Genomic DNA, 55,634 nt, shown 5'->3' on the forward strand with positions numbered 1-55,634 from the left:
CCACCAGCATGTCCGCATCCTGAGCACCCGCCTCGCGCAGTACCCTGGGGTGGGCGCCGTGACCATTCACCACCCGCAGGTCGAACTTGTCCTGCAGCTCCCGCAGACGGTCGCTGTCGGTATCGACTATGGTGATGTCGTTGTTCTCGCCGGCCAGGTTCTCGGCCAGGGTGCCACCGACCTGACCTGCGCCCAGAATGATGATCTTCATAGGGACCCCTCATGGGACGAGGATGGGTTGTTACCGCTGACAATATGGCAGGGATCAGTCATCAACATGGTGATCTTCATAGGGAAAACGTGCTCGATGTTGCGCAGTAATGGGGGCTGTCAGCCAGCACCCCTCATGATCATGGTCACTGCTCTGCCTATCGCTTGATCAGCTTGGCGTAGTAGAAGCCATCCATCTCGGCTTCGCCTGGCAGGAACTGGCGGCCCGGGCAATCTGGTGTGTCCTGCGCGTGCAGCGGCACCAGGGTTGCATCCGGCGTAGCGGCCAGGAAGGCGCGGATCTGTTCGCGGTTCTCTTCCGGCAGCACTGAGCAGGTAGCGTAGAGCAGAGTACCGCCGCTTTTCAGTTTCGGCCAGAGGGCGATCAGAATACGGCGCTGCAACTCGGCCAGCTCGCGGATGTCCTGATCCCGGCGCAACCACTTGATGTCGGGGTGACGACGGATGACACCGGTGGCGGAGCAGGGGGCGTCCAGTAGGATGCGATCGAACTGGCCTTGTGGCCACCACAGCTCAGGGGTGCTGGCATCACCATGGATCACCCGGGCCTGGAGGCCGATACGATCCAGGTTTTCCTGCACCCGCTTGAGGCGGTTCTCGTCGGCATCCACGGCCACTACGCCAGCCAGTGCGGGTTGACGCTCAAGCAGGTGGGCCGTCTTGCCACCGGGAGCGGCGCAGGCATCCAGCACCCACTCACCCGGCTGCGGATCGAGCAGTCGGGCGGCCTGTTGGGCAGCACCGTCTTGCACCGAGCAGTCACCTGTCTCGAAACCGGGCAGCTTGGTCACGTCGCAGGGACGTTCCAGCAGAATGCAATCTTCGCCCTCCTGACCGGCAACCGCATTGATGCCGACCTCGGCCATGCGAGCCAGCATCTGCTCGCGGCCCTGGCGCTGGCTATTGTTGCGGATCCACATGGGGGGGCGCTGATTGTTGGCCTCCATGATGAATTCCCAATCTTCGGGATAGGCCTGACGCAGGCGCTTGGTGAGCCACTCCGGGTGACCGAGGCGAATACTGGGGACTCGGTCGATGCGCAGCAATATGACTTCGGCACTGCGCTGGAAGTTGCGCAGCACCCCATTGATGAGGCCGCGCAAGGAGGTACCCTTGAGCAGCTTGACGGCGTTGACTGTCTCGGCCACAGCGGCGTGGGCCGGAATGCGGGTGTAGATGAGCTGATAGAGGCCGACCAGGATCAGATAGTGGAAGATGCGGCTCTTGTTCTTGAGCGGCTTGTCCATCATCTCGCCCACCGCAGCGTCGAGGCGTGGCAGCCAGCGCAGGGTGCCATAGCAGAGTTCTTGCAGGAGGGCGCGATCGCGGGGCGCAACCTTCTCCTGGGCAGCAGGCAGAACAGCGGAGAGGGATTGGCCCTGATCCAGCACCTGTTGAATAACGAGAGCGGCCTGTGCACGTGTTTTCATAGTGTTACCTTAGATGCGCAAGTCGGGGCCTGGGCCCCGCTTGTTTCAATTCAATTGCGTGCCGGGTTCAAACCAGTCGCGGCGAGAGTTGAGCAGATCCGAAACGGACATGGCCTTCTTGCCGGGTGGTTGCAGGGTCAGCAGGCGCAGGACACCCAGGCCGGTAGCGATATCGATCCCCTGCTTGTCGGCCTTGAGCAGGGTGCCAGCGGGTTGACTGTGCCCACTGTCCACCACTTCGGCTTGCCACACCTTGATAGTCTGTCCCGCCACCTCAAACCAGCTGATAGGCCAGGGATTGAAGGCGCGGATGCAGCGCTCTATGGCGACGGCTTCCATCGACCAGTCGATGCGAGCCTCCTCTTTGGAGAGCTTCTCGGCATAGTTGGCCAGCGCATCGTCTTGCGCCTCGGCTGCGGTTTCACCGGCGGCCATGGCATTGATGGTTTCGACCAGTGCCTGCGGGCCCAGCTCGGCCAGCTTGTCATACAGGCTGGTGGAGGTTTCGTCGGCGGCGATGGGACAGGTCACTTTTCTGATCATGGCGCCAGTATCCAGCCCGACATCCATCTGCATGATGGTTACGCCGGTTTCGGTATCACCCGCCCAGATGGAGCGCTGGATCGGGGCTGCACCGCGCCAGCGCGGCAGCAGAGATCCATGCACGTTGATACAGCCCAGACGCGGGGTATCGAGCACCACCTTGGGCAGGATCAAGCCGTAGGCCACTACCACCATCAAGTCGGCGCCCAGAGAAGCCAGCTCGGCTTGCGCCTCTTCCTTGCGCAGGGAAGCTGGTTGGTAAACCGGCAGATTGTGGGTCAGAGCCAGCTCCTTGACCGGGCTGGCGGTGAGCTTCTGACCACGGCCAGCAGGCTTGTCCGGCTGGGTATAAACGGCAACGACCTCGTGGTCGGAAGACAACAACGCCGCCAGGTGACGGGCGGCGAAGTCGGGAGTACCGGCAAAAATCAGTTTCAGCTTATTCAATGGGGCAGATCCTCAGAGGGCTTTGCGATCTTCACGGGCCATCTTTTCCAGCTTCTGGCGAATGCGCTGGCGCTTGAGCGGAGACAAGTAATCCACAAACAGCTTGCCGATCAGATGATCCATCTCATGCTGTATGCAGATAGCGAGCAGATCGTCCGCTTCCAGCTCGAACGGCTGGCCGTTGCGATCCAGTGCACGTACCTTGACCCACTCGGCGCGTGGCACCAGAGCTCTGTGGTCGGGCACCGAGAGGCAGCCCTCTTCGATGCCTGTGCTGCCCGCTTGCTCGAGGATCTCGGGGTTGATCAATACCAGAGGATCTTCACGGTTCTCAGAGACATCGATCACTATGATGCGCTGATGAATGTCGACCTGAGTGGCGGCCAGGCCTATGCCTTCCTCCGCGTACATGGTTTCGAACATATCATCTACAATGTGTTGTAACTCGGGTGTAAAGGTCTCGACAGGGGCTGCAACTGTGCGCAGACGTTCATCGGGAAAACGCAATACATCTAGAATGGCCATAGTTTTTTCTTTAGTTTCGTATAAATGCAGTCAATATTGGCGTAATTCTAGTCATTTACGCCGACAAAAAACAGCAACACTTTGCGCGCAGAAGTAACAGGGAGTGTTATGTATCTGAAGCAAACCATCCTCGCTTGCCTGCTGGCCACTCTGAGCCAGGCTGCCATGGCCGACCAGTTGACACTGAAAGCGGGTTATCCCGAGCGCTATGTCGTGCAAAAGGGTGACACCCTCTGGGATATTTCAGGCCGATATCTGGCACAACCCTGGCTCTGGCCCCGTCTCTGGAACATCAATCCCCAGATTGCCAACCCGCACTGGATCTATCCCGGTGACGTGCTGCATCTGAGCTGGGTCAATGGCGAGCCTCGCCTCGGCAAAGCGATGCAGGGGGGCAAGCCAGTGGTTCACCTCTCTCCCAAGAGCCGTTACGAGAACAAGGCCAATCCGATCCCGACGTTGCCGCTCAGCGAGATAGGTCCCTTCCTGCGTACCGACCATATCCTGGCCGACAGCCAGCAGGCGAAACAGCTGCCTTATGTGCTCGGCAACGATGAGGCGCATATCGGCATGCTGGAGGGCGATACCCTGTATGTACAGGGATCGCTGACCCCGGGTCAGGACTACGGCATCTACCACCCGGGGAGCTTATACAAGGACAAGGAGACAGGTGAGTTGCTGGGGCAGGAAGCGGTGTTTGTCGGCACGGCCAGAGCCGAGGAGCGGCTGGCGGATGATCGTACCCGAGTCACGCTCAGCCACAGCCAGCGGGAGGTATATCAGGGAGACAAGGTGATGCCCTTCCCGCCGCAAGAGAGTCTCTTTGCCGTATTCACTCCTAAAGCCGCGCCCGTTATTTCGCCGGGTTACATCATAGATCTGCCGAGCAAGGCTCGTGGTGGCGGCAAGTTTGACGTTGTGCTCATCAATAAGGGGCTGCGCGATCAGGTTTCCCCCGGCGATGTGCTGGAGGTGCGGCGACCTGGCGCCAAGCTGGTGAGCAAGAACGGCAAGGTATCTTACAAAGAGTACTCTTCCGTCTATGACAAGGCGTTCTATTCTGCCGGCAAGCCCTCCCTGCCGTCGGAGGCGGTGGCGCGCGTCATGCTGTTCAAGGTGTACGACAAGCTGAGCTACGGCCTCATCATGCAGAGCCAGGGCATGGTCAGCTCCGGCTATCAGGTCAGTAACTTCTAACGTGCCATTTCCATCCGGGCGGCTTTCACTGTGGCTGACGCTGGATGCCGTTACTGGCATAGGCCCGGTTACTGCCTCCCGCCTGCTTGCCCGCTTCGATGGTGACATAAAAGCCCTGTTTGAGTGCGATGATGGCGGTTTGCGGGCGCAGGGTCTCCACTCGTCCCAGATACGGCAGCTCAGATGGCCGCTGCCGGTGGTAGAGCTGGGGCTGAACTGGGCTGCCATGCCCGGCAATCACCTGATTTGTCCCGATGATCCCGCCTATCCCGACCTGCTGAAAGAGATCCCTGCCGCCCCCTTGCTGCTCTATTGTCGCGGAAATGTCGCAGCCTTGTCGTTGCCGCAATTGGCTATGGTAGGGACGCGTCATCCCACTTATGCCGGCAAGGACAATGCCGCGCGTTTGTGTAGCGAGCTGGTAGGGTGTGGACTGGCGATTACCTCGGGGCTGGCGCTCGGCATAGATGGTGTCTGCCATCAGCAGACGCTTGCTGCGGGCGGTATCACGCTTGCGGTGTTGGGCTCCGGCCTGGATTGCCTCTATCCCAAGCGTCATCAGGGGCTGGCTGGCCAGATCCTGGAGAGCGGCGGCTTGCTCATCTCAGAGTTGGCGCCGGACAAGGGGCCGCTGGCCGAACATTTTCCCCGTCGCAACCGCATCATCAGTGGCCTGTCGCTGGGTACCCTGGTGGTGGAGGCTGCCGAGCAGAGCGGGTCACTCATCACGGCGCGTTACGCACTGGAACAGGGGCGCGAAGTGTTTGCCGTGCCGGGAGCGCCACAAAATGGGCAGGCTCTGGGTTGCAATAAATTAATCCAGCAGGGGGCCAAACTTGTGTTGAGTGCGGCCGATATAGTGGAAGAGCTTCCCGGATTGGTCAGTCTGGTGCGCAAAGAGGCTGGATTGCTTGAGCAAGAGCATAATAGCGAATTGCCTTATGCCGATTTGTTGGATAACGTAGATTATGAGACCACGAGCGTGGATACCGTCGCCGAACGGTCCCAGCTTCCTGTCGAAGTGGTATTGGGCAGGTTGGTAGAGCTGGAACTGGCAGGCGCAGTGATAGCGGTAGCCGGTGGATACGTCAGAGCGAGGAGGGCGAATCATGTTTGATGTACTGATGTACCTTTTCGAGACCTACATCCACAGCGATGCAGATGTGATGGTCGAACAAAATGAACTCACCGACGAACTGAGCCGGGCCGGTTTCGACAAGGACGAGATCGAGAAGGCGCTCAACTGGCTGGAAAGGCTGGCCAATCTGCATGATAGCGAGCGGGAGGTGTATGTCGCCGCCAGCGCGCAAGGCTCGATGCGTATCTATGCCCCGCAGGAGCTGGCCCGTCTTGGCACCGAGTGCCGCGGCTTCCTGCTCTTTCTGGAACAAGCCCAGGTGCTGAATGCCGAAACCCGCGAAATCTGTATCGAGCGACTGCTCGAGCTGGATAAACCGGATATCGAGCTGGATGACCTGAAGTGGGTTGTCATGATGGTGCTGTTCAATGTGCCGGGCAGTGAAAATGCCTACCAGCAGATGGAAGAGCTGGTGTTTGATGAGTCCGACGGCGTCATTCACTGACAGTCTGGTGTCGCGCTGGTAGAATTCAGGCCATCTGAATTTCAAGGCGCGGCACATGTCAAAAATCGATCATCATCTCTTTTCCGCTCACGAGCATGGGTTCGAGCGAGAGCCGTGCCCGCAGTGTGGTGCCGAGCTGGTGATCCGCCAGGGCAAGCATGGCCCTTTTCTTGGCTGCTCCGCCTACCCCTCCTGTGATTACATCCGTTCTCTGACACCGTCCGGTCGTGACATCGAGAAAGTGCTTGAGGGGTCAGCTTGCCCGGATTGTGGCCAGCCGCTGGCAATCAAGAAGGGTCGTTACGGTTTGTTTGTGGGGTGTACCCAGTATCCGGCCTGTCAGCATATCGAGTCCCTGCAGGAGAGCGATGATACCCAGATCCTCTGCCCCGAGTGTGGCAAGGGTCATCTGGTGAGCCGCACCTCCCGTTACGGCAAGCAGTTTTACTCCTGTGATGGGTATCCCCATTGTAAATATGTGGTGAATGACAAGCCGATCCCCATGCCTTGTCCCGAATGTGGCTGGGGCATCATGGTGGAGAAAAAAGTGAGGGGAAATCTGAAGTGGATCTGTCCGCAAAAGAAATGCGGCCATCAAAGTGAGCAGGTATAATCCCGCCGCCGTAACCAAATTGAAACGTTTTCGGCGCACTTCAACCCCCCACTTGGAGTAAGGAAATTCCCACCATGAATAAACCTTTTGTTGCCGTATTGATGGGCTCTGACTCTGATTTTCCCGTGATGCAATCCACCCTTGAGATCCTCAAGTCGTTTGATATCGCAGTGGAAGTGAAAGTAACCTCTGCGCACCGTACTCCGGCTGCGACCCATCAGTATGTGACCGATGCCGAGTCCCGTGGTTGCAAGGTCTTTATCTGTGCTGCCGGTTTGGCGGCTCACCTGGCGGGTGCCGTTGCCGGCATCACCACCCGTCCCGTGATTGGGGTGCCCATCGATGGTGGTCCGCTCAAGGGACTGGATGCACTGCTCTCCACCGTGCAGATGCCGGGTGGCGTGCCGGTGGCAACCGTGGCGATCGGCAAGGCCGGTGCCAAGAACGCAGGTTACCTGGCAGCCCAGATGCTGGCGGTGGCTGATGATGAACTGGCAGCCAAGGTTCGGGCCGAACGCCAAAAGAATGCCGAAGAGGTGATGGCCAAGGATGCCGCCTTGCAGGCTCAACTCAAGTAAGTGATGAGGTGACAGCCCGCTGTATATGGTGCGGTTGTCGCCTTGCAGGCTTAACTCAACCAAGTAATGAGGTGGCAGCCAGGCTGCCGCATTTTTCCTATGTCTACTGAATTTGAACAAGCGGTTGCCGCCCTTCACGGCGAAGGGGTGATCGCGTATGCAACCGAGGCCGTGTTTGGTCTGGGTTGTGATCCTGACTCCGAGCTGGCGGTGCAGCGCCTGCTGGCCATCAAGCAGCGTCCGGTGGAGAAGGGCCTGATCCTGATTGCCGCCGATCTGGTGCAGTTGCAGGATTATATCGATCTGAGCCAGCTTAGCGGTGAGCAGCTGGCTCGGGTTGAAGCCAGCTGGCCCGGTCCCTTCACCTGGATCATGCCGGCTCGCGCCACGACGCCGACCTGGCTGACCGGCCAGTTTGATACGCTGGCTGTGCGAGTCACCGCACACCCACAGGTGCAGGCCTTGTGCCGCGCCTTCGGCAAGCCGCTGGTTTCCACCAGTGCCAATCTGACCGGTGAAGAGCCCGCCCGTCGGGTCGCCGATATCGGTGAGCTGCTGGCAAGCAAGCTTGCCTATATCCTGCCCGGTGAAGTGGGTGGGCAAGCTAACCCATCCGAGATCAAGGACGCCCGTACCGGCGCCGTCATTCGTCCCTCCTGAGCGGACAGACTCTTTTTTGCAGTAATGCCGATGGGCGTGGAGCTCATGGCGTGACATCACAATAAAATGGACAGGGCGTTCAAGATCCTGCCTGACTGGAGACAAGATGAGCAAACCGGATGTGGCCCAGGTCAAGGCCTTCCTGTTGCAGTTGCAGGACGAGATCTGCCGAAGCCTGGAGCAGGCCGACGGCGTTGGGCGCTTTGTTGAGGATGCCTGGGCCCGTGAGGGCGGTGGCGGTGGTCGAACCCGCGTAATGCGCCACGGCGACATGATTGAGCAGGGTGGGGTCAACTTTTCCCATGTCTATGGTGATGCCATGCCAGCCTCGGCGACGGCTCATAGGCCCGAGCTGGCCGGTCGCAAGTTTGAGGCCATGGGGGTGTCGCTGGTGATCCATCCGCGCAATCCCTATGTGCCGACCAGCCATGCCAATGTCCGTTTTTTCATTGCCGAGAAAGAGGGCGAAGCGCCCATCTGGTGGTTCGGTGGTGGTTTCGATTTGACGCCGTTTTATCCCTTTGCCGAGGATGTGCAGCACTGGCATCGAGTGTCACGCGATCTCTGCCAACCCTTTGGCGAAGATATTTACCCCGAGTTCAAATCCTGGTGCGATCGCTACTTCTTCCTCAAGCATCGCAACGAGACGCGGGGGGTGGGTGGCCTCTTCTTCGACGACCTGAATCGTTGGCCCTTTGCTGACTGCTTCGCCTTTATGCAGGCGGTAGGCCGGGGTTATCTCGATGCCTATCTGCCGATCATCGAGCGACGCAAGGCGCAGCCCTATGGCGAGCGGGAGCGGGAGTTCCAGCTCTATCGCCGCGGTCGTTATGTCGAGTTCAATCTGGTGTACGACCGGGGCACCCTGTTCGGGTTGCAGACCGGTGGACGTACCGAGTCGATTCTGATGTCGATGCCGCCACTGGCACGTTGGGAGTATGACTGGCAGCCGGAAGCGGGCAGCCCGGAGGCCTTGCTCTACACAGACTACCTCGCGCCGCGAGAGTGGCTGTGACCCGAGGGGCCATGACGGCCCCTTTTTATTGGCCGATATTCGGCTTGTTCCTGAGTGCGAAAACCCGTTAAATCGGAATATTGCCCTCTGATGGAACTCTTTGATGGATCGTTATCTGGTTTTTGGCCACCCGGTGCGCCACAGCAAGTCCCCCTTCATTCATACCCTGTTTGCCAGACAAACTCAGCAAGAGCTGGAGTATGGTCTGGCTGAACCTGCCGTCGACGAGTTTGCTACGACCCTGCGGGCCTTCTTTGCGCAAGGAGGCAAAGGGTGCAATGTCACAGTGCCGTTCAAGGAGCAGGCGTTTGCGTTGGTTGACAGTTTGAGCCCCCGAGCCAAACGGGCGGGTGCCGTCAACACCATCAAGCTGACCGATGACGGTGTACTGCTGGGAGACAATACCGATGGTGCTGGTCTGGTGGCGGACCTGAAGTCTCATGGTGTGACTCTGGCCGGAAGCCGGATCTTGCTGCTGGGGGCTGGGGGAGCCGCCCGTGGTGCTTTGGCTCCGCTGCTGGCCGAGCATCCGACAGAACTGGTGATTGCCAACCGAACGCACGCAAAAGCGCAGCAACTGGCGGCCGAGTTTCATGATCTGGGGGTGGTGACAGCTCTGACCTACGAGCAACTGGGGGGGACGTTTGATCTCATCATCAACTCCACCTCCACCAGCCTGCAAGGGGAGCTGCCGCCCCTCTCCCCTGCACTGATCCACGCGGATATTGCCATCTACGACATGATGTATGGATCCATGGATACCCCTTTCATCAGCTGGGCCAAACAGTACGGTGCCCGTCAGGCCATGGATGGGCTGGGTATGCTGGTTGAACAGGCGGCTGAAGCATTCACCGTGTGGCGAGGAATCCGCCCAGGAACTAAACAGGTATTGAGAGAGCTGAAACGAAATCTGGGGACTCTATGAATCAAGGCATCCTGTTTCCCGAACTGGCGGCTTGGCAGCCGGACGAACAGAGGATACATTTTCCAGCCCAGCAGATGGGGGCATTGATCAATTGCTACATCAGTCGTCGGCGCCTGGAAAAAATGACCGGACTCTCCCTCGTCAAGGAGGAGGACATACTGCGTGCTTTCGAGAGCGTTCGTTTTGACATTGAAGATATTGCTGAGAAACTCATTGAAGAACAAGAGTTTACAGAGGATGGATCCATCTACCTCTGAGTGTCCCAAGTTTTTTCTCAAAGCGGCGGAACTTGTGAGAAATACCGCTGACTAACTAGATAGTTGAGGAAGTGCTAGCTAGTCACCTTTATAACTCCCCGGTATTCGTACTGGGGATTTTTTTATCTGTATGAAAAGTAAGTGGTTTTTACCAAACCTTCTTTCATGAAACTTAATTACATAAATTACTTTCACTTTTTGCTGCTTTGCTATACAGTTAGCGACGTAGGGTACAGAGGTAAGATGTTCTATCTTTCAGACCTTTTATTTCACGTAATTGAATGTGGCTGAATAGCTGCCCCGATGAGTATTCGTCGGGGTGTTTTTTTATGCATCCAATTTAGAGTAAATGCTTTAGTTTTGGCAAGTATTTGCTAGAATGAAAGGGCTTCTTGAGGAAAACCAGTCGTCTTTGTTCTCAAGATTTAGCTTCTTCCCAATTTTTGAACTGATTGTTTCAGGCCGGTACTGCACCAGTGGTACTGGCTTCATTTTTATCCCTTCTTTATCCCTTCTTTATCCCTTCTTTATCCCTTCTTTATCCCTTCCATACCTCGAAGTGTAATTAAATTTCATTTTGGTACTTCTTGCGTGATGTGCTTGCCGTTTGATAGCAAAAATATGAAACCGTTATCATGTGGATATGAAGTTAATTGTTAATTGAAATTAACTTCATATCCTATTGATTGATAATGATTTTACTAGGATTGCTAGAAGCGCATATCGGTGGGGATTGAGCGTTGGCAGGAAGCAGTTGAACTGAAAGTCTTTCAATCAGCGGAGGGTCAGCTCCGCTAATTGCAAGAGAGAAGCAGCAGGAAGATGGAGGAATGTATTATTCCTCAACCTGCTCTTGCTCATCGTTATCGGCAATTTCATCAGCACCCGCCAAGTACCAGCCAGACAGAGTCTGGGCCAATTTTTCCACCCCTATGTTGTTAAGGGAGGAGAAGGCTTCCACCTGGATCTGCGGGCCCAGGTCGGCAATGGCCTGGCGTACCTTGATGACCTGATTGTTGCGGGGACCAGGGCTCAGCTTGTCAGCCTTGGTCAGCAGCAGCATGACCGGCAATTCACGGTGTGAGCTCCACTCCAGCATGTTCATGTCGGTATCTTTGAGCGGGTGGCGGATGTCCATCAGGATCACCAGGCCTTTCAATGACTCGCGGCGCTGCAGGTACTCTGCCAGTGACTTTTGCCACTTGAGCTTCATTTCCAGCGGAACTTGCGCATAACCATAGCCTGGCAAATCGACCAGACGCTTGCCCGGCTCCAGTTCAAACAGGTTGATCAACTGGGTGCGACCCGGTGTTTTACTGGTGCGAGCCAGGTTCTTGTGTTTCGTTAAGGTGTTCAATGCAGATGACTTACCGGCATTGGAACGGCCGGCAAACGCAATCTCGACACCCCCATCATTTGGCAGGTGGCGGATGTCGGGTGCGCTGGTCACAAAATGCACCTTATTGAAATTCAGAGTTTGTGTATCCAACGTAAATTCCCCATAGAGATAGAGGGTTATAGAGTTACTTTTTTGTGAAATCGTGTAAAATGACGTCGCTTAAACGCGTTTATTTTAACATGCCTTCAGCGGCATGGGATCTGGAAGCCTAATAACGAGAAGTTGGAACGCCATGAAGAACCTAGTCATTACTCTTGCTCTGATGGTTGGCGTAACGGGGATGGCACAAGCCAAGGGCGATGCCGCTGCGGGACAATCCAAGGCTGCCGTGTGTGCGGCTTGTCATGGACCGGACGGAAACAGCCTTGTTGATATGTATCCCAAGATTGCTGGTCAGCACGCATCATATATCAAAAAGCAATTAGTTGAACTGAAGGCTGCAGCTTCTGGCCAAATTGGTCGAGTCGCACCTATCATGGGGCCTATGGCTCTCCCCTTGTCTGAACAGGACATGGAAGACCTTGCTGCCTACTTCTCCAGCCAGAAGGTAACACCGATAGCGGTGCCTGATGATGCTGTAGCAGCGGGTAAAGCGCTCTATATGGGTGGAGACATGAGCCGTGGTCTGGCTGCCTGCACTGCCTGTCATGGTCCGCGTGGATCAGGTATAGAACAGGCGAAATATCCAAGTCTGTCCGGCCAACATCCTGCTTATATCAAGGCTCAGCTCACCGCCTTTCGTGTGGCTGCCCGTGATAATGATCCGAATGGCATGATGCAGGATGTTGCCAAGAAGCTGACTGATCAGGACATCGAAGCGCTTTCCAAATATGTGGCCGGTTTGCACTGATCATGTCTGATGATGTACCCCATTGATATGAACGAGGAGCCACTGGCTCCTCGTTTCTTTTTGACCTTTAACTCCATTTGGCCAGTTTTTCTCGCATTGCTGTAAGAGATCCCCCATTCATCGGCCTGGCCAAGGCTTAAACATTTTTCAAATTATGTTTAATAATTCATTAATTTCAATATGTTAAATAAGAGTGATAGGTTTATCTCCGTTTGAAAACGTTATCGGTGGATTGAGCCGTTTTATTAAGTTGATACAGTGGATATATGGAGCGGCCCACAGGGCCATTCACGACCGGGATGTTGTGAAGACAGGATGTCGATTTGGCGGGATGCCACAGAACCACGCAAATGACAGGCAAAGGATTGAAATACCAGGATGGTGACTGCTCAGGAAGAGCCGGGCTGCGGGATGCAACCACCCCAGAGTGATGACCGGATGTCGTCCCCATGGGTCAAAGCAAGCACACGCACATTCAGGATCGACCAATTAAGGTCAGGATGACCACATACAAAGATATGATGCGCAGAGGTATCACCACGGACAGGGTGATTTGCAGCCAGGGATGGGACTCGCATAAACATATCAAGGCAGCTTCGGCTGCCTTTTTTCTTTTGGGTCATTAACCCGATTAGCCATTCTGTGTCAAAATACCAGCAACATGCCCAGAGGATACCGATCCTGCGGTGTTCAGAGGCCAGCAATGGCCGGATTGGTGCGGGATCCCACTCTTGTTTCTAATCCACTGTTCCCCGTATCTGTATCTTCCCCGGATGATTCTCATCCCGGGTGCGGGCTTCAATCCAGTTATTTGTCGGAGTCAGTCATTCATGTCGGCTAAACAACCCAATCGCAAGCCTACCGGTAAGCGCAAAGAATCAGATGCCAGTGCCCTGGACGGCCGTGAGCGCAAACGCGCTGCCAAGCGTAAGGGCTTGAAGGCGGGTTCCCGCCAGCAGGCAGAGCAATCCAGCAAGAACAACAATGGCAAGCAGGCCAAGGATCCGCGTATCGGTTCCCGCAAGCCGGTCGCCTTGATCGTAGACGAGAAGGGTGCCAAGCCAGTTGCGCCCAAGCCTGCGAAAGAGAAGAAGCTGGTGATGACGCCGGAGCAGGAGCTGGCTGCCATCGAGAATGATGATCGCCTGAATGACCTGCTGGATCGCCTCGATGCTGGCGAGACCCTGGAAGCGACCGAGCAGGCCTGGGTTGACCAGCGTGTCGATCGTTATCAGGAATTGATGGATGAGCTTGGCATCATAGACAACGATGATGACGAAGAAGACGACGGCTCATTCGACGATGCCAGTTATGAGGCGCCGACCCCGCCCGCCTCCGAAGAGGAGCTGTGGGATCGTTTCACTCAGGTCGACTATCAGCCTGAGCCCAAGCCAGAGCCGAAGAAAAAGTGATGAGTGGATGGATGCTGGCCGCCTCGTTGGGCGGCCTGATTTTGCTGGGACTGGCGGTGTATGCCGGTACCCTGCTGGCTCGTCTCAAGCGCCAGCGCGATATGCAGCAGCAGGCCATAGCTGCGCGCAATGAACGCATTCTCGACAGTGTACGGGTGATCGCCCATGCGGTGCGGGATGGTCAGTGCGACTATTCCGAAGGTGCCATTCGGCTGACCAATTTGCTGGATGCCTTGCAGATCAAGGAAGGGCGCGTTTTTGCCAGCGAATTTCCGGGTCTGTACAGTCTCTATGAGAAGGTGAAAGAGATGCCGACTCATGAGGCGAGACGTGCCCTCAAGCGCAATGAAGTGATGAAGATGGATCTCGAACGCAGTGGCTATGAGGCCGAGCTGGAGGCACAGATCCTCAAGGATGTGGCCCAACTGAAGGATTTTCAGTTAAGCCGCTGAGCCCTGGATAACAAAAAAGAGGAAGCAAGCGTGCAAGCAGAACAGATTGTGTGGGATCAGGCCCTGATCGAAAAATATAACTACAGCGGCCCGCGCTACACCTCCTATCCCACTGCGCTGGAGTTCAACGAAAGCTTCGGCTATCCGGACCTGGTCCGCGCCGCAGGCCAGTACCCGGCGCGCAACCTGTCGCTTTACGTACACATCCCCTTCTGTCACAAGCTCTGCTATTACTGCGGCTGCAACAAGGTGATCACACGTCACCAGCACAAGGCCGATCAATACCTCGACTACCTCGAACAGGAGATCAAGGCGCAGGCGCCCCTGTTCAAGCATCGGCTGGTGACCCAGCTGCATTGGGGTGGTGGTACGCCTACCTATCTGAACGAAGCCCAGACCCGTCGCCTGATGGCCATGTTGCGCGAGCACTTCCAGTTCGCGGAGGAAGGGGAGATCAGCATAGAGGTGGACCCGCGTGAAATCGAACTCACCATGCTGGATGTGCTGCGAGAGGTGGGGTTCAACCGCATCAGTCTCGGCGTGCAGGACTTCAACAAGGCGGTCCAGGTTGCGGTCAACCGCGAGCAGGATAACGACTTCATCCGCGCCATGCTGGAGCGCGCTCGCGAATTGGGCTTTCGCTCCACCAATCTGGATCTCATCTACGGCTTGCCGCACCAGAACAGGGAGGGCTTCCACCACACCCTGGAGGAAGTGCTCAAGACGGATCCGGCCCGCCTCTCCATCTTCAACTACGCTCATCTGCCGAGCCGCTTTGCTGCCCAGCACAAGCTGAAAGAGGAAGACATGCCAGCCCCTCGGGAGAAGCTGGCTATGCTGCAGGACACCATCGCCTTCCTCACCGATCAGGGCTACCAGTTCATCGGCATGGATCACTTCGCCAAACCTGATGACGAGCTGGCGGTGGCGCAGCGTGAAGGCAAGTTGCACCGCAACTTCCAGGGCTACACCACCCAGGGAGATTGTGATCTGCTTGGATTGGGGGTCTCCTCCATCAGCATGATTGGCGATGCCTATTCCCAGAACCAAAAAGAGCTCAAAGCTTACTACGCCCAGGTTGAAGAGCTGGGGCATGCCCAGTGGAAGGGGTGCTCCCTCAATCAGGACGACTTGATCCGCCGCGAGGTGATCAAACGTCTCATCTGCGATTTCAGCCTGAACTTCGTCGCCGTCGAGCAGGCTTATGGTCTGGTCTTCAAGGCGTATTTTGCCGATGATCTCAAGCTGTTGCAGACCTTTATCGACGACGGTCTGGTGCGCATGACCGACGATGGGCTGGAAGTGGTCTCCACCGGTCAGCTGCTCATTCGCAATATCTGCATGTGTTTCGATGTCTACCTGCGCAACAAGGCGCGCCAGCAGCAGTTCTCCCGGGTGATCTGAACAGGCAGCCCTGCACTGAAGATAAAAAAACCGCCTTTCGGCGGTTTTTTTATGGGGTAAGCAAACGGTTCAAGGTTTAGCGGCTGGCGGCGCGGGCGCTCAGCTCGGCTTTCTCGCCATCGCTCAGAAAAGCGAGGGTCAGGCCGTTTTGCTGGGCGGTGCGGATCTCGCTGGCGGTCATGCCGGCGGCCGGGGCAGCCACGTCATATTCGTGGGGCAGGTCTATGCCTTCTACCGCAGGATCGTCGGTGTTGAGACAGGCCAGCACACCGGCAGCCAGGAACTGGCGGATTGGGTGCTCGGTCAGGTTCGTGACCGTGGTGGTCTGGAGGTTGGAGGTGAGGCAGGATTCGATGCCGATGCGGTGCTCCGCCAGATAGGCCATCAGGGCCGGATCCTGGATGGCCTTGACGCCGTGGCCGATGCGCTCGGCGCCGAGATCGCGAATGGCTTGCCACATGCTTTCGGGGCCCGCCGCTTCGCCTGCGTGTACTGTGACGCGCATGCCCGCATCACGGACCTTGCGAAAATGCTCGGTGAACAGCTCGCCCGGGAAGCCCAGTTCGTCACCGGCCAGATCGACGGCAACCAGTTTGTCGCGATGGGCCAGACAGGCGTCCAGCTCCTTGCGGCACTGTTCGGTGCCGAAGGTGCGGCTCATGATGCCGATGAGGTTGGTCTTGATGCCAAAGTCGCGGCTGCCAGCTGCAACGCCGTCAATGATGGCTTCCACCACACCTTGTGGATGCAGTTTGTGGGTCATGGCCATGTAGGCGGGACTGAAGCGCAGCTCGGCATAGTCGATACCGGCACGCAGCAGATCCTCCACGTTCTCGTAGGCAACACGGCGGCAGGCATCGTAATCAGCCAGCACGGCCACGCCCCAGTCCAGTTTCTTCAGGAAGGCGACCAGACTCGGCTCATTCTCGACGATCTGCACGTGGGGGCGAAGTGCTTCCAGCTCAAAGGCTGGCAACTGGATATTGTGCTGACGGCCCAGCTCGAGGATGGTCTGCGCGCGGATATTACCGTCCAGATGGCGGTGCAGGTCGGTCAGGGGGAGAGATCTGTCAATCATGATGGCGCCTTCTTCGAGTCGGGTTTGAAAGCCTGCCATTCTAGGCAGGGCTCTCAAAAAAGATACCCCGTTTGAAATCAAACGGGGTCTTATTGGTCAGGGATTTGCCAAGGCGTGATGGGAATCGTTTTTCCAGAGGGCTCAGGAGAGGTCGAGCTCCTTGAGCTTGCGAGTCAGGGTGTTGCGACCCCAGCCAAGCAGGCGGGCAGCCTCCTGTTTGTGGCCATGGGTGTGATCCAGTGCCGTCTCCAGCATGATCCGCTCAAATTGGGGCAGGGCATCGGCCAGGATGTCGGTCTCCCCCAGTGCCAGCTTACTGGCAACCCAGTCCTGCAACTGCTGCTGCCAGCAGCCGGGCAGGGCAGGTTGGCCGGGCTCGGCCGTGTTGATGATGGGGGTCAGCAGTTCGGCGGGCAGATCCCCTACCAACACCTCCTGGCCCGAGGCCATCACGGTCAGCCAGCGGCAGACGTTCTCCAGCTGGCGCACGTTGCCCGGCCAGGCGAGACGGCTGATGTAGGCCTGGGTATCAGGGTGCAGGCTCTTGGCCTCCACGTTCAGCTCCTTGGCGGCGCGCAGCAGGAAGTGCTGGGCCAGTTGAGGTATATCCTCGCGGCGCTCCTTGAGGGCCGGAATATGAATGCGGATGACGTTGAGGCGGTGGAACAGATCTTCCCGGAATTCACCGTCTGCCACCCGTTTCTCCAGATTCTGGTGGGTAGCGGCGATGATCCGCACATCTACCTGCACCGGCTGATGACCGCCGACCCGGTAGAACTGGCCATCGGCCAGCACCCGCAGCAGGCGGGTCTGCACATCCAGCGGCATGTCGCCGATTTCATCGAGAAACAGGGTACCGCCATCGGCCTGCTCGAAGCGACCGTGGCGAATGTTGTTGGCACCGGTAAAGGCCCCTTTTTCATGACCGAACAGCTCGGATTCGATGAGATCTTTGGGGATGGCGGCCATGTTGAGGGCGATGAAGTTCTTGTGGGCGCGCGGGCTGTGCTTGTGCAGCGCGTGGGCGACCAGCTCCTTGCCGGTACCGCTCTGACCGTTGATCAGCACTGAGATGCTGGAGCGCGACAGCCGGCCGATGGCGCGAAACACTTCCTGCATGGCCGGCGCTTCGCCGATGATTTCAGGTGTGGTGGCCGTCTCCTGCTGGCGTGCCTTGCGCTTGGTGCGCTGTTCTTTCAGGTGATTCTCGGCACGGCGCACCAGGGTGACCGCCTCGTCGATGTCGAACGGCTTGGGCAGGTACTCGAAGGCGCCCCGCTGATAGGCGTTGACCGCGCTGTCCAGATCCGAGTGGGCCGTCATTATGATGATGGGCAGATCGGCCTGGCGGCGGTGGATCTGCTCCAGCAGGCTAAGGCCATCAATGCCGGGCATGCGGATATCGGAGAGGATCACATCGGGCGAACGTATCTCCAGCGAGCTCAGCAGAGCCTCGCCATCGGCAAAACTCTCGCACTCGAAGCCTTCACTGCCGAGGGTGCGTTCCAGTACCCAGCGGATAGAACTGTCGTCATCGACGATCCACACTTTTGCTGTCATGACGTTCCCTTATTTGCGAAGCGGTAGAAAAATGGTGAATTCGGTGTGGCCAGGCCAGCTGATGCAGTCAATGCGCCCCTTGTGCTGATCAATCAGGTTCTGGGCGATGGAGAGGCCGAGTCCGGTTCCCCCCTCCTTGCCGGTGATCATGGGGTAGAAGAGGGTGTCGCGGATGGCATCGGGAATGCCGGGGCCGTTGTCGATGATCTTGATCTCGGCCGCCAGCCGGTAGCGCTGACCGTGGATGGTGATCTGGAAGGCGGTGCGGGTCTTGATGCGAATCAGCCCCGTCTGTTCACCTATGGCCTCGGCGGCGTTGCGCACCATGTTGAGAAAAGCCTGCTGCAGCTGATCCGGCTCCATCTCGAACTCGGGAATGCTGGGGTCGTAATCCCGCTCTATGCGCACAGTGGGTGGCAGCTCCAGCTCCACCAGACGGCGCACCTGCTCCAGCACGGAGTGGACATTGTGCATCTGGTGGCGACCCGGACGCTGAGGGCCGAGCAGGCGATCGACCAGCACCCTCAGCCGGTCGGCCTGCTCTATGATGATGCCCGTGTATTCGCGCAAGGCCGGATCCGGCAGCTCTTTTTGCAACAATTGGGCCGCGCCGCGCAGGCCACCCAGCGGGTTCTTGATCTCGTGGGCCAGTCCGCGCACCAATTCCTTGGCCGCCTGTTGCTGGGCATGTTGTTGCAGCTCCTGGCTGATCTTCTTCTGCTGATCAATTTTGCGCAGCTCTACCACCATCAGCCGTTGTTCATGGTCGGCGAGCGGGCTTACGCTCATCTCCACCAGTCTGGGTTCACCTTCCACCACCAGGGTCACTTCGCTGTCGGTGAAGCCCTGCCCAGAGGTGAGGCACTGCTTGAGGCGCTGCAAATCGAGAGAGATATGTTCCAGCAGGTGGGGCAGCTCGATCCCGATCAGCCGACGCTGACTGAGGGAGAGCAGTTGTTCGGCCGCCGGGTTGACGAACTGGATGCAGAGCCGCTCATCCATCAGGATGACGGCGGTCAGCAAGTTATCGAGCAGTATCTTGGCTTGATCCGGGCGGGTTGGCACAGGTTTCTCCCTAAAACGGTGCTATACACCAGTAATGCACCAACGTGGTGCATTTAGTCTACCCGTATCGATGCACAGGATCACCCCTTGTTGGGGAGCGGGGTCACTTTAGGTGCCGGATTGATACTGGCTCGATGCAGGTAGAAGGTGACTACCCTTGATTTAGCAAGGATCGTACCGTCTTTGGCGAGTAGTTCGAGTTGTGCCTCGTGTGCGCCGCGATCCAGGTTTTCGACCCGAATAGCCAGGCCGTTGCTGACGATGGGGGCCGCCTTGCCATCCAGGGTCAGGCGCACGTCGTACTGGGTCGGCGGTTTGGGGCTTATCTGCCCCTGGAACACCACATTGCCCGTGTTGTCGCGCAGTGTGCTGCCCTGTTCCGGGGAGAGCATTTCGATTACCAGCTTGGCGGCTTCCTCCTCTTTCTTGGCATCAACGCCGGTCAGGCTGTTGAAGTTGTCCACCTGCACCGAGCGGGGGGCACCACCAATGAGAGGGGCAACACGCAGATCCACTTCTTTGGCCTGCTGGCCGGGAGGGGGGGCATCCGTGTAGTGAACGACGCCCTTGCTGTCTGTCCAGGAGTAGATCTTGGTGGCTTGGGCGACGGTGCTCGTCAACAGCAAAAGTCCCAGAGCCCATAGGGGGCATGCGTTTTTCATCCATCTCTCCTTGACGGGATTTTGCTTAATCCTATCAGAGAAAAAACCCGCCTGTTGGCGGGTTTGGTCAAGTTCAGAGCTGTGGTCCGAATTAAACGGAGTAGTACAGTTCAAACTCCAGCGGGTGCGGGGTCATGCGCACACGGTCAACATCATGCTGTTTCAGTTCCAGATAGGAATTGATGAAGTCATCGCTGAACACGCCGCCGCGGGTCAGGAACTCGCGATCGCTGTCCAGTGCGGCCAGTGCTTCGTCCAGAGAGCCGGCAACAGTCGGCACTTCTGCAGCTTCTTCCGGCGGCAGGTCATACAAGTTCTTGTCCATGGCATCGCCCGGATGGATCTTGTTGATGATACCGTCCAGACCGGCCATCAGCTGAGCTGCAAAAGCCAGGTACGGGTTGGCTGCCGGATCCGGGAAACGTACTTCGATACGACGAGCTTTCGGGCTCGGTACTACCGGGATACGGATGGAGGCAGAGCGGTTGCGGGCGGAGTAAGCCAGCATGACAGGTGCTTCATAACCCGGAACCAGACGCTTGTAGGAGTTGGTGGTCGGGTTGGCGAAGGCGTTGATGGCCTTGGCGTGCTTGATGATACCGCCGATGTAGTGCAGTGCCATCTCGGACAGACCGCCGTACAGGTCGCCAGCGAACAGGTTGACGCCGTTCTTGGCCAGGGACTGGTGGCAGTGCATGCCGGAGCCGTTGTCACCGAACATGGGTTTCGGCATGAAGGTGACAGTCTTGTTGTAAGCGTGGGCCACGTTATGGATCACGTACTTCAGAACCTGTACTTCGTCCGCTTTCAGGGTGAGAGTGTTGAAACGGGTCGCGATCTCGTTCTGACCGGCGGTCGCCACTTCATGGTGGTGCGCTTCAACGACCTGACCCATCTCTTCCAGCACCAGACACATGGCAGCGCGGATGTCCTGGGAAGAGTCAACCGGTGCAACCGGGAAGTAACCACCTTTCACGAACGGGCGGTGGCCCTTGTTGCCGTGCTCATACTCGGTACCCGAGTTCCAGGCAGCTTCCTCAGATTCGATTTTCACGAAGCTGTGGCCCATGGTGTTCGAGAAGGTGATGTTGTCGAACATGAAGAATTCCGGCTCAGGCCCGAACAGCACTGTGTCAGCGATGCCGCTGGCTTTGAGGAAATCTTCGGCACGCTTGGAGATGGAGCGCGGGTCGCGGTCATAACCTTGCATGGTGGCCGGTTCCAGCACATCACAAACGATGTTCAGGGTGGTCTCTTCGGTAAACGGGTCCAGCTTGGCGGAGGCCGCATCAGGCATCAGCACCATGTCAGACTCGTTGATACCTTTCCAGCCGCCGATGGAAGAGCCATCGAACATCTTGCCGTCTTCGAAGAAATCTTCGTTGACCTGGTGGGAAGGGATAGATACGTGCTGCTCTTTACCCTTGGTGTCGGTAAAGCGCAGGTCAACAAACTTGACTTCGTGTTCCTGGATCAGGGCCAAAACGTTCTGGGCTGACATGCTAAGTAACCTCCGGTGTTAAAACTCTTAGGGTGAATGCGTCATCACATTCACATAAGCCAGTATCGTGCCAAGTTTGTGACAGCTTGATTTCAGGGCGTTTGCGGCTATAAGCCCGCCCCAAGACCTGCCATCTCAGCGCGTTACGCCTCAAAGTAGTGCAACTGTGGATCGTTTTGGTGCACTAAAATGGTGCGCGGTATACGGTCAGCCCCCATCTAAACAGGCTTTGATCGGAAGGTCTATGATCCTGATCCCCTGTTATGCGTGAATGCACTGCAATTATGCTAGGCAGATCACAAAGGCGAGAGTACAATTAGCGCCCAATTTTACCCGGTGATTGAGGCGAGAATGTTAGAGAATTTACGCAATATTGCGATTATTGCGCACGTAGACCACGGCAAAACTACCCTGGTTGATAAGCTGCTGCAGCAGTCTGGAACCCTGGACCGTACCACTGATGGTCAAGAGCGTCTGATGGATTCCAACGACCTGGAAAAGGAACGTGGTATTACCATTCTCGCCAAGAACACCGCGATCCGCTGGAAAGACTACCGTATCAACATCGTTGATACCCCGGGTCACGCCGACTTCGGTGGTGAAGTAGAGCGCGTTATGTCCATGGTCGACTCAGTGCTGCTGCTGGTTGATGCTGTTGACGGCCCTATGCCGCAGACTCGTTTCGTGACCCAGAAGGCATTCGCCCAGGGTCTGAAGCCGATCGTGGTCATCAACAAGATCGACCGTCCGGGTGCTCGTCCTGACTGGGTTATGGATCAGGTATTCGACTTGTTTGACAACCTGGGTGCGACCGATGAGCAACTGGACTTCAAAGTTGTTTACGCTTCAGCACTGAACGGCTGGGCCACCATGGACCAGGGCGTTGAATCCGACAACATGGAACCCCTGTTCCAGGCGATCGTTGACAACGTTGAGCAGCCGAAGGGTGATCCTGCCGGTGCCTTCCAGATGCAAATCTCCCAGCTCGACTACAACTCCTACGTGGGTGTTATCGGCATCGGCCGCATCAGCCGCGGTCGTGTCAAGACCAACCAGCAAGTCACCGTCATCGGTGCCGATGGCAAGACCCGTACCGGCAAAGTCGGTCAGGTGCTTGGCTACCTGGGTCTGTCCCGTACCGAAGTTGTCGACGCGCAAGCGGGTGACATCATTGCCATCACAGGTCTGGGCGAGCTGAAAATCTCCGACACCATCTGTGACAACAGTGCTGTTCAAGCCCTGCCGCCGCTCTCCGTTGACGAGCCGACCGTGAACATGACCTTCCAGGTCAACACCTCACCGTTCGCCGGTAAAGAAGGCAAGTTCGTGACCTCCCGCAACATCATGGAGCGTCTGAACCAGGAGCTGGTCCACAACGTGGCCCTGCGTGTGGAAGAGACCGAAGATCCGGATAAATTCCGCGTATCCGGTCGTGGTGAACTGCATCTCTCCATCCTGATCGAAAACATGCGTCGTGAAGGTTACGAGCTGGCAGTATCCCGTCCGGAAGTTATCCTGCGCACCGTGGACGGCGTTCTGCACGAACCGTTTGAAACCGTGACTGTTGACGTGGAAGAGATCCACCAGGGTTCCGTGATGGAGCAACTTGGCCTGCGTAAGGGCGAGATGACCAACATGACCCCGGATGGCAAGGGCCGTGTCCGTCTTGACTTCATGATCCCGAGTCGTGGCCTGATCGGCTTCCAGACCGAGTTCCTGACCATGACGTCCGGTACCGGTCTGCTGTACCACACCTTTGACCATTACGGTCCGCACAAGGGTGGCAGCATCGGCGAGCGTCAGAATGGCGTGCTGATCTCCAACGCTACCGGCAAGGCGCTGACCTTCGCCCTGTTCGGTCTGCAAGACCGCGGTCGTCTGTTTATCGGTCACGCTACCGAAGTGTACGAAGGCCAGGTGATCGGTATTCACTCCCGCTCCAATGACCTGACTGTAAACTGCCTGAAGGGCAAGCAGCTGACCAACATGCGTGCCTCCGGTACCGACGAAGCCCAGGTGCTGACTCCGCCGATCCGCATGACCCTGGAACAGGCTCTCGAGTTCATCGACAACGATGAGTTGGTAGAGATCACGCCCAAGGCCATCCGTGTGCGCAAGAAACTGCTGACTGAAATGGATCGCAAGCGCGCCGGTCGTGCTTGATATCTGTTTATAGACAGACAGAGAGAGGCCTTCGGGCCTCTTTTTTTATGCCCATTTGACGGTGGATCACCAGCCAGTATGCTCGGACTGGTCGTACTGATCCGGTCCATGGGTGGTCAAATGACCATGCTATCTGACACAATGTCTGCATGATGAAGACGTTGAGAATCACAATGCAGCAGAAATTTGGTGGCCGTCTTGGCCATGCTCTCTCCTTTTTACGCCACGATGGCGGCCATTTTGCCCAGTTTGTCTGGAGCCGTTTCCAGCACGACAGGCTGACGGTCACTGCCGGTTATCTGGCCTATGTCACCTTGCTCTCTCTGGTCCCCATGATTGCCGTGGTATTTGGCATGATGTCCGCCTTCCCTGTGTTCCAGACCCTGAAACAGGCGATGGAGCAGTTCGTCTATCACAACTTCGTGCCGACCGCGGGTGAGATGCTCAAGGAGTACATAGATGGCTTCGTGGCGAATGCCACCAACACCACAGCGGTGGGTATCGGGGCCCTGATAGTGGTGGCGTTGATGCTGATCTCGGCCATCGACAAGAACCTCAACTACATCTGGCGCTCGACCCAGGGCCGGCCGCTGGCTCAGGCGTTTGCCATGTACTGGATGATACTGACACTGGGTCCTGTGCTTATCGGTGGCAGCATTGCCATCTCCTCTTACATCTTCTCGCTGCGGCTGTTCGGGGCCGAGAGTCTGTTCGGCATCGGTTACCTGTTGTTGCGCAGCTTGCCGTTCCTCTTCTCGGTACTCACCTTCCTGCTGGTCTATACGGTCGTGCCCAACTGCAAGGTGCGCCTGGTTCACGCCTTCATCGGTGCCCTGGTGGCGGCGACCCTGTTCGAGCTGGCCAAGCGCGGATTTGCCATCTACATCACCAACTTCCCCTCCTATCAGGCCATCTATGGCGCTCTGGCGACCATTCCGATCCTGTTTGTCTGGGTTTATCTCAGCTGGTTGGTGGTATTGCTTGGCGCCGAGACCACGGCTTGTCTCGGCGAATATGAAAAACCGGTGAGCGAGGAGTTGGCCTGAGCCATCGCTTTGCCCGTCGTTTTCTTGGTAGCATCGACGACCGCCCCTGTGAGGGCGGTCGTTCTGTTTTGAGAGGAGAGGGATGTGATTGCATTGATCCAGCGGGTCTCCGAGGCCAGCGTGACAGTGGAAGGCGAAGTAACGGGTGCCATTGCCAATGGCTTGCTGGTGTTGCTCGGGGTGGAGCAGGGGGATGATGAGACCAGGGCGGACAAGTTGCTGCACAAGGTGAGCGGCTACCGCATCTTCTCCGATGAAGAGGGCAAAATGAACCTCAATGTGAGTCAGGCCGGTGGCAGTCTGCTGGTCGTCTCCCAGTTCACCCTGGCGGCGGATACCAAAAAAGGCATGAGACCCAGCTTCTCTGGCGGTGCCCATCCGACCGACGCCGAGCGGCTCTACGACTATTTTGTAGTGCAGGCAAAGGCCAGTGGCATACCGACCGAGACAGGCCGTTTTGCTGCCGACATGAAGGTGGCGCTGCTCAATGACGGCCCTGTCACCTTCTGGCTGCAGGTGTAGGCGCCATGGCCACGAGCCCGCTCCTTGCTACAGGCCTTCATCTGCGGACGTGCAGACAGGGCCAGCCGTGGCATCCCGTAACAGGAGCTAGGGGATCAGATTGGTGGCGTGCAGTATGACGTTGCGATAGCCGGGCACCCCGTGGGTGCTGGTGAGGCCAATCCACTCCTCCGCCAGCCGCCTGGCCTGCGCCAGTTCGAGATGTGTCCGTGGCAGCAGGTTGACGATGAGGGTACCGCGGAGGCATTTGGCCAGTGCCTGATAGAGCGGAGCCTGAAACAGCAGCAGGGGATTGCCATCCTGACTGAACAGGTCGAGCAGCACGAAGTCATAGGTGTCGTCGTGGGCCAGCAGGAAGGCGAGGGCATCGGCGTGGTGCAGGTGCAACGCCCGGTCAACGGGCTCCGCCGGGTGGCGGAAGAAGGTCTGAAACAGGGTCAGTACCTCTTCATCCAGATCGACGCAGTCGTGCCGAGCCTCTGGCCAGCGCGCCCCCAGATGACGAGTGAGATCGCCACCGCCCAATCCCAGTTCCAGCACCCGGCTTGCGGTGGCGGGCAGCAGGTCTGCGATGCACTGCTGATGGGGCAGGCAGAGGGCGGCAGGTTCGGCAAGGGACATGGCCGATTGCACTACACCGTCGATCTCCAGCCAGCGGTGATGGGCATTTTCCAAGATAAAGAGGCGTCGTTCCGGTTTTGCGCTCAGGTGCAATAAGTGGTCGGCTTGGTACGCTTGCAGATTGAAGTCCATGAATTTGCACGGCAAGATGGTTTCCGACCAGTGTAACTCAAGGATAGAACTATGTACCGGGTGGTCACTCCCCAGACGGCAGCCGAACTGGATGCCTATTGTCAGCTGTGCTGGTAGGCATTGGTGCGCAAGCCCTTCAATCTGTCCGTCGGCGCTAACTCAAGGATCGCTTTATGTACCGGGTAGTCACTCCTCAAACGGCAGCCGAATTGGATGCCTATTATCAGTTGCGCTGGGAACTGCTGCGTAAACCCTTCAATCTACCCGTTGGTTCCGAGCGAGACGAATACGATACTGTCGCCATTCATCGCATGATGCTGGCGCCGGACGGTACTCCCATTGCCATTGGCCGATTGTTTATCGGTGGTGACGAGGCCCAGATCCGCTTTATGGCGCTGCGCACTGAATTCCGGGGACAGGGGTTGGGTGCCCGCATGGTGGAAGATCTCGAACAGCTGGCCCGCAGCGAGAAGGTGAAACGGCTGGTGATGAATGCCCGCCAGGAAGCGGTGGAGTTCTATCGCAAGTGCGGCTTCCTCGAAGTGGGGGAAGGGCCGGTCAGCTTTGGCCGCATTCCCCATCGTCAGATGATCAAATCCTTAAGCCCCTTGCAGACCATCCAGTATCGCCCCGAGTGGTGCCAGGATCTCACCACTCGCTGGTCGCAAGGCATCCCCATCAGCGAGAAGATGGGGGTACACATCACCCACTATGACGGCCAGACTTTTCATCTCAAGGCCAATCTGGCGGCCAACCTCAACGTGCATGACACCATGTTCGCCGGCAGCATCTACAGTCAGTGCGTGCTGGCGGGCTGGGGTCTCATCTGGTTGCAGCTGAAAGAGGCGGGTCTGGTGGGGGATACGGTACTGGCGGAGGGCAACATCAAGTATTACCGCCCGGTCAACGAGGAGCCCGAGGCGCGGGTTGCCAGGGAGGGGATGCCGGCCGTGCTGGCTCCGCTCAAGGCGGGGGAGTCGGCCAAATTCAGCCTTATGGTCAAGTTGTTCAGCGGCGACAAGCTGGCGGTAGAATTCATCGGCCAGTATGTGGTGCAACCGGTCAAACGGCGAGGCCAGTCCCCCGTTCTGTAAAAGCTACCTGAAACAAACAAGGCCTCGTGATGAGGCCTTGTTTGTTTTACTGAACGCTGGTCGACGCGGGTGCTTTTGGCTGTGGTGCTGGCCGCCAGAGCGGGCTATTGCGCCCCTGTGCAGGATAAGGCACCCCCACCTCCCAGCCACAGGAGGCCTGCCTGGCCGGAAACTCCCAGCTCAAGACGGGGGCATCAAGCGGGCCGCGCCAGTGGCTCAGCAGCTCGGCACAGCGTTGGCCATTCAGGACACCGAGATCCAGCTGCCACTGCTCCTTGACCAGATCCATGCCACCTTGCAGGGCGAGCAGGTGGGTGATGGTGGAGGCGCCAGCCTGTTCCAACTGCAGCTGGCCATGCTCGACCTTGCCTTGCAACTTGATGCGGTAGAAGGGTGTATCTCCTTCCTGCATCGCCTGCCACAGGCTTTCCGGCGTCAGATCAGGTGGCGTGGCGCCTTTGAACCATTCATCCAGCAGGGGGTCTATCTTCACCTTGTCCCAGAATGGATCAACCGCATCGAGGGCGAAGCTGCCCTGCAGGGTACTGCGCCACTCTCCTGCTGTCTTGCCATGCACGGCTTGCAGATCGGCACTCAGGTCGGCCTTGCCGGCGAAGGAGATGGGGGAGTGCAGTATCTTGCTCCACTGCACCAGATCCAGCTTTTCCCCCTTCACCTGCAGGCGGCTGCTTTGGCCTGGCTCCTTGCCCCACTGGCCGCTCAGGCTGAGTGAGCCTTCATCCGGCAGCGAGCTGGTCAGCTTGTTGAGCTGCCAGGAGCTGGGGGTCAGCTCGCCGTCCAGTTCGCCGTTGCGGGCACTAAGGCCGTCCCACACCAGCTCGAACCATTTGCTCTCGACCTTTGCCCGGCCGAGCAAGGGGGTTGGCTGCCGGCCTCGCAGGGCGAGATCGCTTAGATAGAACTGCCAGCCCGTCAGCGACAGGGGCAGGGTATCGTCGAAGGAGAGTACCTTGAGTTTGTCGAACGTCAGTTTGCGGATATCGATCTGTTGTGGCCGCCAGCTTTGCCAATCCTGCCACCACCCTTCTGGCAGGCTGATGTCCATGCCGCTCAGCGTCATGTCTTTGAGGGTCAGCTTCTGCTGCTGGGTATCGAGGGCCAGATCCAGATTGAATTCACCTTCATAGGCTTTGCCCTGCACCTCGGCATCGATCTGCTGTGGCGAGAAAGAGACTCGTCCCTTGAGATCTTCCAGCTGGAACAGGCCGCGGCCGAGATCACCGAGGCTACCCGTAAAGTAACCGGTCGGCGTACTGCCAGCCTGCCAGCTGAAGGCGGTGAGCTGGCCGTTGAAGTTGTTGAGGGAGATCTCCTGGGTGATGGCGGTGATGCTCACATCGCGCACCTGTCCCGTGTCCAGGCTGATGTGGCGCAAGGGCAGTTCAGGCTGGCCCATGGCTCCCCACTCGACCCGCATGCCTTGTGCCTTCAGATTGTGCAGTCGCAGGCTGCGGGCGGGCCAGTCCAGGGTCATGCCGGTTTCCAGCAGGCCATCGAACAGGTTGGCGGTCAGTTTGTCGGTACTCAGCACCTGGCCTTCCAGTCGTCCCTTCAGATTGAGGCGGGAGAGGGCAAAGGCCGGGGTTTCCAGCTCATTGATGTTGAGGCTCAGGTTGGCCTGGGGTGGCCGCACCGGATTGAGCAGCTGCCAGTCGTTGAGGGTGGCGTTGAGGCCGCTCAGGGTCAGCTCGTCACTGTGCAGACTGAGGCGATCGATAGTGCTGTCGCTGATGGTGAGGGAGTGAACCGGCAGGGTCGGCAAGGTGTTGGGCAGCGGCAGCTTGATGACGGGGCGAATGAGGTCGAGGTGGGCGATGCGTACGTCCCTGTTCAGCCAGTCGATGCTCTCTATTTCCAGATAGAGCTTGTCGAGGGTGATGGCGTCGCCATAGCTCACCTGCTCGGCCAGCAGGGTATAGGGATGGAGCGGGTTGAACACCAACCGCCCTATGGTGACCGGCACGCCGGTTTGCTGGCTGATCCAGCTGGCGATGGGGCCCCTGGCCCGTTCGGCGTCGAACAGACCGAGCGCGACCCAGACAAACAGCAGCAGGAAGGCAAATGTGTAGAGCAGGGCGCGAAGCCAGGAATTCATCGGTGCTTTCCTCCAGGGTCTGAGTGTTGTGGCAACACATCTATTGGGAGCCTGAGTGTCACGTTAGTTCTTTCTTGTTCTGCTCTACTCAGGCGTTGGAGTAGTGATCCCGCAGACCCAGCCAGCGCCGGATGAGCGGTTCAACATGGGCGGGATGCCTGTCCATCAGGAAGCGCGCCATCTTCTGTACCTGAGGGATGAGTGGCTGGTCGCGCACCAGGTCGGCAATTTTGAGATCGGCCAGCCCGGTCTGGCGGGTACCTAGCAGTTCCCCCGGGCCGCGCAGCTCGAGATCGCGCTGGGCGATCAGGAAGCCGTCGTTGGTCTCCCGCAATACCCCGAGTCGGCTCTGGGCCGTCTTGGACAAGGGAGCATGATAGAGCAGCACGCAATGAGAGGCCACAGAACCGCGACCGACCCGGCCGCGCAGCTGGTGCAACTGGGCCAGCCCGAGCCGCTCCGGGTTTTCGATGATCATCAGGCTGGCGTTGGGTACATCCACCCCCACCTCTATGACGGTGGTGGCGACCAGCAGTTGCAGTATGCCCGCCTTGAACTCCTCCATCACCCGCTGCTTTTCGACCGGCCTCATCCGGCCGTGTACCAGCCCGATATGCAGGCCGGGCAGCTGGTTTTGCAGTTCGGCGGCGGTATCCTCGGCGGCCTGGCACTCCAGCACCTCGGACTCTTCGATCAGGGTACAGACCCAGTAGGCCTGCTTGCCCTCTTCACAGGCCAGCTTGACCCGCTCGATCACATCCGGGCGACGGCTGTCCGGCAGCGCCACCGTGGTGATGGGGGTGCGGCCCGGTGGCAGCTCGTCGATGACGGAGGTGTCGAGATCGGCATAGGCGGTCATCGCCAGGGTGCGGGGTATGGGAGTGGCAGTCATGATGAGCTGATGGGGATGGACTCCCTCCCGCTCCCCTTTTTCCCGCAGAGCGAGGCGCTGGTGCACCCCGAATCTGTGCTGTTCATCGATGATGACCAGCGCGAGGCGTTGGAACACCACCTGCTCCTGGAAGATGGCGTGGGTGCCCACCACCATCTTGACGCTGCCATCGGCGATGGCGGCGAGCTGGGTTTCCCGCGCCTTCCCTTTCTGCTTGCCCGCCAGCCAGCCGACCCCGATACCGAGCGGCTCCAGCCAGTTGGCGAAGTTGATGGCATGTTGTTCGGCCAGCAACTCGGTCGGTGCCATCAGCCCCACCTGGCAGCCGTTGCCGATGGCCTGGAGGGCAGCCAGCGCCGCAACCAGTGTCTTGCCGGAGCCCACGTCCCCCTGCACCAGCCGCATCATGGGGTAGCTGCGTTGCAGGTCCTGGTTGATCTCGGCTACCACCCGATTCTGTGCACCGGTCGGTTTGAACGGCAGCGCCCCCAGCAATTGCTTGACCAGGGCAGGTGCCGGCTTGAGGGCGCGTGCCAGCTGGGTTTGCGCCTGGGCACGCACTTTGAGCACCGACAGGTTATGGGCCAGCAGCTCTTCCAGCACCAGTCGTTGCTGGGCCGGGTGCTGGCCGCTCTCCAGCAAGGCCAGCGCCACCGAGGGGGGCGGGCGATGGAGCAGGCGCAGGGCGGCGGCCAGATCGATCTGCTGGGGATAGAGGCCTGCAGGCAGCAGCTCCTCCACCCCGTACAGGTCGAGTTGAGCCAGCGCCTGATCGGTGAGGCTACGCAGGGTGAGCTGGCGCAGCCCTTCCGTGGTGGGGTAGACGGGGGTGAGTGCCTCTTCGGTCTGACCGGCTTGTTCTTCACCGAGCAGCTTGTACTCGGGGTGGGCCATCTCGAGCCCGTATTTGCCGGGGCGCACCTCGCCGAAGCAGCGGATCAACCTGCCCTGCCCCAGGCTGTTCTTCTGGGCGGCGGTGAAGTTGAAGAAGCGAAGGGTCAGGGTACCGGTGCCGTCACTGATGCGGCAGACCAGCATGCGGCGGCGCCCCATCACCAATTGAGTGTCCTGGATTTCGCCCTCGACGGCGCCGTGCAGCCCGGGCGGCAGATCGCCGATGGGCCACACCTGGGTACGATCCTCGTAACGAAGGGGGAGGTGGAACAGCAGATCCTGTACCGTGGCCAGCCCCAGTCGCTCGAGTTTCTCCTGCATCTTGCTGCCGACGCCCTTGAGGCTGTCGAGGGAGATTTTATCCAATTTCATCAATTAGATGCCCGAAAACACTGTAAATATGTCCAGATGATAGGGGTTATTGACGTCTCGGTGCAAGCCGCGTTGCAGTGACACCCGGCGCCAGGCCAGGGGCGGGATGCGGACCATGGCAGATCCTGACAAAAAGGCCTGCCGAAAACGGCAGGCCTTTGCACAGGTGTCAACGAGTGAGGACGGGCAGCGTGTGCCCCGGATCAGATGATGCGTTTGAGCAGGATATGAGCCCTGACCCTGTGGATCCGGGCCAGCAGCTTGCGCACCTGTTCCGGGTAGTCCTTGATCTGCTCAATCTGATCGAAGTGGCTGATCCGCTTGGTGTTGGCGAGTATGTTCTCCCGCTCCCCGTTGAACTGGGCACGCAGGTGATGGCGACGATCGTACACCAGCAGACCGTTCTCCAGATCCAGCGCCCAGGCGCGGGGGTTCAGGTTGTTGCCGGTGAGCAGCGCCCACTCGTCATCCACGAAGATCCCCTTGAGGTGGTAGGAGTTGCGCTCGCAGCACCACAGCATCAGGTTGAGACGGCCGGCATCGATGTGATGCTGGTTGCGCTCGGCAAACTTGCGCAGATTGGTCTCGTACAGATAGGGCAGGCCGCCTATGGTGGAGAATTTCTCCTCCGGCGGGATGAAGAAGTCGTTGGCCGTCTTGTCACCCACCACTATGGTCACCTTGCAGCCGCGCTTGAGCAGGGCCTCGATGTCCTTGTTCAACTCCTTGGGCGGGTTGAAATAGGGGGTACAGATGAAGATCTCCCGCTCGGTGGCGCGCACCAGGGTACGGATCATCTTGTTGAGCTGATTGCCCCGCTTGCCCAGCCCCGTCATCGGAGTGATAGCGATCTCCTGGCTGTTGACAGGCATGCTCTCGAAGCGGTACTGGCCCAGGCGCAGGCTGTGCTTGAAGCGGCGGATCGGCCCCTTCAGCTGCTTGGCAGTGGGGATGTCGCTGCGATCCAGCCGCTGCACAGCTTCGCTCTTGAGGAAGAGATCGTCCACATAGTGGACCATGCAGCGGGTCAGCTCTGGGCTGGTGATCTGGTGATAACGGTCGAAACGGTAGCGATCCTGCTGATGCAGATAGATGTCGTTGAGGCTGGCACCCGAGTAGAGCAGGGTGTCATCGAAGATGAAGCCCTTGAGGTGCAGCACGCCGAGCAGTTCGCGCCCCTTCACCGGCACGCCGTAGATGGCGATCTGGTGTTCGTGGCGGGCGGCCATTTCCTGATACATCAGGTGGTTGCCCCCCTGCTTGCCCTTGCCGATCAGACCGCGCTGGGCACGGTGAAAATCCACGAACAACTTGATGTCCAGGGCCGGGTTGCGCTGCTTGGCGGCGTAGAGGGCGGACAGTATCTCCCGTCCCGCTTCGTCATCCTGCAGGTAGAGGGCCACCAGATAGATGCGGTGAGTCGCGCTGGCGATGAGCGAAAGGATCCGGCTCTTGAAGTCCCGGGCGCTGTTGAGCACCTGAAACTGATCTGCGGCGACGGCGATCTGGGGCAGACGAGCCAACAGCTGTCGATAATGTGCCGATGAATGCATAGAGAAACCTGAAATCACTGCGTTAAGCGTTCCACTCGGAGCGATGGATAGGCGATTCTAGCAACCTCGACCTGTTAGCCAAAGAAAGAATCGTCATAAAGATGAAAAAGGCCTCACATCGGAGGCCTTTTTGACAGCGGTTATGTTCAAAGGAAGCTGTAGATAATCATCGCCATGACGCCGCCCGTGGTGCCTATGATGGTCTCCATCACAGTCCAGGTCTGCAGGGTCTGCTTCTCGGAGAGGCCGAGATAGCGGTTGGCCAGCCAGAAGCCGGAGTCGTTGACATGGGAGAGCACTATGGCCCCGCCACCAATGGCGATGGTCACGGCGGCCAGCTGGGCACCGTTCAGGCCGAGCGGCTCCAGCATGGGCAGCAGCAGACCGCAGGCGGTCAGCATGGCGACGGTGGCGGAACCCTGAATCACCCGCACCGCGGCCGCCAGTATGAAGGCCAGCGCGACTATGGGCAGGCCGGAATCCGCCAGCATGTTGCCAAGGGCGGCACCCACCCCGGAATCCACCAGTACCTGCTTGAAGACGCCACCGGCACCGGTCACCAGTATGATGACGCCGGCAGGCTGGATGGCGCTGTTGCAGACGTTCATCACCTCGTCACGGGACATGCCGCGGCGCACCCCCAGCAGATAGAAGGCGGCCAGACAGGCGACCATGATGGCGGTGAAGGGGTGGCCGACGAACTCCAGCCAGTTGTGCAGGGTGGATCCTGCCTCGACGAAGCGGCCGACTATGGTCTTGAGGCCAATCATCAGCAGCGGCAGACCGATCAGGCCCATGGCCAGTCCGAAGGAGGGGAGAGTCTTGCTATCGTCATGGGCGCTGCTCTGGGCATCGGCAGGGAGCGGCACATCCACCACCTTGCTGATCAGGTCGCCGAACAGCGGGCCCGCCAGGATCAGGGCCGGCACGGCGGCGATCAGACCGAACAGTATCATGTAGCCAAAATCGGCCCCCAGCTGGGACGCCACCAGAATGGGGCCTGGCGCGGGGATGAGGAAGGCCTGGCAGGTGGCGATGCCCGCCAGCAGCGCTATGCCTATCTTCACCACGCTGCCGCCGCCACGGCGGACAATGGCAAAGGCCACCCCGATCAGCAGCACTACGGCGACGTCGAAGAAGAGCGGCAGAGCGCAGACGAAGCCAGTCAGTGACATGGCCCAGTTGGCGCGCTTGACGCCGAAGGTACCGAGCAGGGTATGGGCTACCCGGTCGAGGGCGCCGGTGACTTCCATCACCTTGCCAAACATGGCGCCCAGTGCCACCACCACGGCGACGAAGCCCAGGGTGCCACCCATCCCTTTCTGGATGGTAGTGGCGATCTCCGCAGGGTTCATGCCGGCGGCAAGGCCGGCCACCATGGAGACCAGAATGAGGGAGACGACCGCGTGCAGGCGGGCCTTCATCACCAGAAAGAGCAGCAGCACTATGGAGCCCGCGGCCGTCATGATCAGGGAGAGGTCAGACATTGTTGTGCGTTCCTTGTTCCAAGTTCAGTATCGACACCCTGCTGATCCGTCAGCAGACCATATCTTTATGATTTATTTAGATTTATGGCCAGGGCTCAAGGTCGATTGCCCAGGTGACTGTGAGTTCGCTCAGTCTGTGGCAGACTTCACATTTTTTGTTGTTACCGGTAACATGTTACCGGTAACGTGCTAAGTTAGAACCCATCAGCAGCACGATTTTTGAAAAATGGGATAGAGGTCAAACAATGGCGGGCAAGAGCATTATCGTGATGGGTGTGTGTGGTAGCGGCAAGTCCAGTGTCGGCCTCAAGGTGGCCCAGGCGCTGGGTGCCAAGTTCATCGATGGTGATGACCTGCACCCCAGAGCCAATATTCAGAAGATGGCGGGTGGCAACCCCCTCAACGATGAGGATCGTGCCCCCTGGCTGGAGCGGATCCGTGATGCGGCTTACAGCCTGGAACAGAAGAACGAGGTGGGCGTGATCGTCTGCTCGGCCCTCAAGAAGCAGTACCGCGACCAGATCCGCGATGGCAATGAGTCAGTGCATTTCCTGTTTCTGGACGGTGATCAGCCGCTGATCCTCGAACGGATGCGGGCACGCAAGGGCCATTTCATGCGGGAAAGCATGGTACAAAGTCAGTTCGATACGCTGGAACGCCCAGATGGCGAGGCCGGTGTATTTCACATCGATATAGACGGCACCTTCGAGCAGGTGGTTGATCGGGCCGTCACAGCATTGGAGCAAGCCCAATGATCCATCAGGTTATTTCCAGCGTCACTGCCCGCATTCGCGAGCGCAGTGCCGCCCGTCGCCAGGCTTTTCTGGCCCGCATTCAGCGCCAGGCCGAGCAGGGCAAGACCCGCGCCGCCCTGGCTTGCGGTAACCTGGCCCACGCCGTGGCCGCCTGCAGCAGTGACGAGAAGGGTCGTATCCTCGACATGACCCGTGCCAACGTCGGCATAGTCACCGCCTACAACGACATGTTGAGTGCCCATCAGCCCTATCAGGGCTACCCGGACATCATCAAGGCCGCGCTGGCCGAACTGGGTCACAGCGCCCAGGTGGCGGGTGGCGTACCGGCCATGTGCGACGGCGTGACTCAGGGTCAGCCGGGGATGGACATGTCCCTGTTTTCCCGCGATCTTATCGCCCAGGCGACCGCGCTCTCCCTCTCTCACAACACCTTCGACGCCACCCTGCTGCTCGGTATCTGCGACAAGATAGCCCCGGGCCAGATCATGGGGGCCCTCTCCCACGCCCACCTGCCCACCGCCTTCGTGCCGGCCGGCCCCATGGCCAGCGGCATCAGCAATGACGACAAGGTGAAGGTGCGCCAGCAGTACGCAGCCGGTGAACTGGGCCGCGACGCCTTGCTGGAGATGGAGTGCGGCGCCTATCATGCGCCGGGCACCTGTACCTTCTACGGCACTGCCAACACCAACCAGCTGGTGTTCGAGGCCATGGGCCTGATGCTGCCGGGCTCCGCCTTCGTCCATCCTCACAGCGAGTTGCGCCACGCGCTCACTGAAGAAGCCGCCCGTCGCATCAGCGCCATGATCCCTGGCTCTCCTGCCTACCGCTCCTTGAGCGAGGTGCTGGATGAGCGCGCCCTGGTCAACGGTCTGGTGGCCCTGCTCGCCTCCGGCGGCAGCACCAACCACAGCATCCACATGGTGGCGCTGGCGCGGGCCGCCGGCCTGCACCTGACCTGGGACGACATCAGCGATCTCTCCGATGTGGTGCCGCTCTTGGTACGCATGTACCCGAACGGCCCGGCCGATGTGAATGCCTTCGAACAGGCGGGCGGCGTGCCCGGCCTGATGCGTCGTCTGGCGCAAGAGGGGCTGATCCACATGGATGCCACCCCTGTGTTTGGCGAGATGCAGGATTACCTCAGCCGTCCCGCTCTGGTGGATGGCGAGCTGGTGTGGCAGCCGGTGGGTGAAAGCACGGATCCGAGCGTGCTGTCGCCGACCGGCTCCGTATTCCAGGCCACCGGCGGCACCAAGCTGCTGGCGGGCAATCTGGGCCGCGCCGTGGTCAAGGTCTCCGCCGTGGCGCCCGAGTATCGCGTTATCGAAGCGCCCGCCCGAGTTTTCTCCTCCCAGCACGCTGTGGAGGCGGCCTACAAGGCTGGCAGCCTCAATCAGGATGCCGTTATCGTGGTGCGCCACAACGGCCCGGCGGCCAACGGCATGCCTGAGCTGCACAAGTTGATGCCTGTGCTCGGCAACCTGCAGAAGGCGGGCCACAAGGTGGCGTTGGTTACCGATGGCCGTCTCTCAGGCGCCTCCGGCAAGATCCCGGCGGCCATCCATGTCACCCCGGAAGCGCTGCACGGCGGCGCCATCGGCCTGTTGAAGGATGGCGATCTGCTGCGGGTGGACGCGGTAAACGGTCGCCTCGATTGCCTGACCGATTTGAGGGGCCGCACCCAGGCCGAGATTGACCTCACTCTGGAACAAGAGGGGTGGGGACGTGAACTGTTCAGCGTGATGCGTCGCGCGGTATCGAGCGCCGAGTGCGGCGCCACCATCTTTGATTAAGGAAGCGTTATGCAAAACTGGAAAGTGACCCCCGCCGAGGTGTTTGCCGCCTCCCCGCTGGTTCCCGTCATGGTCATAAGCGACTTGGAGCAGGCCCTGCCGATGGCCAAGGCGCTGCTCGATGGCGGCATCTCGGTATTCGAGATCACACTGCGCACCCCGGTGGCGCTCGATGCCATCGCCCTCATCGCCAAGGCGATGCCGGATGCCATGGTCGGTGCAGGCACAGTGCTCAACTGCGCGCAGTTTGACGCAGCCGTGGCCGCCGGTGCCCGCTTCGTCATCTCCCCGGGGATGACACCGGCGCTGCTGGCCCATGCGGCCAACAGCACGGCGCCCTTGATACCGGGTGTTGCCACCGCCTCCGAAGTGATGCAGGCGCTGGAAGCAGGCTACGACCATCTGAAGTTCTTCCCGGCCGAAGCGAACGGCGGCACCAAGGCGCTGGCTGCCATCGCAGCACCGCTTCCCCAGATCAAGTTCTGCCCCACCGGCGGCATAGGCCCGAAGAACGTGGCCGACTATCTGGCGCTGAAATGCGTCGCCACCGTCGGCGGTTCCTGGATGCTGCCGGCCGATGCGGTCAAGAGCGGTAACTGGGAGGAGGTGACTCGCCTCTCTCGCGAAGCGGTCGAGCTAGTTAAACGCTAAGCGCGCGTTCTTTATAAAAAAGAGCAGGCCACCCCGGGGTGACCTGCTCTTTTTTTGCCTTTGAATCAGGAGGATAAATCGGCTGGCGTTTCGGATCAGACTGCTTCGCGTGCGTACCGTCAGGCTTTGACCCTCCCTTTGCGCAAGCGTCAGCCCAGGCTCTCCCCGACATAGAGGGAGAAGCCCATGTCCTTGCGAGTGTCGGGCAGCGGCTGGCCGCTGAGTCGGGCCAGCAGCATGGCTGCCGCCTCACGGCCTATCTCCTTGCGTGGTGTGACGATACTGGCCAGCTTGGGGGTCATGGCATGGCCTATGTCGAGGGCGTTGCTGCCGGCGATGGCGATCTGCTGGGGCACGGGTATCCACTTGGCCTGGCACTGCAGCAGGGCACCAACCGCCAAGTCGTCATTGGTACAGAAGAGGCCATCGAGGTCGGGATAGCGCACCAGCGCCTGATCCAGCAGTTGCCCACCCAGGGTGAAGCTGGAGGATTGCTCGGTCAGCAGGTGCTGACCGGTCAGGCCGAAATCGGCCATCGCCTGGTAGTAACCCTCCATCCGCAGCTGGGTGCGCACGTCGAGCCGCGCCCCCAGGTAAACCAGCTTGCGTCGGCCCCGGCGCAGCATCTCTGTTACCATGGCCCGGGCGGCAGCCCTGTGATCCATCCCCACCACCATGTCGATGGGGGCTTGAGGCAGATCCATGGTTTCCACCACGGGAATGCCGGCGGTAGCGATCATCTTGCGGGTGCGCTCCGTGTGCTGGCTGTCGGAGAGGATCAGGCCGTCCACGTGATAGGAGAGCAGGGAGGCCACCTGCTCCTCTTCCCGTTCCGGGCTGTAGCCGTAGTGGGCCAGCAGGGTCTGGTAGCCGGCGGGCCGGGTCACCGACTCTATGCCGTGCACCACGGCGGAGAAGACCTGGTTGGAGAGGGAGGGGATCAGGATGCCGATCGCCTTGCTGGTGGCGTTGGAGAGAATGTCCGGCGCCCGGTTGGGGATATAGCCCAGCTCTTCCACTGCGGCGGCGATCCGCTCACGGGTGCCCTCGGCCACGGCGTGGGGATCGCGCAGATAGCGGCTGACGGTCATCTTGGTGACCCCGGTCAGGTCGGCTATGTCCTGCAGGGTAGGGCGGCGTTTGCGGGTGTCGTTCATCTGGGGATCCGGCAGGAATGTTACACGTAACATTACCGTTTTTGTTTAACAAAGTCAGCATATGACGCCATCAGTAGAGGATGACTCGGATGATCAAGGGCAAGTGCTTCGAGGGGAAGCGTTTCGAACAGCAGGATGTGGAAGAGGAACAGTTTGATGGTTGCCGCTTTGTCGACTGCAACTTCTCCTGGCTGGACTTGAGCGAGAGCCGCTTCGTTGACTGCACCTTCTATGAGCGGGAGCGTGAGCTGGGCTGCCAGTTGCAGGGTTGCGACCTGCGGGAGGCGAGCTTTCTGCGCTGCGATCTGACTCTGGCAGATCTCAGCCGCAGCCAGTGCCTGGGGCTGGAGATGCGCGACTGCCAGGCCATGGGCATCAATTTCGCCCACGCCAGCTTCGCCAACCAGATCACCGTCAAGAGCTACTTCTGCGAGGCGCATCTTACCGACAACAACTTCAGCTACGCCAACTTCGATGGCTGCCTGCTGGAGCGCTGCGAGCTCAGCGGCAATCGCTGGCAGGGAGCCAGCCTGCTGGGGGCCTCGCTGGCGGGATCCGATCTGAGTGGATCCGAGTTTGGCCAGATAGACTGGGCCAGCTTCAACCTGCAGGGCTGTGATCTGCGTCAGTGCGATCTGCCCGGGCTGGATCTGCGCCGGATCAACCTGGACGGCGTACAGATCAATGAAGAGCAGCAACAGGATTTGCTGGAGCAGATAGGTCTGGTGGTGTTTCCTTGAACGTTTCGGAAAAGAGGTAAATTTCCACCATCTGGCACTGAGCTGCGGTGAATGCTGCGATCAAAAAAGCCTGCGTAATGCAGGCTTTTTGTCATTTTGGCTGACCGGTGATCAGTCGGCTCTTGGTCAATCCCCTTTGAAGGGGATCAATGTATTATCCGGCATATATGATCAGCCCTTGGCCAACCATTTGGTCGGGTTGATGGCCTCGCCCTGATAGCGGATTTCGAAGTAGAGGCCGGGTCTGTCCTGGCCGCCACTGTCACCGACCAGAGCCACTGGTTCGCCCTGTTCCACATTCTGGCCAACCTGGCGCAGCAGCGACTGATTGTGACCATAGAGGCTCATATAGCCACGGCCATGGTCGATCACCAGCAACATGCCGAAACCGTCCAGCCAGTCGGCGTAGACTATCTGGCCCGGTGCGACCGCCTTGACCTGGGTACCTTCACTGGCACCGATCAGGGTGCCCTTCCACTTGAGCTGGGCGGTGCGTGGCGAGCCATAGGAGATGAGGATGGGCCCCTGCACCGGCCAGCGCAGGCTGCCGTTGGTCTTGAGACCGCCGTAGCCGCCACTGCTTGCCTTGGCGCTGCTGCTGCGCGCAGCGGCTTGCTGATCAGCCACCCTGTCTTGTTGTTCGGCGACTCTCTGCTGCTCGGCGGCGAGTCGTTGCTGCTCGCCGACCTTCTGTTGTTGAGCCGCGATCCGCTGTTGTTCTGCAATCCGCTTCTGTTCGGCGGCCAGTCGTTGGGCCTCCAGACGGCGCTGGCGTTCCTGCTCGGCTTTCAGCTTGGCCAGCCGTTCCCGCTCGGCCCGTTCGCGACGCTCCTGCTCTTCCCGCTGGCGGCGAAGCTCTTCCAGCCTGGCTTTCAGGGCTTTTTCCGCCTTGACCAGCTTGGTCAGCTTCAGCTCGTCGTTTTGCACCGATTGTTGCAACTGGTTGCGCACCTTGGCACGGCTCTGCTGGCTGGCCAACAGGCTCTGGTGATGCTGTTGCTGTTCGCTCAGCAAGGATTGCAGCTTGCTCTCGGTCTCTTTGGTGGCCTGCTGGTTTTTGGCCAGCTTGGTGCGGGTCGCGCGCAGGGCTTCGATGGCCTCGATGCGGGCCTTGTTGAGATAGTCGTAGTAGTCGAGAGAGCGGCTCAGTTTGGCCGGATCCTGCTGGTTGAGCAGCAGTTTGAGGTAATCGTGGTTGCCCGCCTGGAAGGCGCTTTCCGCCTGCTTGGCCAGCAACTGCTTCTGATGCTTTGCCTGTTGTTCCAGATCCAGCTTGTCCTGTTGCAGGCTTACCAGCTTTTGCTGGTTTTTTTTCAGCTGTTGCCTGGTCTGCTCGAGCTTGGCGGCGGCGGCCGAAATGGCCTGCTCGTCAGCCTTGAGCTGAGTATTGAGTTTGGTCAGCTCTTGCTTGCTGAGCTTGATGGTTTTCTGCTGTTCCTTTATCTGGGACTGCATGGTGCCGAGCTGCTGGTTGGCAGCCAGGGCCTTGCCCGCGATAAACGACAGGCAAAAAAACAGCGCGCCGGCCAACAGGCCGACGCGACTGGTTTTGTTTGAAATAACTTCGCATCCCCGCATGGGGAAGGATTATTTCAGAATCATCAGGGGCTTGCCAGTCATTTCCGGCGGCACAGGAAGACCCATCAGGGTCAGCATGGTCGGGGCCAGATCGGACAGTTTGCCACCTTCAAGCACCTCGGCCTTGCGACCGAAATAGATGAGGGGAACCGGCAGGTTGGTGTGGGCTGTGTGAGCCTGACCGGTCTCTTCGTCCAGCATCTTCTCGGCGTTGCCGTGGTCGGCGGTGATCAGGCATTCGCCGCCTACTTCGGCCAGGGCCTCGGTGACGCGACCGACGCAGTGGTCAACGGCTTCACAGGCTTTGACGGCCGCATCGAATACGCCGGTGTGGCCGACCATGTCGCCGTTCGGGTAGTTGCAGATGATGGTGTCGTACTTGCCGCTCTTGATGGCTGCGACCAGCTTGTCGGTCAGCTCTTCGGAGCTCATTTCCGGCTGCAGGTCATAAGTCGCCACTTTCGGGCTGGCAACGATCTCGCGGTCTTCACCGGTGAAGCAGGACTCTTCGCCACCGTTGAAGAAGAAGGTGACGTGGGCGTACTTCTCGGTTTCGGAGATGCGCAGCTGGGTTTTGCCCTGCTTGGCCAGCCACTCACCCAGGGTGTTCACCAGGGCAGTCGGCGGGTAGGCACAGGCAGTTTTGATGTCGGCCGCGTATTCGGTCAGCATCACGAAGTTCAGCGCAGGGGTGGCCGCACGGGCAAAGCCGGTGAAGTCACTGTCAACGAAGGCGCGGGTGATTTCACGGGCGCGGTCGGCACGGAAGTTCATGAAGATCAGGGCATCGCCATCCTGCATGGGGGCGGCAGCACCGATGCGGGTGGCCTTGACGAACTCGTCGTTTTCGTCGCGGGCATAGGCAGCGGCCAGGGCTTCGCTGGCGCTGTCGGCGGTGAACTCGCCCTTGCCCTGAGTCATCAGGTCATACGCTTGCTGCACGCGATCCCAGCGGTTGTCACGATCCATAGCGAAGTAGCGGCCGATCATGGAGGCGAAACGACCCTTGCCCAGACGGGCAAACAGGGCATCGAACTGTTCGATGGAGGACTGGGCGGAGCGCGGCGGAACGTCGCGGCCATCCAGGAAGGCGTGGAAGTAGATCTGCTCGGCGCCACGCTTGGCGGCCATCTCGATCATGCCCATGATGTGCTCTTCGTGGCTGTGTACGCCACCCGGGGACATCAGACCCATGATGTGAACGGCTTTGCCTTTGGTCACGGCAGAATCGACAGCCTTGGCCAGTTCGACGTTCTGGAAGAAGTCGCCGTCCTTGATCTCTTTGGAGATGCGGGTCAGCTCCTGATAGACGATGCGACCGGCACCTATGTTGACGTGGCCCACTTCGGAGTTACCCATCTGACCATCCGGCAGACCCACATCCAGGCCGGAGCCGGAGATCAGGGTGCTGGTGTAGTCACGGGCGAGACGGTCGAGGTTGGGAGTCTTGGCGGCAGCGACGGCGTTGTGCTCTTGCTTGGTGCTGTAGCCCCAACCGTCCATGATGACCAGAACCAAAGGTTTCTTAGCTGTTGACATAAGGCTATGTCCTCTCGGATAGGAATGAATTGCGGGAAGTGAAACTAGCGTAATATTACTACATCTGCCGAAATAGTCACCTGATAGCCAAGCCCTTGCCAACACCCGCTGCGGACTGTTGCCAGCCTGTTTCCCCTTTGTCGCCGGCTTGTCCCCTCACTCGACGAATCCTCGCCCCAAGGGACTGGATGCCACTTTTTATTCCGATCCGTTATGGGGGGCCCGCCTGATGGGAGCCCGCTCCCGCTTTGCCGCCAAGATGGCTGATCTTGGTGGGGTCACCATGTATACTCGGGCCCTTGTCTTGGTCCCTGGATAGTAGAAGATGCAAGAGTATTTGGATTTTGCGGCCCGTAACCCGCTGCTGACCGCAGCCTGGTTCGGCCTGGCAGGCACCCTGGTTTACACCAGCGTGCGTGCTCGTTTTTCTCCGGTGAAGACGGTGAACAACCACACGGCTACCCTGCTGATCAACCGTGAAAATGCCACCGTGGTGGATATTCGCAGTCAGGAAGAGTTTGCCAAGGGTCATCTGGCCGGTGCCCAGCACCTGCTGCTCAGCCAGATCCAGAGCAATAATCTGGGCCCGGTTGAAAAGCATAAAGATGCCCCCATCATAGTGGTGTGCGAGTCGGGGATGACCGCTGGTGGCGCGGGTCGCCAACTGAGCAAGGCCGGTTTCAAGCAGGTGTATGTGCTCAGCGGTGGCATGGCCCAGTGGCGTGCAGATAATCTGCCGGTGACCAAAAAACGCTGATTTAAGGGCCTGCGCCCACTCATTATCTTAAAAAGGAATCAAACGAAATGGCTGACGAAATCAACAACCAGGAAGTGCAACCGGAATTCCACATCCAGCGTGTCTACACCAAGGATGTCTCTTTCGAAGCCCCGAATACCCCGCACATCTTCCAGAAAGAGTGGCAGCCGGACGTTAAGCTGGACATGGACACCAAGACCAACATCCTGGCTGATGGCGTGTACGAGGTTGTACTGACCCTGACCGTGACCTGCAAACTGGAAACCGAGACCGCTTTCCTGTGTGAAGTGCAGCAAGCCGGTATCTTCACCATAGGCAACCTGCCGGAGCCGCAACTGGCTCATTGCCTGGCCGCCTTCTGCCCGAACATACTGTTCCCGTATGCCCGCGAAGCCGTGGCCAACATGGTGAGCAAGGGGTCCTTCCCGCAGCTGAACCTAGCACCGGTCAACTTCGATGCCCTGTTTGCCCAGCACATGGCGCAAGCACAGGCCCAGCAGGCGACTGCGGAAGCCTGATAATGGCTGACCAGATCGCTATCTCGGTCTTGGGGGCGGGGTCTTATGGCTCCGCCCTTGCCATTTCTCTGGCGCGCAACGGTCATCCGACCTTGCTGTGGGGTCACGACCCTGCCCATGTCGCCGAGCTGGAACACGACCGCTGCAACAAGGCCTTTTTGCCTGATGTCCCTTTTCCTGCGGATCTGCAACTGACCGCCGATTTGCAACGGGCGGTACAAGCCGCACCCGTCCTGCTGCTGGTGGTGCCAAGCCATGTGTTCGGCCAGGTGCTGAGCCAGGTCAAACCCTTCCTGCGCCCCGATACCCGTATCGCCTGGGCCACCAAGGGGCTTGAACCTGACAGCGGCCGTCTGCTGCAGGATGTGGCCCGTGATGTGCTGGGGGAGACTATTCCGCTGGCCGTGATCTCGGGCCCCACCTTTGCCAAGGAGCTGGCCGCCGGTCTGCCGACCGCCATCTCGGTGGCGTCGACTCACGACGACTTTGCCGATGAGCTCTCCCATCTGCTGCACTGCGGCCGTTCGTTCCGGGTTTATACCAATCCGGATTTCGTCGGCCTGCAACTGGGTGGTGCGGTCAAGAACGTCATCGCCATCGGTGCCGGTCTCTCTGATGGTCTGGGCTTTGGCGCCAACGCAAGAACCGCGCTCATCACCCGGGGTCTGGTGGAGATGCAGCGTCTCGGTGCGGCGCTGGGTGCTGATGCCAAAACCTTCATGGGGATGGCGGGGCTCGGGGATCTGGTGCTGACCTGCACCGACAACCAGTCCCGCAACCGTCGTTTCGGTCTGGCTCTAGGTGCAGGCAAGGCGGTGGAGACTGCCATGGCCGAGATCGGCCAGGTGGTGGAAGGTTATCGCAACACCAAGGAGGTGCATCTGCTGGCGGCCCGTTGTGGCGTCGAGATGCCCATCTGCGAGCAGATCTTCCAGGTGCTCTACCAGGGCAAGAACCCGAAAGAAGCCGCGATTGCTCTGCTCAGTCGGGACAAGCGCGACGAATAAGCCTCATCCGTTTGCCGGATAGCAAAAGGCCCTGCCAGATTGGCGGGGCCTTTTCATGTGCGGTCAGAGGGGATCAACCCTGATGGATGATCGCCACTGGCACGGGATCAATAGTAGGAGTGATCGCCGCGCTGGTGCTCGGTGGCATCTTTGACGCCGTTGAGCTCGCCAGGGAATTTTTCCAGCAGCTGCTTCTCGATCCCCTCTTTCAAGGTGTAATCGACCATGGAGCAACCGTTGCAACCGCCGCCAAACTGCAGGATGGCCAGCTTGTCTTCGGTCAACTCGACCAGAGTTACCTTGCCACCGTGACCAGCCAGCATGGGGTTGACCTCGGACATCAGCACATATTCAATGCGATCGATCAGCGGTGCATCGTCGGCCACTTTGCGCATCTTGGCGTTGGGGGCTTTGAGGGTGAGCTGGGAGCCCATCTGATCGGTGACGAAGTCGATGGTGGCATCGACCAGGTAAGGGGCGCTCAGAGGATCAACCAGGCAGTCGAATCCGCTGAAAGGCAGGTGTTGATCTTCCGGATCCACCGCGTCGGGCGGGCAATATGATACGCCGCACTCGGCATTCTGGGTTCCCGGATTGACCACAAACACCCGGATATTGGTGCCATCAGGCTGTTTTTCCAGCAGTTTACGGAAATGGGCCTGGGCGGTGTCGGAAATGCTGATCATCACTATCCTCATAAACCTGAGTGTACGACTAGGGTATTCATGATAACTCGCTTGGCAGTGCTTGGGTAGCATGCAGATGGCGCTTAACATATGTCAAATATACCTATGGCAGCCTGATGTGGCTGAGCCTGCGGTATGGATACCTAGGGTCATTTGAGATGTTTTAGCGTACGGCAAATGGCCCACACTTCCACTTTTTCGATGCCGCTCTCATGCAGCAAGCGGGTGAGCTGGCCCGCCGTCGCCCCCGTGGTTACCACATCGTCGAGCAGGGCCACATGCTGATAGTGATGGGAGCGAACGTGAAAGGCGCCCCGCAGATTCCGCCGCCGCTGACCGGCACTGAGCCGGGTCTGTTGCGGGGTTGCCTTGGTGCGACTCAGCAACTGCTTATCGCAAGGAATGCCGGTGATCTGGCTGAGGGTGGTGGCTATCTCTTCAGCCTGATTGAAGCCGCGCCACCACTGCCGCCACCAGTGCAGGGGAACAGGGATGATGACTTCTGGGAGCTCGTCGCTTTTCAGATGATCGGCCAGCAGGCGTGCGAGCAGTGGCGCCAGCAGGATCTGGCCGGCGTATTTCAGCTGGGGAATGAGCATGGGGTAGGGGGCCTGATAGTCGCCAATGACCTGCAACCGCTCCCAGGGTGGTGGCCTGCGCTGGCAGCGGCCGCAGATCAGCTCCTTATCTCCTATGTATTCCGGCAAGGGGGCCGCGCACAATGTGCATCTGGGGTAGGACTGGTACAGGGCTTGTCGACACCAGCTACAAAGTAGTGGCTGGCTATCACAAGCTTGCAGGCAGAGCAGACAGCTGCCCTGCCAGTCGGCGTGGCTGCCAAGGATCGGACTTGCTTTGGCTAGCAGCCGCTTTAACATGCTGACCCCAAGAGAATGAACAGGGATCTTGAGTCTAGATGAGCGTATCGGTAGAACGATTTGGTCAGGGACCCGATCTGGTGCTGTTGCACGGATGGGGCATGAATGGCGCAGTCTGGCATGGTATTGCCCAGCAGTTGGCGGCACATTATCGGCTGCATCTGGTGGACTTGCCCGGGTTTGGCAACAGTCCGCTGCGCGAGGGGAGTGATTATTCATTGCCCTGGCTGGCAGAGCAGATTGCCACCGTCTTGCCGCAGAAGTGCCATCTGCTCGGCTGGTCCCTCGGTGGTCTGGTAGCAAGCCAGCTGGCCTTGACCCAGCCTGAGCGACTTCATTCGCTTATCACTGTGGCCAGCTCTCCCTGTTTCATGGCCCGGGATGAGTGGCCAGGTATAGCTCCCAAGGTGCTGACCGGTTTCAATCAGATGTTAGCGGGAGACTTCAGACAGACCATAGAACGCTTTCTGGCGATCCAGGCCATGGGCAGCGAGCATGCCCGTGATGATATCCGTCAGCTGCGCCACTGGCTGGCAGAACGTCCCGCCCCTCAGTTTGCTGCGCTGGAGGCAGGACTCGGTTTGCTGGCAGATGTGGACCTGCGCGATGAGTTGCTACAACTGAGCCTGCCATGGTTGCGCGTCTATGGCCGGCTGGATTCCCTGGTGCCTAAAGCCTCCATTGCGCTGCTGGATGAGCGCTACCCAGCCAGCCACAGCGTGGTGCTGGAAAAAGCCTCACACGCACCCTTTATTTCCCATCCCCAACAGTTCATTGAAATCGTTCGACATTTTGTTGGTTGAAAAACAGACGATTTACTTCATTAATCCTCTGGCGTGACGGATAATTAATCCAACGTCAGAGGAGAGTTGTCATGCGCATAGATTCTGCATTGAACAGCGGAGTACAAGGGTTTCAGCGAGCGGAGCAGATTGCCGACAAGGCATCCAGCCAGATTGCCCGGCTCAACACGCCGAGTGGCGATCAGGTGCAGTTGCCTGACGAACTGGTCAACCTCAAGGTGGCCGAGGTGCAGGCTGGTGCCTCTGCCAAAGTGATCCAGACTGCCAGTGACATGATGGGTACCCTGATCGATATTCGGGTCTGACATGAACATCAATGTCAGTCTGCCGACCCTTATTCCTAATCAGCTGCAACCGCAGACGGAATCGGCACGCACTGACAATCGCCGTGCAGCACTCATCCCCCAGACTCGTCAGAGCGAGGCATTCAATGCCGAGCCTGAAGTCGGCTCGCAGAAAGACAAGTCCAAGACCAGCCAGGCCAATGCCACTCAGACCTCTCAGCAGACGCGGGAAGGGTCACAGACCAGCAACCCGCAAACGCCCGTGGATAATCGCTTTGTTGAAGCCACGGGTGAGGATGGCCAGCGCAACAAGCAACAGCAGGATCCCAAGCAGCAGGAGCAGCAACAAAAGCAGGAGCTGCAGATCAAGGAGCTGGTGGACAGGGATCAGGAGGTTCGCACCCACGAGCAGGCTCATCAGGCTGCAGGCGGCCAGTATGCCAGTAGCCCTACTTATCAATTCTCGATGGGACCGGACGGCAAGCGTTATGCCACTGGTGGTGAGGTTTCCATCGACATCGGGACTATCCCTGGTGATCCCGAGGCCACTATTGCCAAGATGCAGCAGGTACGGACTGCCGCTCTGGCGCCTGCCGAGCCTTCCGCACAGGATCTGAATGTGGCCAGAAGTGCCGCAGCCAAGGAGGCCCAAGCCCGCAAGGCAATGATGACATCCAGCTCCCAGTCAGGCGCTACGTCTGCTGATGGTGCACGGACCGGCGTGTTGAACACCTATATGGAACAACGTAATCAGGTCATCGCCCAGCGATATCAACAGGCGGTCAGGCCAGCGCAGCAGCAGGGTCTCAGCCTCAGCGTCTAGGCACACTACTTTTCCCCGATTTTTCTATCCCGCCCCGGGTTTTTGCAACTAATCTGAGGGGTAATCCCATTCATCCTCACAGGAGTCGCCATGCACTTTGATGAAGTCAAACCGGAAGATTTTGCCACCTTCTCCCGTGTTCCCCCTCCTCACCTTCAGATGGAACAGTTCTTGATGCAACTCGGTGGCGGCGGGACTGAAGGGACCCATTTCAAGAAGAAGGTCATGCTGGCGGCCGGCTGGAGCCACACCGGCGTCGTTTCTTATGGCAAGTACCCACAGGAAGCCTGCAAGGCATTCAATCGGCTGCGGGAGGTGCTGGTACAGCATCAGGATCCGGAAGGTATTCTGGCTACCCTCAGTCAGTAAGCCAGGCCTTGTAAAAAGCCCCTCGCGGGGCTTTTTTCATTTCTTGGTTTTGGAGAGAGCTGCAGCAAACGCACTGCCCATGGCGCCCCCCATGGGCGCTGCCTGACGGGGCTCGTTTCTTGGTTTGGCACTGCCAGCGTTGCGTGGCTCGGCAGGCTTGCGGGCCGGTTGTCCGGCTTTTTCGTCCAGCCGCATGGTCAGGCTGATCCGCTTGCGCGGGGCATCGACCTCCAGCACCTTGACCTTCACTATGTCCCCCGCCTTGACCACCTCGCGAGGATCCTTGACGAAACGATCCGTCAGGGAGGAGATGTGGACCAGCCCATCCTGATGGACACCGATATCGACGAAGGCGCCGAAGTTGGTGACGTTGGTGACCACCCCTTCCAATATCATCTCTGGCACCAAGTCGCTTATCTTCTCCACCCCATCCTTGAAGGTGGCGGTCTTGAACTCGGGGCGCGGGTCGCGGCCCGGCTTGTCCAGCTCGCCTATGATGTCGGTGACAGTGGGCACGCCGAACTGCTCATCGGTATAGTCAGCCGGCTTCAGGCTGCGCAGCAGGCTGCCGTTGCCGAGCAGGCTTTCAACTTGCTGCTGGAGTTGCGCCAGGATCCTTTCAACCACAGGGTAGGATTCCGGGTGTACCGCCGAGCTGTCGAGAGGATTGCTGCCCCCGCGAATACGCAGAAAACCGGCACACTGCTCGAATGCCTTGGGACCGAGCCGGCTCACCTTCAGCAACTGCTGGCGGCTCTGGAAGGCGCCGTGCTCGTCCCGATAGGCGACGATATTCTGGGCTAGTGTCTGGGAGAGACCGGAGACCCGAATCAGCAGAGCGACCGAGGCTGTATTCACATCCACCCCGACTGCGTTCACGCAATCTTCGACCACGGCATCCAGCCGCCGTGCAAGCTGGCTCTGGCCTACGTCGTGCTGGTACTGGCCCACACCGATACTCTTGGGATCGATCTTGACCAGCTCGGCCAGGGGATCCTGCAGGCGGCGGGCGATGGAGACGGCGCCACGGATAGAGACATCCAGATCCGGGAATTCCTGGGAGGCAAGCTCGGAGGCGGAGTAGACAGAGGCGCCCGCCTCGCTGACCACAACCTTTTGCACCTTGGCTGCGGAGTAGCGCTCGAATAGTTCGCTCACCAGCCGATCGGTTTCCCGCGAGGCGGTGCCGTTGCCGATGCTGATGAGCTCCACCTTGTGCTTCTGGCACAGCTCGCTAAGGGTTTTGAGGCTCTGATCGACCTGTTTCTTCGGCTCGAACGGGTAGATGGTGGCGTGATCGACCAGCTTGCCGGTGGCGTCGACCACGGCCACCTTGACTCCGGTACGGATACCCGGATCCAGCCCCATGGTGCAGCGCATGCCCGCCGGGGCTGCCATCAGCAGATCCTGGAGGTTCATGGCGAATACCTTGATCGCCTCCTCTTCTGCCGATTCGCGGATCCGGCCGATCAGCTCGGTCTCCATTTGCAGCGACAGCTTGATCTTCCATGTCCAGCTCACGACACCTTGCAGCCACTTGTCGGCCGGACGGCTTTGCAGATTGAGTTTGAGGTGGTGGGCTATGATGCCTTCACAGGGGCTGGCGCCCTCGTCTTCACCTGTGACCAGCGCCAGATTGAGAACCCCCTCATTGCGCCCGCGCAGCATGGCCAGTACCCGGTGGGAGGGAGCCTTGTGCAGCGGCTCGTCATGTTCGAAGTAGTCCTTGAACTTGGCACCTTCTTGTTCTTTGCCTGCCACCACGCGAGCGCGCAGAGTGGCGTTGTGCCACAGATAGTCCCGCAGTTTCTCCAGCAGGTCTGCCTGCTCGGCGAAGCGCTCCATCAGTATGTAGCGGGCTCCATCAAGGGCTGTCTTGCTGTCTGTGATGCCTTGCTCGGAATTGAAGAAGCCGGCAGCGGCCTGTTCGGGATCCCGCATCGGGTCCGTGAGCAGCAGGGTCGCCAGTGGCTCGAGCCCCGCTTCTATGGCCATCTGTCCCTTGGTGCGACGCTTGGGTTTGTAAGGGAGATAGAGGTCTTCCAGCCGGGTCTTGCTGTCGGCGCCATTCAGCTCGCGGGTCAGCTCAGGGGTGAGTTTGCCTTGCTCCTCGATGGAGCGAATGATTACCTGGCGCCGATCCTCCAGCTCGCGCAGATAACCAAGGCGGCTCTCCAGGGTGCGTAGCTGGCTGTCATCCAGGCCACCAGTCACCTCTTTGCGGTAACGGGCGATAAAGGGTACTGTCGAGCCTTCATCCAGCAGGCGCACGGCTGCCTGCACTTGTTCCGGACGGGCATTCAGCTCACCGGCAATCTGTCTCTCTATTACATGGCTGTGCATCGGGGATCTCTGTGGTCGCTTCTATCCAACTGGCCTGGGTGGCGTCGACTTGCTGCTGGGTATATTGCCTGCCAGCAGGTCGCGTCTCTATGCCATGGGGATGTGCATCATGGCGTGTACCGAGAGTGCCACCGAGATCGGTTTGCGCCATAAGGCGCCAAATGTGAGCACTATATGGGGTCGCGCGACTGTATGCCACCCTGGCGAAATGACGTAAATGGCTGTTGAGCCCAAGGGAGAGGGAAGAGACCGAGCGATCCGCTCCCCGTCATGGAAGAGAAGATGTCCGGGAGGGAAGAGCACTATGCTGACCTGGATGGCGGGGAGGACAAGTCTCACCGGCTGTGTCATTTGGGATAGCTGATGTCATTGATATACCAGCAGGCGTCACCGACTGGCGTAGGTACTATGGCCTCATCCCCAACCTCTTTCTTGAGCAGGGCGCGGGCCATGGGAGAGTCGATGGAGATGTAATCCTTGCGGCCAAAAATTTCGTCATAACCGACGATGCGAAAGCGCTTGGTATCCCCCTCTTCGTTTTCCACCTCGACCCAGGCGCCGAAGAACACCTTGCCCTCCTGGGCGGGAGCATAATCGACGATCCCCAGCTCCTCGAGGCATTTGCGCAGGTAACGCACCCGTCTGTCGATCTCCCGCAGCCGCTTCTTGTTGTACTGGTAGTCTGCATTCTCGCTGCGATCCCCAAGGCTGGCGGCCCAGGCCACCTTGCGCGTGGTCTCGGGGCGCTCTTCGCGCCACAGGAAATCGAGCTCTTCTTTCAGCTTGTTGTAGCCTTCGCGGGTGATGAGCTTGGTCTTCATGGATTTCAGGTACCTGCGTCAATGTGGGCTGATGAGCCTCTTATGGCTCGGCGGATCTTAGTCGCTGCCATTTCTGTGTCGAGCAAAAACTGCGTCGTTATCAGGGGGCAGCATGGTCGGCAGGTGCTGACGGCAGAGGGATCAAGGGATGCCATGGGCAATAACCGGTAACATATTTATGCTTTGCCGTTGGGGCCTCGAGCTCTAGTATTGGCAACATATCGAGAGGAGAGGCAAGCAATGAGTCAGCAATACAAGGTTCTGGTCGTCGACGATGATTTGAAATTACGCTCCCTGCTGGAGCGTTATCTGACCGAACAGGGATTCGTTGTTCGGGGCGTCGCCAATGGCGAACAGGCTGACCGCCTGCTGACCCGTGAAAACTTCAGCCTGATGGTACTTGATCTGATGCTGCCGGGGGAGGATGGGCTTTCTATCTGTCGTCGCCTTCGTGAAGCCGGCAACCAGATCCCGGTGCTCATGCTGACCGCCAAGGGGGATGAGGTGGACCGCATCGTCGGGCTCGAGATGGGGGCTGATGACTATCTGCCCAAGCCATTCAACCCCCGTGAGCTGCTGGCGCGGATCCGTGCCGTGCTGCGCCGGCATACCGTCGAACTGCCAGGCGCGCCTTCGACCGCCGAGAAGATGGTGACCTTCGGCAGCTATCAGCTCAACCTGGCGACCCGGGAGCTCAGCCGTGATGGCGAGCCCGTGGCCCTGACCAGTGGTGAATTTGCCGTGCTAAAGGTGCTGGTCAGCCACCCTCGTGAGCCTCTCTCCCGCGACAAGTTGATGAATCTGGCCAGAGGGCGCGAGTACACGGCGACCGAGCGCAGCATAGACGTGCAGGTCTCCCGCTTGCGCCGCCTGCTGGAGCAGGACCCGGCCCAGCCTCGTTATCTGCAGACCGTCTGGGGCCTGGGTTACGTCTTCGTGCCGGACGGTGATGGCGAATGAAAAAAGTGGGCAGCATGTTTTCTCGCATGCTCTGGTTTTTGGCCGCCGTGCTGGTGGTCTATCAGTTTGTCTCCTATGTCACCTTCTACAACTATCTGCTGGCACCCACCGTCAAGCAGATCAGCCACCTGCTGGCCAATCAGGTCAAGCTCATCTTCCCGGTCGAAAGCAATCAGCTGGCGCTGAGCGAGGATGCCGAAGCACTGGTCTATGTCGCGACCGGCAGTGACCTCTACACCCAGACGGAGGCCGAACAGCATGGGCTCAACGACTCCAAGCCCTATACCTATCTGGAAGAGAGCATCAGTCGTGAACTGGGTGGCAAGACCAAGGTGCGGGTCGAGATCCAGGATCACTACATCATCTGGATCCAGCCGCCGCAGGCCAATCAGGTGTGGGTGCGTATCCCGCTGACCGAGATCGAAGATGACGATATCGAGCCGCTGATCCTCTACATGAGCGTGCTGCTGGTGGTCACCCTGTTTGCTGCCTGGCGTTTTGCTCGTCAGCTGGTGCGTCCGCTGGAGGATCTGGAGGCCGGCGCCGTAGCCGTGGCGCGCGGCAACTTTCCCGATGCGCTGGGGGAACAGGGGTCGCGGGAGGTACGCCGACTGACCCGGACCTTCAATCATATGTCGAGCTCCATCAAACGCTTGATTGAGGAGCGCAATCTGATGATGGCTGGGGTCTCTCATGACTTGCGCACACCGCTGACCCGCATCCGGCTGGCGACCGAAATGATGTCGTCCGGGGATGAGTATCTCAAGGAGAGCATCAACGCGGACATCGACGAGTCCAACGGCATCATAGATCAGTTCATCGACTACATTCGTCCGGACGAGGGACTGGATACCCAGCAGATCGATCTGACTCAGCTGATCCACGACGTACTGCTGATGCAGACCGATCAGGGATTGGAGGTTGACCTCGAATTGCCGGAAGAGGCTGTGAGAGTGGCCTGCAATCCCATCAGTATTCGCCGTATTCTCAACAACCTGTCAGGCAACTCGCTGCGCTATGGCGCGAGCAGGTTGCACGCCGAGCTCAAAGATGATGGTCACTGGGTGCGGTTACGGTTGTCGGACAATGGTCCCGGCATCCCCGAGCAGGATTATTACCGGGTGCTCAAGCCCTTCACTCAGGGCAACGAGGCTCGCACCGGCAGTGGCAGCGGCCTGGGATTGGCCATCGTCGCCAAGATCGTCTCCCAGCATCACGGCACCATCCGGCTGGGACGGGCCGAGCTGGGGGGCTTGTTGGTGGAGGTCCGGCTTCCCAAGAACCAGCCACTGGAGTGGATGGATTGAGAAAAGGGCGTATCTGTGGATACGCCCTTTTGCATTATCAGGCTTGCGGCTCAGCTCCCTTGCGATAGCGCTTGCCATATTTCAGCTGCTGGATCAGCAAGGCGGCGACGATCAGCCCCAGTCCTATGGGGGTTGCCGGGTGTATTATCTCGCCGATCAACAGGTTGAGCAGCACCAGGGAGGCGAACGGCGAGATGAAGATGAGGTTGCTTATAGGGGCCGTGTTGGTGGCATGGCGCAAAGCCATTAGCCAGAGCACGAAACCGAAGCCCATCTCGAAAAGGCCCACATAGATGGCGCCGACCCAGCCTTGCCAGGCTGTCATGGCGAAATCGGAGAGCAGCCAGGTCGCCGCGACAATAAAAGGAAGGCTGATGATAAAGCCGAGCAACAGGCTGACGATGGGGTCTCCCTGATTGCGGGTGTTGAGGATCCAGTAACTGGCCCAGATAAGCGTCGATACCAGCGCCAGCGCGACCCCGAGCGGGCTGTCGAATTGCAGGCCGAACACATCCCCCTTGGTGGCGATCACCAGGGCACCGAAGTAGCCCAGCACTATGGCCACTCCATCGCGGCGGCGCAGTTTCTGGCCGAGAAAGGGGACTGCCAGCAGACTGAGGGTGATGGCCCAGGTGTAGTTGAGAGTCTGTGCCTGCTGGGCGGGCAGCAGATCATAGGCTTTGAACAGCAGCAGGTAATAGAGGAAGGGGTTCAGCACACCCAGGGTCAGGTAATAGAAAGGTCGGGCCTTGATGTAACTCCGTAGCAGCGGCAGTTTACCCTGTTTGGCGACTATCGCCGTCAGCGTGAGGGTCGAGGTGAAGGCAGCTACAAGCAGCAATTGCACCGGTTCAAAGTAGGCGAGGGAGATCTTGAAGGCGGTGGCGACTGTCGACCAGAGGGCAACGGCGCAGAGTCCATACTGATAGGCTTTTTTTTGATCTTTGAGCATTGGATGTCGTTCCACTGACAGAGGCAGGCGCACAGTCTACCAGCCTGTTTGTAACATTGTCGTTACCCCGAGTTGGCAAGGGGATGAGGTGTCGCCGGCGAGATCCATCTGTCACATAAAACTGCGCACAATCTGTTCGCCCTCCCTTGCGCAAATTTGAAAAATCCGTATAATCCCCTCCGCTTACCAATGAGGTAAGCCAGACGATATGTCTGCTGCTGAGTTGTTCGTTTACGGATGACCAGCCATACAGTCCTCCCGATATGGGGGGAAACGTGAAAAATCACACCTCTGGCGGGAGTAATCTCGGTCGGGCGGTGTTGGTTTATGTTCTTTTATCTATTGGAGCTCTGTCAATGCAGAACCAAAGAATCCGTATCCGCCTGAAGGCTTTTGATCATCGCCTGATTGATCAATCCACTGCGGAAATCGTTGAAACTGCAAAGCGCACCGGCGCGCAGGTTCGCGGTCCTATTCCGCTGCCGACTCGCAAAGAGCGCTTCACCGTCCTGATCTCCCCGCACGTCAACAAAGATGCGCGTGATCAGTACGAGATCCGCACTCACAAGCGTCTGGTAGACATCGTTGAGCCGACTGACAAGACCGTAGACGCCCTGATGCGTCTGGATCTGGC

General features: G+C 58.9%; 55 protein-coding genes (2 of these 55 running past the window's edge). 32 read left to right on the top strand and 23 right to left on the bottom strand.

Annotation, left to right across the window (positions count from 1 at the left end; translation table 11 throughout):
• From trkA to def, 4 genes are all read right to left on the bottom strand, one after another.
• A protein-coding gene (gene trkA / locus ONZ54_RS00905) for a Trk system potassium transporter TrkA (protein WP_005319933.1) crosses the window boundary here: on the bottom strand, nucleotides 1-211 show its beginning. It extends 1,166 nt beyond the left edge of the window; only the first 211 of its 1,377 coding nucleotides appear in the window; its start codon is at nucleotides 209-211; the stop codon falls past the left edge of the window.
• A gap of 157 nt (nucleotides 212-368) precedes the next feature.
• The gene (rsmB, locus tag ONZ54_RS00910; RefSeq protein ID WP_271787286.1) at nucleotides 369-1,661 is read right to left on the bottom strand and encodes a 16S rRNA (cytosine(967)-C(5))-methyltransferase RsmB; all 1,293 of its coding nucleotides are present in this window, start codon (nucleotides 1,659-1,661) and stop codon (nucleotides 369-371) included.
• 45 nt (nucleotides 1,662-1,706) lie between these two features.
• The gene (gene fmt, locus ONZ54_RS00915) at nucleotides 1,707-2,651 is read right to left on the bottom strand and encodes a methionyl-tRNA formyltransferase (protein ID WP_271787287.1); all 945 of its coding nucleotides are present in this window, start codon (nucleotides 2,649-2,651) and stop codon (nucleotides 1,707-1,709) included.
• Nucleotides 2,652-2,663: 12 nt separating this feature from the next.
• Complete coding sequence (gene def, locus ONZ54_RS00920) at nucleotides 2,664-3,176, bottom strand: peptide deformylase (protein WP_005319924.1); 513 nt, start codon at nucleotides 3,174-3,176, stop codon at nucleotides 2,664-2,666.
• Between the two features lie 108 nt (nucleotides 3,177-3,284).
• Here def and ONZ54_RS00925 point away from each other — a divergent pair, with 108 nt between their 5' ends.
• The 10 genes from ONZ54_RS00925 to spfP all read left to right on the top strand — a co-directional run bounded on the left by ONZ54_RS00925 (nucleotide 3,285) and on the right by spfP (nucleotide 10,295).
• On the top strand, nucleotides 3,285-4,373 hold the full coding sequence (locus ONZ54_RS00925; RefSeq protein ID WP_058395602.1) for a LysM peptidoglycan-binding domain-containing protein: 1,089 nt from the start codon (nucleotides 3,285-3,287) through the stop codon (nucleotides 4,371-4,373).
• A gap of 1 nt (nucleotide 4,374) precedes the next feature.
• Complete coding sequence (gene dprA, locus ONZ54_RS00930; protein WP_087756728.1) at nucleotides 4,375-5,490, top strand: DNA-processing protein DprA; 1,116 nt, start codon at nucleotides 4,375-4,377, stop codon at nucleotides 5,488-5,490.
• Nucleotides 5,483-5,956 (top strand): DUF494 family protein, encoded by a 474-nt coding sequence (locus ONZ54_RS00935; RefSeq protein ID WP_005319913.1) that lies wholly within the window; start codon nucleotides 5,483-5,485, stop codon nucleotides 5,954-5,956. The genes dprA and ONZ54_RS00935 overlap by 8 nt, the downstream gene beginning before the upstream one ends.
• 55 nt (nucleotides 5,957-6,011) lie before the next feature.
• Nucleotides 6,012-6,569, top strand: coding sequence for a DNA topoisomerase family protein (locus tag ONZ54_RS00940; protein ID WP_005319910.1), 558 nt, complete (start codon nucleotides 6,012-6,014; stop codon nucleotides 6,567-6,569).
• Nucleotides 6,570-6,643: 74 nt separating this feature from the next.
• Nucleotides 6,644-7,147 (top strand): 5-(carboxyamino)imidazole ribonucleotide mutase, encoded by a 504-nt coding sequence (purE, locus tag ONZ54_RS00945; RefSeq protein WP_005319907.1) that lies wholly within the window; start codon nucleotides 6,644-6,646, stop codon nucleotides 7,145-7,147.
• 99 nt (nucleotides 7,148-7,246) lie between these two features.
• The gene (tsaC, locus tag ONZ54_RS00950) at nucleotides 7,247-7,807 is read left to right on the top strand and encodes an L-threonylcarbamoyladenylate synthase type 1 TsaC (RefSeq protein WP_155603531.1); all 561 of its coding nucleotides are present in this window, start codon (nucleotides 7,247-7,249) and stop codon (nucleotides 7,805-7,807) included.
• A 106-nt stretch (nucleotides 7,808-7,913) separates the two neighbouring features.
• On the top strand, nucleotides 7,914-8,822 hold the full coding sequence (hemF, locus tag ONZ54_RS00955) for an oxygen-dependent coproporphyrinogen oxidase (RefSeq protein WP_271787288.1): 909 nt from the start codon (nucleotides 7,914-7,916) through the stop codon (nucleotides 8,820-8,822).
• A gap of 103 nt (nucleotides 8,823-8,925) precedes the next feature.
• Nucleotides 8,926-9,747, top strand: coding sequence for a shikimate dehydrogenase (gene aroE, locus ONZ54_RS00960; RefSeq protein ID WP_271787289.1), 822 nt, complete (start codon nucleotides 8,926-8,928; stop codon nucleotides 9,745-9,747).
• Nucleotides 9,744-10,004, top strand: coding sequence for a DUF1488 family protein (locus tag ONZ54_RS00965; RefSeq protein ID WP_271787290.1), 261 nt, complete (start codon nucleotides 9,744-9,746; stop codon nucleotides 10,002-10,004). Before aroE ends, ONZ54_RS00965 begins: the two co-directional genes overlap by 4 nt.
• A 243-nt stretch (nucleotides 10,005-10,247) precedes the next feature.
• On the top strand, nucleotides 10,248-10,295 hold the full coding sequence (gene spfP / locus ONZ54_RS23325; RefSeq protein ID WP_462101308.1) for a small protein SpfP: 48 nt from the start codon (nucleotides 10,248-10,250) through the stop codon (nucleotides 10,293-10,295).
• Between the two features lie 544 nt (nucleotides 10,296-10,839).
• Here spfP and yihA read toward each other — a convergent pair.
• Complete coding sequence (yihA, locus tag ONZ54_RS00970) at nucleotides 10,840-11,493, bottom strand: ribosome biogenesis GTP-binding protein YihA/YsxC (RefSeq protein WP_005319896.1); 654 nt, start codon at nucleotides 11,491-11,493, stop codon at nucleotides 10,840-10,842.
• Between the two features lie 142 nt (nucleotides 11,494-11,635).
• On the opposite strand from yihA, the gene ONZ54_RS00975 reads away from it, so the two are divergent.
• The 4 genes from ONZ54_RS00975 (at nucleotide 11,636) to hemN (ending at nucleotide 15,521) form a co-directional block, all read left to right on the top strand.
• Complete coding sequence (locus tag ONZ54_RS00975; RefSeq protein WP_192896126.1) at nucleotides 11,636-12,253, top strand: c-type cytochrome; 618 nt, start codon at nucleotides 11,636-11,638, stop codon at nucleotides 12,251-12,253.
• Nucleotides 12,254-13,083: 830 nt separating this feature from the next.
• Nucleotides 13,084-13,665 (top strand): Der GTPase-activating protein YihI, encoded by a 582-nt coding sequence (gene yihI, locus ONZ54_RS00980; RefSeq protein ID WP_198315361.1) that lies wholly within the window; start codon nucleotides 13,084-13,086, stop codon nucleotides 13,663-13,665.
• Nucleotides 13,666-13,676: 11 nt separating this feature from the next.
• A complete protein-coding gene (locus ONZ54_RS00985) occupies nucleotides 13,677-14,117 on the top strand; it encodes a DUF2489 domain-containing protein (RefSeq protein WP_034523570.1) in 441 nt (146 codons plus the stop codon).
• A gap of 30 nt (nucleotides 14,118-14,147) precedes the next feature.
• Nucleotides 14,148-15,521 (top strand): oxygen-independent coproporphyrinogen III oxidase, encoded by a 1,374-nt coding sequence (gene hemN / locus ONZ54_RS00990; protein WP_271787291.1) that lies wholly within the window; start codon nucleotides 14,148-14,150, stop codon nucleotides 15,519-15,521.
• Between the two features lie 76 nt (nucleotides 15,522-15,597).
• On the opposite strand, the gene add is transcribed toward hemN, so the two are convergent.
• The 5 genes from add to glnA all read right to left on the bottom strand — a co-directional run bounded on the left by add (nucleotide 15,598) and on the right by glnA (nucleotide 21,387).
• Nucleotides 15,598-16,599: an adenosine deaminase gene (gene add, locus ONZ54_RS00995; protein ID WP_113721086.1), complete on the bottom strand. Its 1,002-nt coding sequence runs from the start codon at nucleotides 16,597-16,599 to the stop codon at nucleotides 15,598-15,600.
• A 141-nt stretch (nucleotides 16,600-16,740) separates the two neighbouring features.
• Nucleotides 16,741-18,159 (bottom strand): nitrogen regulation protein NR(I), encoded by a 1,419-nt coding sequence (gene glnG, locus ONZ54_RS01000; RefSeq protein WP_219598167.1) that lies wholly within the window; start codon nucleotides 18,157-18,159, stop codon nucleotides 16,741-16,743.
• 9 nt (nucleotides 18,160-18,168) lie between these two features.
• The gene (gene glnL, locus ONZ54_RS01005) at nucleotides 18,169-19,224 is read right to left on the bottom strand and encodes a nitrogen regulation protein NR(II) (RefSeq protein WP_043136455.1); all 1,056 of its coding nucleotides are present in this window, start codon (nucleotides 19,222-19,224) and stop codon (nucleotides 18,169-18,171) included.
• A gap of 80 nt (nucleotides 19,225-19,304) precedes the next feature.
• Nucleotides 19,305-19,886 carry a DUF4124 domain-containing protein gene (locus tag ONZ54_RS01010; RefSeq protein ID WP_005319870.1) on the bottom strand — a complete coding sequence of 194 codons (582 nt, stop codon included), beginning with the start codon at nucleotides 19,884-19,886 and terminating at the stop codon, nucleotides 19,305-19,307.
• A 91-nt stretch (nucleotides 19,887-19,977) separates the two neighbouring features.
• Nucleotides 19,978-21,387, bottom strand: a complete 1,410-nt coding sequence (gene glnA / locus ONZ54_RS01015) for a glutamate--ammonia ligase (protein WP_017412325.1) — start codon at nucleotides 21,385-21,387, stop codon at nucleotides 19,978-19,980.
• 351 nt (nucleotides 21,388-21,738) lie between these two features.
• On the opposite strand from glnA, the gene typA reads away from it, so the two are divergent.
• The 3 genes from typA (at nucleotide 21,739) to dtd (ending at nucleotide 25,118) form a co-directional block, all read left to right on the top strand.
• The gene (gene typA, locus ONZ54_RS01020) at nucleotides 21,739-23,550 is read left to right on the top strand and encodes a translational GTPase TypA (RefSeq protein ID WP_005319864.1); all 1,812 of its coding nucleotides are present in this window, start codon (nucleotides 21,739-21,741) and stop codon (nucleotides 23,548-23,550) included.
• A gap of 173 nt (nucleotides 23,551-23,723) precedes the next feature.
• Nucleotides 23,724-24,596, top strand: a complete 873-nt coding sequence (locus ONZ54_RS01025) for a virulence factor BrkB family protein (protein ID WP_021138645.1) — start codon at nucleotides 23,724-23,726, stop codon at nucleotides 24,594-24,596.
• An 84-nt stretch (nucleotides 24,597-24,680) separates the two neighbouring features.
• A complete protein-coding gene (dtd, locus tag ONZ54_RS01030) occupies nucleotides 24,681-25,118 on the top strand; it encodes a D-aminoacyl-tRNA deacylase (RefSeq protein WP_017412324.1) in 438 nt (145 codons plus the stop codon).
• An 87-nt stretch (nucleotides 25,119-25,205) separates the two neighbouring features.
• On the opposite strand, the gene ONZ54_RS01035 is transcribed toward dtd, so the two are convergent.
• A complete protein-coding gene (locus ONZ54_RS01035; RefSeq protein WP_271788234.1) occupies nucleotides 25,206-25,871 on the bottom strand; it encodes a spermidine synthase in 666 nt (221 codons plus the stop codon).
• Between the two features lie 173 nt (nucleotides 25,872-26,044).
• On the opposite strand from ONZ54_RS01035, the gene ONZ54_RS01040 reads away from it, so the two are divergent.
• Nucleotides 26,045-26,965, top strand: coding sequence for a bifunctional GNAT family N-acetyltransferase/hotdog fold thioesterase (locus ONZ54_RS01040; protein WP_042467538.1), 921 nt, complete (start codon nucleotides 26,045-26,047; stop codon nucleotides 26,963-26,965).
• Nucleotides 26,966-27,011: 46 nt separating this feature from the next.
• Here ONZ54_RS01040 and ONZ54_RS01045 read toward each other — a convergent pair whose 3' ends face one another.
• The 4 genes from ONZ54_RS01045 to gntU form a co-directional block, all read right to left on the bottom strand.
• Nucleotides 27,012-29,081 carry an AsmA family protein gene (locus ONZ54_RS01045; protein WP_005319845.1) on the bottom strand — a complete coding sequence of 690 codons (2,070 nt, stop codon included), beginning with the start codon at nucleotides 29,079-29,081 and terminating at the stop codon, nucleotides 27,012-27,014.
• 88 nt (nucleotides 29,082-29,169) lie between these two features.
• A complete protein-coding gene (gene recG / locus ONZ54_RS01050) occupies nucleotides 29,170-31,239 on the bottom strand; it encodes an ATP-dependent DNA helicase RecG (protein ID WP_059169116.1) in 2,070 nt (689 codons plus the stop codon).
• Nucleotides 31,240-31,442: 203 nt separating this feature from the next.
• A complete protein-coding gene (gene pssA / locus ONZ54_RS01055) occupies nucleotides 31,443-32,792 on the bottom strand; it encodes a CDP-diacylglycerol--serine O-phosphatidyltransferase (protein ID WP_172955231.1) in 1,350 nt (449 codons plus the stop codon).
• 146 nt (nucleotides 32,793-32,938) lie between these two features.
• Entirely contained in the window at nucleotides 32,939-34,279 is a 1,341-nt protein-coding gene (gntU, locus tag ONZ54_RS01060) for a gluconate transporter (RefSeq protein ID WP_058395586.1), read from the bottom strand.
• A 245-nt stretch (nucleotides 34,280-34,524) separates the two neighbouring features.
• Here gntU and ONZ54_RS01065 point away from each other — a divergent pair, with 245 nt between their 5' ends.
• Genes ONZ54_RS01065 through ONZ54_RS01075 form a run of 3 tightly spaced genes read left to right on the top strand, consistent with a single transcriptional unit; the run spans nucleotide 34,525 to nucleotide 37,478 of the window.
• Entirely contained in the window at nucleotides 34,525-35,034 is a 510-nt protein-coding gene (locus ONZ54_RS01065; RefSeq protein WP_271774035.1) for a gluconokinase, read from the top strand.
• On the top strand, nucleotides 35,031-36,827 hold the full coding sequence (gene edd / locus ONZ54_RS01070; RefSeq protein ID WP_271787292.1) for a phosphogluconate dehydratase: 1,797 nt from the start codon (nucleotides 35,031-35,033) through the stop codon (nucleotides 36,825-36,827). The genes ONZ54_RS01065 and edd overlap by 4 nt, the downstream gene beginning before the upstream one ends.
• A gap of 9 nt (nucleotides 36,828-36,836) precedes the next feature.
• A complete protein-coding gene (locus ONZ54_RS01075) occupies nucleotides 36,837-37,478 on the top strand; it encodes a bifunctional 4-hydroxy-2-oxoglutarate aldolase/2-dehydro-3-deoxy-phosphogluconate aldolase (RefSeq protein WP_125600896.1) in 642 nt (213 codons plus the stop codon).
• 149 nt (nucleotides 37,479-37,627) lie between these two features.
• Here ONZ54_RS01075 and ONZ54_RS01080 read toward each other — a convergent pair whose 3' ends face one another.
• Nucleotides 37,628-38,635, bottom strand: a complete 1,008-nt coding sequence (locus ONZ54_RS01080) for a substrate-binding domain-containing protein (protein WP_155603549.1) — start codon at nucleotides 38,633-38,635, stop codon at nucleotides 37,628-37,630.
• A gap of 89 nt (nucleotides 38,636-38,724) precedes the next feature.
• Here ONZ54_RS01080 and ONZ54_RS01085 point away from each other — a divergent pair, with 89 nt between their 5' ends.
• Nucleotides 38,725-39,375 carry a Qnr family pentapeptide repeat protein gene (locus ONZ54_RS01085; protein WP_234578351.1) on the top strand — a complete coding sequence of 217 codons (651 nt, stop codon included), beginning with the start codon at nucleotides 38,725-38,727 and terminating at the stop codon, nucleotides 39,373-39,375.
• A 171-nt stretch (nucleotides 39,376-39,546) separates the two neighbouring features.
• On the opposite strand, the gene ONZ54_RS01090 is transcribed toward ONZ54_RS01085, so the two are convergent.
• Together ONZ54_RS01090 and gpmM are read right to left on the bottom strand one after the other, a co-directional pair.
• Entirely contained in the window at nucleotides 39,547-40,953 is a 1,407-nt protein-coding gene (locus ONZ54_RS01090; RefSeq protein ID WP_087756712.1) for a peptidoglycan DD-metalloendopeptidase family protein, read from the bottom strand.
• 9 nt (nucleotides 40,954-40,962) lie between these two features.
• On the bottom strand, nucleotides 40,963-42,492 hold the full coding sequence (gpmM, locus tag ONZ54_RS01095) for a 2,3-bisphosphoglycerate-independent phosphoglycerate mutase (protein WP_021141093.1): 1,530 nt from the start codon (nucleotides 42,490-42,492) through the stop codon (nucleotides 40,963-40,965).
• 325 nt (nucleotides 42,493-42,817) lie between these two features.
• On the opposite strand from gpmM, the gene ONZ54_RS01100 reads away from it, so the two are divergent.
• Genes ONZ54_RS01100 through gpsA form a run of 3 tightly spaced genes read left to right on the top strand, consistent with a single transcriptional unit; the run spans nucleotide 42,818 to nucleotide 44,774 of the window.
• Nucleotides 42,818-43,249 carry a rhodanese-like domain-containing protein gene (locus tag ONZ54_RS01100; RefSeq protein WP_005319811.1) on the top strand — a complete coding sequence of 144 codons (432 nt, stop codon included), beginning with the start codon at nucleotides 42,818-42,820 and terminating at the stop codon, nucleotides 43,247-43,249.
• A 47-nt stretch (nucleotides 43,250-43,296) separates the two neighbouring features.
• Nucleotides 43,297-43,767 carry a protein-export chaperone SecB gene (gene secB, locus ONZ54_RS01105; RefSeq protein WP_005319808.1) on the top strand — a complete coding sequence of 157 codons (471 nt, stop codon included), beginning with the start codon at nucleotides 43,297-43,299 and terminating at the stop codon, nucleotides 43,765-43,767.
• Nucleotides 43,768-43,769: 2 nt separating this feature from the next.
• Nucleotides 43,770-44,774 (top strand): NAD(P)H-dependent glycerol-3-phosphate dehydrogenase, encoded by a 1,005-nt coding sequence (gpsA, locus tag ONZ54_RS01110; RefSeq protein ID WP_005319805.1) that lies wholly within the window; start codon nucleotides 43,770-43,772, stop codon nucleotides 44,772-44,774.
• A gap of 107 nt (nucleotides 44,775-44,881) precedes the next feature.
• Here gpsA and nfuA read toward each other — a convergent pair whose 3' ends face one another.
• Both nfuA and ONZ54_RS01120 read right to left on the bottom strand, forming a co-directional pair.
• Nucleotides 44,882-45,460, bottom strand: coding sequence for a Fe-S biogenesis protein NfuA (gene nfuA, locus ONZ54_RS01115; RefSeq protein ID WP_017411920.1), 579 nt, complete (start codon nucleotides 45,458-45,460; stop codon nucleotides 44,882-44,884).
• A gap of 149 nt (nucleotides 45,461-45,609) precedes the next feature.
• Nucleotides 45,610-46,338, bottom strand: a complete 729-nt coding sequence (locus tag ONZ54_RS01120; protein WP_271787293.1) for a ComF family protein — start codon at nucleotides 46,336-46,338, stop codon at nucleotides 45,610-45,612.
• 38 nt (nucleotides 46,339-46,376) lie between these two features.
• On the opposite strand from ONZ54_RS01120, the gene bioH reads away from it, so the two are divergent.
• The 4 genes from bioH to ONZ54_RS01140 all read left to right on the top strand — a co-directional run bounded on the left by bioH (nucleotide 46,377) and on the right by ONZ54_RS01140 (nucleotide 48,617).
• On the top strand, nucleotides 46,377-47,141 hold the full coding sequence (gene bioH, locus ONZ54_RS01125; RefSeq protein WP_271787294.1) for a pimeloyl-ACP methyl ester esterase BioH: 765 nt from the start codon (nucleotides 46,377-46,379) through the stop codon (nucleotides 47,139-47,141).
• Nucleotides 47,142-47,212: 71 nt separating this feature from the next.
• Nucleotides 47,213-47,446 carry a hypothetical protein gene (locus tag ONZ54_RS01130; RefSeq protein WP_005319796.1) on the top strand — a complete coding sequence of 78 codons (234 nt, stop codon included), beginning with the start codon at nucleotides 47,213-47,215 and terminating at the stop codon, nucleotides 47,444-47,446.
• A 1-nt stretch (nucleotide 47,447) separates the two neighbouring features.
• On the top strand, nucleotides 47,448-48,248 hold the full coding sequence (locus tag ONZ54_RS01135) for a putative metalloprotease CJM1_0395 family protein (RefSeq protein WP_271787295.1): 801 nt from the start codon (nucleotides 47,448-47,450) through the stop codon (nucleotides 48,246-48,248).
• Between the two features lie 90 nt (nucleotides 48,249-48,338).
• On the top strand, nucleotides 48,339-48,617 hold the full coding sequence (locus ONZ54_RS01140) for a hypothetical protein (protein ID WP_005319791.1): 279 nt from the start codon (nucleotides 48,339-48,341) through the stop codon (nucleotides 48,615-48,617).
• A gap of 36 nt (nucleotides 48,618-48,653) precedes the next feature.
• Here ONZ54_RS01140 and ONZ54_RS01145 read toward each other — a convergent pair whose 3' ends face one another.
• Together ONZ54_RS01145 and greB are read right to left on the bottom strand one after the other, a co-directional pair.
• Complete coding sequence (locus ONZ54_RS01145) at nucleotides 48,654-50,960, bottom strand: Tex family protein (RefSeq protein WP_271787296.1); 2,307 nt, start codon at nucleotides 50,958-50,960, stop codon at nucleotides 48,654-48,656.
• A gap of 347 nt (nucleotides 50,961-51,307) precedes the next feature.
• On the bottom strand, nucleotides 51,308-51,781 hold the full coding sequence (gene greB, locus ONZ54_RS01150; protein WP_005319766.1) for a transcription elongation factor GreB: 474 nt from the start codon (nucleotides 51,779-51,781) through the stop codon (nucleotides 51,308-51,310).
• A gap of 240 nt (nucleotides 51,782-52,021) precedes the next feature.
• Here greB and ompR point away from each other — a divergent pair, with 240 nt between their 5' ends.
• Both ompR and envZ read left to right on the top strand, forming a co-directional pair.
• Nucleotides 52,022-52,741, top strand: a complete 720-nt coding sequence (gene ompR / locus ONZ54_RS01155) for an osmolarity response regulator transcription factor OmpR (protein WP_005319762.1) — start codon at nucleotides 52,022-52,024, stop codon at nucleotides 52,739-52,741.
• The gene (envZ, locus tag ONZ54_RS01160; protein WP_021140671.1) at nucleotides 52,738-54,048 is read left to right on the top strand and encodes a two-component system sensor histidine kinase EnvZ; all 1,311 of its coding nucleotides are present in this window, start codon (nucleotides 52,738-52,740) and stop codon (nucleotides 54,046-54,048) included. Before ompR ends, envZ begins: the two co-directional genes overlap by 4 nt.
• A gap of 37 nt (nucleotides 54,049-54,085) precedes the next feature.
• On the opposite strand, the gene ONZ54_RS01165 is transcribed toward envZ, so the two are convergent.
• Nucleotides 54,086-55,000 carry a DMT family transporter gene (locus ONZ54_RS01165; RefSeq protein WP_155604068.1) on the bottom strand — a complete coding sequence of 305 codons (915 nt, stop codon included), beginning with the start codon at nucleotides 54,998-55,000 and terminating at the stop codon, nucleotides 54,086-54,088.
• A 356-nt stretch (nucleotides 55,001-55,356) separates the two neighbouring features.
• Between ONZ54_RS01165 and rpsJ the strand changes: the two genes are divergently transcribed.
• A protein-coding gene (rpsJ, locus tag ONZ54_RS01170) for a 30S ribosomal protein S10 (RefSeq protein WP_005307944.1) crosses the window boundary here: on the top strand, nucleotides 55,357-55,634 show its 5' portion. It continues 34 nt past the right edge of the window; the window shows 278 of its 312 coding nt (coding positions 1-278); the start codon lies at nucleotides 55,357-55,359; its stop codon lies off the right edge, out of view.

Source organism: Aeromonas salmonicida, assembly GCF_028355655.1.
In the GTDB taxonomy this organism is placed as follows: Bacteria; Pseudomonadota; Gammaproteobacteria; order Enterobacterales; family Aeromonadaceae; genus Aeromonas; species Aeromonas salmonicida.

Coding starts and splice junctions, on each gene's coding strand:
- rsmB (WP_271787286.1), bottom strand. CDS start 1,661: ATGAAAACACGTGCACAGGCCGCTCTCGTTATTCAACAGGTGCTGGAT.
- def (WP_005319924.1), bottom strand. CDS start 3,176: ATGGCCATTCTAGATGTATTGCGTTTTCCCGATGAACGTCTGCGCACA.
- ONZ54_RS00925 (WP_058395602.1), top strand. CDS start 3,285: ATGTATCTGAAGCAAACCATCCTCGCTTGCCTGCTGGCCACTCTGAGC.
- ONZ54_RS00935 (WP_005319913.1), top strand. CDS start 5,483: ATGTTTGATGTACTGATGTACCTTTTCGAGACCTACATCCACAGCGAT.
- ONZ54_RS00940 (WP_005319910.1), top strand. CDS start 6,012: ATGTCAAAAATCGATCATCATCTCTTTTCCGCTCACGAGCATGGGTTC.
- purE (WP_005319907.1), top strand. CDS start 6,644: ATGAATAAACCTTTTGTTGCCGTATTGATGGGCTCTGACTCTGATTTT.
- tsaC (WP_155603531.1), top strand. CDS start 7,247: ATGTCTACTGAATTTGAACAAGCGGTTGCCGCCCTTCACGGCGAAGGG.
- hemF (WP_271787288.1), top strand. CDS start 7,914: ATGAGCAAACCGGATGTGGCCCAGGTCAAGGCCTTCCTGTTGCAGTTG.
- aroE (WP_271787289.1), top strand. CDS start 8,926: ATGGATCGTTATCTGGTTTTTGGCCACCCGGTGCGCCACAGCAAGTCC.
- ONZ54_RS00965 (WP_271787290.1), top strand. CDS start 9,744: ATGAATCAAGGCATCCTGTTTCCCGAACTGGCGGCTTGGCAGCCGGAC.
- ONZ54_RS00975 (WP_192896126.1), top strand. CDS start 11,636: ATGAAGAACCTAGTCATTACTCTTGCTCTGATGGTTGGCGTAACGGGG.
- yihI (WP_198315361.1), top strand. CDS start 13,084: ATGTCGGCTAAACAACCCAATCGCAAGCCTACCGGTAAGCGCAAAGAA.
- ONZ54_RS00985 (WP_034523570.1), top strand. CDS start 13,677: ATGCTGGCCGCCTCGTTGGGCGGCCTGATTTTGCTGGGACTGGCGGTG.
- add (WP_113721086.1), bottom strand. CDS start 16,599: ATGATTGACAGATCTCTCCCCCTGACCGACCTGCACCGCCATCTGGAC.
- glnG (WP_219598167.1), bottom strand. CDS start 18,159: ATGACAGCAAAAGTGTGGATCGTCGATGACGACAGTTCTATCCGCTGG.
- ONZ54_RS01010 (WP_005319870.1), bottom strand. CDS start 19,886: ATGAAAAACGCATGCCCCCTATGGGCTCTGGGACTTTTGCTGTTGACG.
- glnA (WP_017412325.1), bottom strand. CDS start 21,387: ATGTCAGCCCAGAACGTTTTGGCCCTGATCCAGGAACACGAAGTCAAG.
- typA (WP_005319864.1), top strand. CDS start 21,739: ATGTTAGAGAATTTACGCAATATTGCGATTATTGCGCACGTAGACCAC.
- ONZ54_RS01025 (WP_021138645.1), top strand. CDS start 23,724: ATGCAGCAGAAATTTGGTGGCCGTCTTGGCCATGCTCTCTCCTTTTTA.
- ONZ54_RS01035 (WP_271788234.1), bottom strand. CDS start 25,871: ATGGACTTCAATCTGCAAGCGTACCAAGCCGACCACTTATTGCACCTG.
- ONZ54_RS01040 (WP_042467538.1), top strand. CDS start 26,045: ATGTACCGGGTAGTCACTCCTCAAACGGCAGCCGAATTGGATGCCTAT.
- ONZ54_RS01045 (WP_005319845.1), bottom strand. CDS start 29,081: ATGAATTCCTGGCTTCGCGCCCTGCTCTACACATTTGCCTTCCTGCTG.
- recG (WP_059169116.1), bottom strand. CDS start 31,239: ATGAAATTGGATAAAATCTCCCTCGACAGCCTCAAGGGCGTCGGCAGC.
- pssA (WP_172955231.1), bottom strand. CDS start 32,792: ATGCATTCATCGGCACATTATCGACAGCTGTTGGCTCGTCTGCCCCAG.
- gntU (WP_058395586.1), bottom strand. CDS start 34,279: ATGTCTGACCTCTCCCTGATCATGACGGCCGCGGGCTCCATAGTGCTG.
- ONZ54_RS01065 (WP_271774035.1), top strand. CDS start 34,525: ATGGCGGGCAAGAGCATTATCGTGATGGGTGTGTGTGGTAGCGGCAAG.
- edd (WP_271787292.1), top strand. CDS start 35,031: ATGATCCATCAGGTTATTTCCAGCGTCACTGCCCGCATTCGCGAGCGC.
- ONZ54_RS01075 (WP_125600896.1), top strand. CDS start 36,837: ATGCAAAACTGGAAAGTGACCCCCGCCGAGGTGTTTGCCGCCTCCCCG.
- ONZ54_RS01080 (WP_155603549.1), bottom strand. CDS start 38,635: ATGAACGACACCCGCAAACGCCGCCCTACCCTGCAGGACATAGCCGAC.
- ONZ54_RS01085 (WP_234578351.1), top strand. CDS start 38,725: ATGATCAAGGGCAAGTGCTTCGAGGGGAAGCGTTTCGAACAGCAGGAT.
- ONZ54_RS01090 (WP_087756712.1), bottom strand. CDS start 40,953: ATGCGGGGATGCGAAGTTATTTCAAACAAAACCAGTCGCGTCGGCCTG.
- gpmM (WP_021141093.1), bottom strand. CDS start 42,492: ATGTCAACAGCTAAGAAACCTTTGGTTCTGGTCATCATGGACGGTTGG.
- ONZ54_RS01100 (WP_005319811.1), top strand. CDS start 42,818: ATGCAAGAGTATTTGGATTTTGCGGCCCGTAACCCGCTGCTGACCGCA.
- secB (WP_005319808.1), top strand. CDS start 43,297: ATGGCTGACGAAATCAACAACCAGGAAGTGCAACCGGAATTCCACATC.
- gpsA (WP_005319805.1), top strand. CDS start 43,770: ATGGCTGACCAGATCGCTATCTCGGTCTTGGGGGCGGGGTCTTATGGC.
- nfuA (WP_017411920.1), bottom strand. CDS start 45,460: ATGATCAGCATTTCCGACACCGCCCAGGCCCATTTCCGTAAACTGCTG.
- ONZ54_RS01120 (WP_271787293.1), bottom strand. CDS start 46,338: ATGTTAAAGCGGCTGCTAGCCAAAGCAAGTCCGATCCTTGGCAGCCAC.
- bioH (WP_271787294.1), top strand. CDS start 46,377: ATGAGCGTATCGGTAGAACGATTTGGTCAGGGACCCGATCTGGTGCTG.
- ONZ54_RS01130 (WP_005319796.1), top strand. CDS start 47,213: ATGCGCATAGATTCTGCATTGAACAGCGGAGTACAAGGGTTTCAGCGA.
- ONZ54_RS01135 (WP_271787295.1), top strand. CDS start 47,448: ATGAACATCAATGTCAGTCTGCCGACCCTTATTCCTAATCAGCTGCAA.
- ONZ54_RS01140 (WP_005319791.1), top strand. CDS start 48,339: ATGCACTTTGATGAAGTCAAACCGGAAGATTTTGCCACCTTCTCCCGT.
- ONZ54_RS01145 (WP_271787296.1), bottom strand. CDS start 50,960: ATGCACAGCCATGTAATAGAGAGACAGATTGCCGGTGAGCTGAATGCC.
- greB (WP_005319766.1), bottom strand. CDS start 51,781: ATGAAGACCAAGCTCATCACCCGCGAAGGCTACAACAAGCTGAAAGAA.
- ompR (WP_005319762.1), top strand. CDS start 52,022: ATGAGTCAGCAATACAAGGTTCTGGTCGTCGACGATGATTTGAAATTA.
- envZ (WP_021140671.1), top strand. CDS start 52,738: ATGAAAAAAGTGGGCAGCATGTTTTCTCGCATGCTCTGGTTTTTGGCC.
- ONZ54_RS01165 (WP_155604068.1), bottom strand. CDS start 55,000: ATGCTCAAAGATCAAAAAAAAGCCTATCAGTATGGACTCTGCGCCGTT.